The following is a 57,671-nucleotide window of genomic DNA, read 5'->3' as shown; positions in this document are numbered from 1 at the left end:
TATTTAAAAAATCAAATGGTTTTTTCTTATTCACGCCTCTGTTTGTCGCGATGATTCTTGGGATCGCGTTTTTAAAAATCGGCGGTTTTTCATATGAGGACTACAAGAGCGGCGGTGACATCATTAAGTTCTTTTTGGAGCCTGCCACGATTGCGTTCGCCATTCCTTTATATAAACAGGCGAAAAGCTTGAAAAAATATTGGCTGCAAATCCTTGGCGCCATTATTGCAGGCTCTGTCTGCTCGGTTGCCGTCGTCTATCTGATCGCAAACGCGCTCCATCTTGACGGAGCCGTCATGAAAAGCATGCTGCCCCAGGCTGCCACGACGGCGATTGCTCTTCCTTTATCAAAAGGAATCGGCGGCATCCAGGATATCACGGCCTTCGCCGTCATCTTTAACGCAGTGATTGTCTATGCGCTCGGCGCGCTTCTTTTGAAAATCTTCAAAGTGCAGCATCCGATCGCCAAAGGATTGGCGCTCGGAACATCAGGACATGCCCTTGGCGTCGCTGTCGGAATTGAAATGGGGGAAGTCGAAGCGGCAATGGCGAGTATTGCAGTTGTCGTCGTCGGCGTCGTGACCGTGTTCGTCGTTCCGTTATGTGTCCAAATGATCGGCGGATAGAGGGGCTGAAAGAAAAATAAAAAAATAGCATTGCTATTTCAAATGTGTCCTGATATAATAGCAAATGTTGTGATAAATTTTATATCTTGACTTGCAGGATTTGTTTATGTAAGATGGATAATGAATTGAATATATATCAACAAGCAGAAGCACCCGCTTCTCACCTGATTGACACATTCTTGTAGTTGGCAGGTTAAACGTACATTACTTATTTTTCTATGCAATGTTCGCAGTGTGGGTGTTTCGATGCCCACACTTTTTGTTTGCCTGTGAAATGCAAAGAAACGGTCAAAATGAGTTGTGAAATCAATTCAAAGATTCTATGGAGGTGGCTCATTATTAGCAAAGATCAATTGGTTAATGAGGGTATCCGTGCGCGTGAAGTTCGTTTGATCGGACAAAATGGCGATCAGCTTGGGATCAAATCCCGCCAGGAAGCACTGGAAATTGCGGGTCGCGCAAATCTTGACCTTGTGTTGGTTGCAGCGAATGCAAAACCGCCTGTCTGCCGGATCATGGACTACGGAAAGTACAGATTCGAGCAGCAGAAAAAGGAAAAAGAAGCACGCAAAAATCAAAAAATCATTAACTTAAAAGAAGTTCGGCTGAGCCCTGGTATTGAAGAACACGACTTCAATACAAAGCTTCGCAACGCTATCAAGTTCCTGGAAAAAGGGGACAAAGTGAAAGCGTCCATCCGCTTTAAAGGCCGTGCGATCACGCATAAAGAAATCGGGCAGCGCGTGCTGGACCGTTTTTCAGAAGCCTGCGCGGAAGTGGCGACTGTTGAAACGAAGCCGAAAATGGACGGCCGCAGCATGTTCCTGGTGCTCGCGCCTAAAACTGAAAAGTAATTAAGGAGGAAACATCCATGCCAAAAATGAAAACTCACCGCGGATCTGCGAAACGTTTTAAAAAGACAGGTTCCGGGAAACTGAAACGTTCTCATGCATATACAAGTCACTTGTTCGCAAATAAATCTCAAAAACAAAAGCGCAAGCTTCGCAAAAGCGCAGTCGTAAGCGCCGGCGATTTCAAACGCATCAAGCAGCAGCTTGCCAACATTAAGTAATTCGGAAAAGGTATAATTAGGAGGGAAATCTAATGCCAAGAGTAAAAGGCGGAACTGTTACACGCAAACGTCGTAAAAAGGTTCTCAAATTAGCAAAAGGTTATTTTGGTTCAAAACATACATTATATAAAGTAGCTAACCAGCAGGTTATGAAATCAGGAAACTACGCTTTCCGCGACCGTCGTCAGAAAAAGCGCGATTTCCGCAAACTTTGGATCACTCGTATCAATGCTGCAGCACGCATGAACGGTCTTTCTTACAGCCGTTTGATGCACGGTCTTAAGCTTTCCGGTATCGAAGTAAACCGCAAAATGCTTGCTGACCTTGCTGTAAACGATCTGAACGCATTCAATCAGCTTGCAGACGCTGCTAAAGCTCAATTGAATAAATAATTGAAAAAAGGCCGGGTTCCGGCCTTTTTCTTTTGTACTTAGAGCAGGATGTGAAACGGTTCGTGAGGCCGGCCGCCGCAAGCGCCCAAACCGCGAAACAAGGGGAAATGAACAATATGACTCTCGTATGGATATACACGATCCTCATAAACGGATACGGCTTTTTCTTAATGAAAGCCGACAAGCAAAAAGCGGTCAGAGGTAAATGGAGGTTGTCTGAGCGCCGCATCTGGCTCGTTGCGGCAGCTTTCGGCTCCGCAGGCGTCTGGTTCGGGATGCTGCGGTTCAGACATAAGACAAAACACCTTTCCTTCAGGCTCGGCATTCCTTTTTTGCTGGGCGTGCAAGCCGTTTTGACCGGCTTTTATATGATGAACTAAAAAAGCAGACGAGGCTTTATTCCTCTTCTGCTTTTTTATTTTTCCATTTCTGAATGTTCGAATCCCAGTCGATTTTGCAATCGGGATAGTGCGCTTTAATGTTTTCTTCCAATTCCGCGAAGTCTTCCTCGGTGAAAAAGCTGAGCTTTTCTTCAGGCGCTTCCGTCCATACAAAAATCGTATGGATGAACAGCGGATGGTCTTTTGAAGGAATGTGTTTTTCTCCTTCGAAAAGCACGCCTTTAAATGTCAGCTTGAGATTTTTGCGTGCGTTTTTTTGTTCGTCCAAAAAATAATAGTGCTTTTTTGCCTGTGCTGATTTCAGCCTTCTGTCAGGGTTCCCCAAAAATTGAACGGCCCTGTACACGACGTATACCAAAAGTGCCAGCAAAGCCAGTCTCAATATGATGACAATCATGTTAAAACAGAACCTCCCTTGAAAGTAATTTTAAGTATATCCCAATATATACGAACCAGTTCCCGTAAGGTTTCATTTTTTAACAAAAAAGCTGTAAACGATATTGGTCGTATTGAAAAGGGATGTTTCTGTATAATAGTAAGTGAGGGTTAATTAAGGAGGCTGTATAGAGATGGCAAAGCTTGATAAAACATTGACGATGCTAAAGGAATTAACAGATGCAAAAGGAATTCCGGCGAATGAAAAAGAGCCCAGACAAGTCATGAAATCGTACATAGAACCGTTTGCCGACGAGGTTACGACAGACAGACTGGGAAGCTTAATCGCAAAAAAGACCGGGCAGGCTGACGGACCGAAGATTATGATTGCCGGCCACCTTGATGAGGTCGGTTTTATGGTTACGCGGATCGATGACAGGGGCTATCTCCGCTTTCAGACGGTTGGAGGCTGGTGGAGCCAGGTCATGCTGGCGCAGCGCGTGACGGTCGTGACAAAGAAAGGCGACATTACCGGTATTATCGGTTCAAAACCTCCTCATGTCCTGTCTCAGGAAGCAAGAAAAAAATCGGTCGATATTAAAGACATGTTTATCGATATCGGGGCATCGAGCAGGGAGGAAGCGATGGAGTGGGGCGTTCTTCCGGGAGACCAGGTCGTCCCTTACTTTGAATTTACGGTGATGAATAATGAAAAAATGCTGCTTGCCAAAGCATGGGACAACCGTATCGGCTGTGCGATCGCGATCGACGTGCTGAAAAACCTGAAAGGAGCCGATCATCCGAATGTCGTCTACGGCGTCGGAACCGTACAGGAGGAAGTCGGGCTGAGAGGCGCGAAAACCGCTGCGCATACGATCAAGCCTGATATCGCTTTCGGTGTTGACGTGGGAATCGCGGGTGATACGCCGGGTATTACCGAAAAAGAGTCGACAAGCAAAATGGGAAAAGGCCCGCAGATCATCCTTTATGATGCATCAATGGTGTCCCACAAAGGGCTTCGCGACTTTGTAACGAATGTTGCAGATGAAGCCGGCATTCCGTATCAATTCGACGCTCTCTCAGGCGGAGGAACAGATTCGGGATCGATCCACCTTACCGCGAACGGAGTGCCTGCCCTGTCGATCACGATCGCGACGAGGTATATCCATACGCACGCGGCCATGCTTCACCGGGATGACTATGAACATGCGGTAAAATTAATTACCGAAGTCATTAAACGACTGGATAAAGAGACGGTTCAAAACATTACGTTTGATTGATGAAAGATCATGCTGACAGCTTGTAAGATAAGCTGTCAGCATTTTTTTGGAATGTTAAAGACAGCGCTTACATATATAAACATTGTTCGAAAAATTGACAAAGAAAGGGAGGCATTGTTTTTTCATTACAAGAACAGGAGTGTGAACAGAATGAAAAATGTGTTACGGAGAATGTCTTTGGCGGCATTGATATTCGGACTGCTGCTGTCTTTTTCGATGCCTGAATCAGGCAAGGCGGCGTTTTGGGACACAAAGGGGGACAATTTCATCCATGACCCCTCTATCATTAAAGAGGGGAATACATGGTATACATTTGGAACCGGGCTCGGCACAGGGCTGCGCGTCATTAAGTCAACAGACGGTAGAAACTGGAGTGCTGCCCCGAGTATTTTTCCAACTCCATTGTCATGGTGGAAGATGTACGTACCAAATCATGAACCGCATCAGTGGGCACCGGATATCAGCTACTATAACGGCCGGTATTGGCTGTATTACTCGGTTTCGTCTTTCGGTTCAAACACATCAGCGATAGGGCTTGCATCAATAGACCGGATTTCATCCGGCCAATGGCGGGATGACGGGCTGGTCATCAGATCGACATCCGGTGATCAGTTTAATGCCATTGACCCTGATCTGGTCATTGATAAAGACGGAAATCCATGGCTCTCATTCGGTTCCTTTTGGAGCGGCATCAAGCTGACAAGGCTTGATAAAAACACGATGAAACCGACGGGAAGCCTGTATTCGATTGCCTCAAGGCCGAATAACGGCGGAGCGGTTGAAGCGCCGAACATTACCTACAAAGACGGCTACTATTACTTATTTGTCTCGTTTGACAGCTGCTGCAAAGGGGTGAACAGCACATATAAAATAGCGTATGGCCGTTCAACGAGCATTACGGGACCCTATTATGATAAAAGCGGCAAAAATATGATGAACGGCGGAGGGACGATCCTGGATTCCGGCAATGACCGCTGGAAAGGGCCGGGACATCAGGATGTTCTGAACAACTCGATCCTTGTCAGGCACGCTTACGACGCGCTCGATAATGGCGTATCGAAGCTGCTCATCAACGACTTGTACTGGGATTCCCAAGGATGGCCGACTTATTAACAGCTGCAGATGCCGGGCGGAAACCGCCCGGTTTTTTTGTTCTGAAATCTGTCAAAAAAATAAAAAACATCCCGGAAATTAAATTGACAGTTTTTTTCATCATGATATAATGAAGTTGTTCGTACAAATATGTTTTTGAGTTCAATTGTACGTACATATAATCGTGATACAGTTTGAGATTAAGTTTTTGTAAGCGTTTTAATAGTTTGCTAATCTTTACACAGACACCATAAAGAAGAGGGGGAGGAAGCTATTTGATTCAGACTAAGACACATGTATTTTGGTTTGTGACAGGCAGCCAGCATTTATATGGTGAAGAGGCCGTACAAGAGGTAGAAGAGCATTCCAAAATGATCTGCAGCGGATTAAATGACGGACATTTAAGGTTTCAAGTCAGGTACAAAGCGGTGGCCACTTCGCTAGACGGCGTCAGAAAACTGTTTGAAGAGGCGAACCGGGATGAGGAGTGCGCAGGCATCATCACTTGGATGCATACGTTTTCACCGGCCAAAATGTGGATTCCGGGCCTTTCCGAGCTGAATAAGCCGCTGCTTCATTTTCATACCCAGTTTAACCGGGACATTCCGTGGGATAAGATCGACATGGATTTCATGAATATTAATCAGTCTGCCCACGGCGACCGCGAATACGGCTTTATCGGAGCGAGATTGGGCATTCCGCGAAAAGTGATCGCCGGATATTGGGAAGACAGAGAAGTAAAGCGCTCGATCGACAAATGGATGAGCGCAGCGGTCGCATATATTGAAAGCCGCCATATCAAAGTCGCCCGATTTGGGGACAACATGCGGAATGTGGCGGTAACAGAAGGAGATAAGATTGAAGCGCAGATTCAGCTTGGCTGGTCTGTCGACGGATATGGAATCGGCGATCTTGTCACGGAGATCAATGCAGTATCAGAACAGAGTCTAAGCGAGCTCATCTCCGAATATGAGGAACTTTATGAGTGGCCGGAAGGCGAAGGGGCAAGGGAATCCGTCAAAGAGCAGGCGCGGATTGAGCTTGGATTAAAGCGCTTTCTTTCGAACGGAGGTTATACGGCCTTTACGACAACCTTTGAAGACCTCCACGGTATGAAGCAGCTTCCAGGTTTGGCCGTTCAGCGGCTGATGGCTGAAGGTTATGGCTTCGGAGGAGAAGGAGATTGGAAAACGGCTGCGCTTGTCAGGATGATGAAAGTGATGGCCGACGGAAAAGAAACGTCATTTATGGAGGATTACACGTACCATTTTGAACCGGGCAATGAAATGATCCTCGGCTCCCACATGCTTGAAGTGTGCCCTTCGATTGCCGAACACAAACCGAGAATTGAAGTCCATCCGCTGTCAATGGGTGCAAAGGATGATCCGGCACGGCTCGTGTTCGACGGAATTGCAGGGCCTGCGGTCAATGTCTCCCTCATCGATTTGGGCGGCCGTTTCAGGCTTGTCATCAATGAAGTGGAAGCTGAGAAGGTTCCGCATGATATGCCGAATCTTCCGGTGGCGCGCGTACTTTGGAAGCCGCAGCCGTCTCTGAGAACATCGGCTGAAGCGTGGATCTTGGCTGGCGGTGCGCACCATACATGCCTTTCGTATCAGCTGACAGCCGAGCAGATGCTCGATTGGGCCGAAATGTCGGGCGTTGAAGCGGTGTTGATCAATCGCGATACGACGATTTTAAATCTTCGCAATGAACTCAAATGGAGTGAAGCTGCATATCGGCTTCGCAAGTTTTAAGGGGGTGAAGGCTTATCCCTTACACAATCGGAGTTGACTTTGGAACATTGTCAGGGCGTGCTGTTCTCGTCGATGTCCGGACAGGTGAGGAGATCGCGACAGCTGTCAAAGAGTACACACACGGTGTGATAGACCGGGAGCTTCCGGTCTCAAAGCGAAAGCTTCCGAGAGACTGGGCGCTCCAGCACCCGGCTGATTACATTGAAGTGCTGGAGGAAACGATTCCGAGCCTTTTGAAGCAGTCAAAAGCGGATCCGAAAGAAATCATCGGCATCGGAATCGATTTCACAGCTTGCACGATTTTGCCTGTTGACGAGAACGGGACTCCTCTTTGTATGAGGGAAGAGTATGTGTCAGAACCGCACAGCTATGTGAAGCTTTGGAAGCACCATGCTGCACAGGAGCAGGCGAATCGCTTAAATCAAAACGCGGAAGAAAGAAATGAACCTTTTCTTCAAACATACGGCGGAAAAATTTCTTCCGAGTGGCTCTTTCCAAAAGTGATGCAAATCGTGGAAGAAGCGCCTGACATTTATGATGCCGCAGCCGAGATCATGGAAGCGGCCGACTGGATCGTCTATATGCTGTGCGGAAACAGAAAGCGCAACAATTGTACAGCGGGTTATAAAGCGATTTGGAACAATAAGAGCGGCTATCCTGCCGACGATTTCTTCGCAAGCCTGCATCCGAAGCTGAAAAATATCGTTCGGGAAAAATTAACGGAGGATATTTATTCTGTAGGCGAAAAAGCGGGCGGACTGACTGAAGAAATGGCCGGGAAGACAGGGCTTCTGGCGGGTACAGCGGTTGCTGTCGCAAATGTTGATGCTCATGTGTCAGTTCCGGCGGTGGGCATCACAGAGCCGGGCAAGATGCTGATGATCATGGGAACGTCTACCTGTCATATGCTGCTCGGCGAGGATGTCAGGATGGTGCCGGGAATGTGCGGCGTCGTTGAAGACGGGATTCTGCCGGGCTATGTTGGCTATGAAGCGGGCCAATCGTGCGTCGGCGACCATTTTCATTGGCTGATTCAACACTTTGTACCAGAAGCGTATATGAAAGAAGCTGAAGCCGAAGGGATTTCTATATTCGAACTGCTGTCTCAAAAGGCTGACCGTCTCCAAATCGGCGAAAGCGGTTTGCTTGCATTGGATTGGTGGAACGGAAACCGTTCAACACTCGTTGATGCCGATCTGACGGGAATGATGCTCGGTATGACGCTTGCCACAAAGCCTGAAGATATATACCGTGCATTGGTTGAAGCGACTGCTTACGGGACGAGGATCATCATTGAAACGTTCAGACAAAGCGGCGTGCCGATCGAGGAGCTGTTTGCCGCAGGAGGAATCGCCGAAAAAAATCCGTTTATCATGCAGATTTACGCGGATGTCACCAACATGGAAATCAAAATTTCCGGATCTCCGCAGGCGCCGGCTTTAGGTTCCGCGATATTCGGAGCGCTCGCGGCCGGAAGCGTGAACGGCGGTTACGATCATGTCGAAGAAGCAGTCGCACATATGGGCAAGATCAAGGATAAAACGTACAAACCAATTCCTGAAAACGTTGCCTTATACGATCAGCTTTATGCGGAATATAAGGAGCTTTACACGTACTTCGGAAAGCAAAACAACGTCATGAAGCGCCTTAAAAAATTGAAAAACATCCAGTCCGTCAGTTTCGACACCGGTAAAGCGATGACTTAGAGGGAGGAGAAAACTGTGCTGGAATCTTTAAAAGAACAAGTATTAAAAGCGAATTTACAGCTTGAGGAGTACCGGCTTGTCACCTTTACATGGGGGAATGTCAGCGGCATTGACCGGGAGAATGAGCTGGTCGTCATCAAGCCGAGCGGTGTCAAATACAGCGAGTTAAAAGCCGAAGATTTAGTGGTTCTGAATATGGACGGCGAGATTGTGGAAGGGGATCTGAAGCCGTCTTCCGATACGCCGACACACCTTTACCTTTACCGGCAGTTTCAATCGATCGGCGGGATCGTCCATACGCATTCCCCATGGGCGACAAGCTGGGCGCAGTCAGGGAAGGACATCCCGTCGCTCGGAACGACTCACGCCGACTACTACCACGGTGACATTCCGTGTACAAGGGAAATGGATCCCGAGGAGATCAGGAGTCAATACGAGTTGAATACAGGAAAAGTGATTGCCGAGACGTTCCGGCATCTTGACCCCCTGGCGATGCCCGGCGTTCTCGTGAACAATCACGGACCGTTTTGCTGGGGAAAAGACGCTTTAACTGCCATACACAATGCTGTCGTCCTGGAAGAAGTCGCCAAGATGGCATACCGCTCCCTGGTGCTCAATCCGTCTCTTGAGCCGATTAAGAGCGCTTTGCAGGATAAGCACTATTTTCGCAAGCACGGGGCAGACGCGTATTACGGCCAATAGAGGAGGGAAGCTGTTAATGAATGACCTGATCTCTTATGTGAAAAACACTTTGGGCGCATGCGAATGCGGAACCGTTCACCACCCGCTTACAGTCGAAAAAATCGCGATCGGCGGCAATGTTGTTGAGCAAGAGCTGCCCGCTTTCGTGAAATCGGCTTCCTATAAAAAAGCCGCTGTCATTTATGATGAAACGACCGGACGGATAGCCGGCAAGCGGATTGCGGCTCTTCTTGAGGAAACAGCTGAAACGGTTCCGGTGCTGCTGGAAGCTAATGAAGCGGGCGATGTGACGGCAGATGAGCAAACGTTGGTGAGTGCATTGATCGGTGTCCCGGTTGATGCGGATGTACTAATTGCGGCCGGAGCGGGCACGATTCACGACATCGTCAGGTTTTGCGCCTATCAGCGCGGCATCTCGTTTATTTCCGTTCCTACGGCTCCGTCGGTTGACGGTTTTACTTCAGCCGGCGCACCGCTGATATTAAAAGGAAAGAAACAGACGGTTCAAACGACAGCGCCGATCGCACTTTTTGCCGATTTGGAGCTCTTGTGTCAAGCGCCGCAGAACATGGTAGCCGCAGGTTTTGGCGATATGCTCGGCAAGGTGACGTCGCTTGCGGATTGGGAAATTTCCCGCTTGCTTGCCGGCGAGCCGTACTGCCCGGCCGCCAGCCGGCTCACGAGAGAAGCGCTTGATCAATGTCTTGTCCGAATAGATGACATCGCCGCCAAGACGCGCGATGGGATTAAGAAATTGATGGAATCGCTGATTCTTTCAGGACTTGTCATGCTGGTTCTCGACCATTCAAGGCCGGCTTCCGGCGGCGAGCACCATCTTTCCCACTACCTTGAAATGAAAGCGTTGGAGAACAATAAGCGGCAGGTGCTCCACGGTGCTAAAGTCGGCTGCAGCGCCATCATGCTGACTGATATTTACCGATCCCTTATCGGTACAAGCTTGGGGGATCAACACGCTGAGCAAGCGACTCGCTCGATTTATGCAAAGCTCCCTGACGGTGAGAAAATGGCAGAGTGGATGAGGCGTATCGGCGGGCCTGTATCATTCAAAGAACTCGATGTTGAAGAAGAGCTGGTGAGAGAAGCGCTCACTTACGCCCATCAGCTCAGGGACCGGTATACGGGACTGAAAATCATCAATCAATACGGACTTTTGCCGGGGCTCTTAGGCAAAGGACCGGGCGTGAAAGGGGTTAAAATGTGAAAAGGTTCCTTTCATCTATCTTTATGGTCACGGTCGCTGTATGTCTGCTTTTATCGGGGTGCAAGGCGAGCCCTGCCTCTGATCAAGCGGACGGCACCGAACTGACATTTTGGACATTCAACGGCCTTCATGAACAGTTTTACGCTGAGATGGTGAAAGAATGGAACAAAAAGTATCCCGAGCGAAAAATCAAATTAAATACAGTGGTGTATCCGTATGGACAGATGCATGACAATTTATCAATCTCGCTTTTAGCCGGGAAAGGGGTTCCAGATATTGCCGATGTTGAGTTGGGGCGCTATTCGAACTTTTTGAAGGGCTCTGACATTCCTCTTACAGATTTAACGCCGCTTGTGGAAGACGAACGCGACAAGTTTGTTGAAGCGAGGCTGACGCTCTACAGCAAGAACGGCAAGCTTTACGGACTTGACACCCATGTCGGAACAACCGTGATGTATTACAACATGGAAATGATGAATAAAGCAGGCGTTGATCCGGACGACATCAAAACGTGGGAAGATTACAGGGAAGCGGGCAAAAAGGTCGTCAAAGCTCTTGGAAAGCCGATGACGACGATTGAAACGACCGACCCGAATTCATTTCTGCCGCTGGTTTCCCAGCAGGGATCCGGTTATTTTGATCAGCAGGGGCGTTTGACATTAAACAATGAGACAAATGTGAAAACGCTCGAATTTTTAAAGACTTTAATTGAGAAAGACAAAATTGCCGTCACAACACCCGGAGGCAATCATCACAGTGAAGAATATTACGGGTTTATGAACCAAGGCGGTGCGGCGTCTGTCTTAATGCCGATCTGGTATATGGGCCGTTTTTTGGATTATATGCCTGACTTGAAAGGGAAAATCGCGATCAGACCGCTGCCGGCATGGGAAGAAGGGGGAGACCGCTCAGCGGGAATGGGCGGCACGGCCACCGTGATTCCAAAACAGGCGAAAGAGGTCGATCTGGCCAAGGATTTCTTGAAATTTGCCAAAGCGTCAAAAGAAGGCAACATCAAGCTGTGGACCGTGCTCGGGTTCGATCCGCTCAGATGGGATGTGTGGGACTCGGACGAATTGAAAAAACCAAATCAATATACGGAATATTTCCAAAACGGAAAACACATCTTTTCCGTGCTTCTTGACATAAAAGATGAGATCAATCCGCTTTACCTCACTGAGGACTATGCGAAAACTTCCGATCTCGTCAACAGAAACGTACTGTACGAAGCGCTCAAAACGAAGAGCAAAACACCGAAAGAAGCATTGGACAAAGCAGCAGCTGAAGTGAAAGGGCAATAGTCTTTCATTACTGTAAAGCGAGGCGATAACTTGAAGACTGTTAAAACAGATACAGTGCATTCGTTTCCGCCGGTGAGCAGAAAAGGAAAGATCAGACGTTTATTATATTCAGCAAAAGCCGCACCTTACATTTTTACAGCACCTTTTGTACTCTCCTTTTGCATATTTTTTCTTTATCCGCTTATCAGCGTTGTCATCATGAGCTTTCAAAGCATTCTCCCCGGGGAAGTCCGCTTCATCGGGATGGAGAACTATAAAGCATTAAACAATCCTACATTCTATACCGCACTACTCAACACCGTAAAATACACCTTTTGGACATTGCTGATTTTAATACCTGTTCCTCTTATTCTGGCAGTCTTTTTAGATTCTAAACTCGTAAAGTTTAAAAACGTGTTCAAATCGGCTTTATTCATCCCGGCTCTGACTTCAACCATTGTGGCGGGAATTATTTTCAGGCTGATTTTTGGAGAAATGGATACATCGCTGGCGAATTCGATATTGGCTAAGCTCGGAGCTTCGCCGTACAACTGGCTGAACAATGAACATACCGGCATGTTTTTAATGGTGATGCTCGCATCCTGGAGATGGATGGGGATCAATGTCCTGTACTTTTTGGCGGGCTTGCAGAACGTTCCGAAAGAATTGTACGAAGCTGCCGAAATCGACGGCGCAGGCACGTTCAAGAAGTTTTACCATATTACGCTTCCGTTTTTAAAGCCCGTCAGCGTCTACGTGCTGACGATCAGCATCATCGGCGGCTTCCGGATGTTTGAAGAAAGCTATGTGCTGTGGCAGAACAACTCTCCGGGCAACATCGGCCTGACGATGGTCGGATACATTTATCAACAGGGCCTTGCCTACAACAACATGGGCTACGGGTCAGCGCTCGGCATCGTGCTCTTGATCATCATTTTCATCTGCAGCCTCATTTCGTTAAAGCTGTCTGGATCATTTAAAAAGGAGGGCTATTAATGCGTCCTGCCGGAGGCCTTAACATTGCGAAAATCGCTCTGTTTCTGCTGTTTGCGATATTAAGTTTTTTGTTTGTGTTTCCGCTCTTCTGCCTATTGCTCGGCTCGCTCAAGCCATCTTCGGAATTGCTGCGCTTCGGATTGAATTTAAAACTGAGCCCTGAAATCTTGAGCCTTGACAATTACACTTACTTGTTTAACGGAGGAAGCATTTATTTTCAATGGTTTTCGAACAGCTTGATTCTCGTGGTCATTTCCACCGTGTTGACGCTCTTGTTTTCTTCAATGGTCGGATACGGGCTTGCCGTCTACGACTTTAAAGGAAAAAATCTCTTGTTTGTAGCCGTGCTCCTCATCATGATGGTGCCGATCGAAATTCTTATGCTGCCTTTATTTAAAATGACGGTTTCTCTGCATATTGTCGACACTTACGCCGGCGTGATCCTGCCGTTTATCGTTTCACCTGTCGCCGTGTTTTTCTTCAGACAGTATGCGCTTGGCTTGCCGAGAGATTTGCTTGATTCCGCGAGAATGGACGGCTGTACAGAGTTCGGCATTTACTTCAGAATTATGGCGCCCTTGATGAAGCCGGCATTTGGAGCGATGATCATTCTTCAATCCTTAAATAGCTGGAACAACTTCTTATGGCCGCTGATCGTTTTACGATCGAAAGAAATGTTTACGCTACCAATCGGGCTGTCCGCTTTGCTCAGTCCGTACGGGAACAATTATGACATGTTGATTTCGGGTTCTGTGCTGGCGATTCTGCCTGTGATTCTCATCTTCCTGTTCTTCCAGAAGTATTTTATATCAGGTTTGACGGCGGGCGGAATTAAAGGCTGATCCACTATATATCATCTTGAAAGGAATGGTTTAACATGACTGCACACAAAGCGAAGATGACGATTGACAAGGAATATAAGGTGGCAGAGGTTGATAAACGAATTTACGGCTCCTTTGTCGAGCATCTCGGCAGAGCCGTTTACGAAGGCATTTATGAGGCTGATCATCCTGAAGCTGACGAATCGGGTTTTCGGAAAGACGTCATCAAACTGGTCAGAGAACTGAAGGTGCCGTTTATCAGGTATCCCGGCGGGAATTTTGTCTCGGGTTATAACTGGGAGGACGGGGTTGGACCTGTCGAACAGCGGCCGACAAGACTAGATTTGGCGTGGGCGACAACCGAACCGAACTTAATCGGTACGAACGAATTTATGGACTGGGCAAAGCTTGTCGGGGCAGAGGTGAATATGGCCGTCAACCTCGGAACGAGAGGAATTGATGCCGCACGCAACCTTGTTGAATATTGCAATCATCCGTCAGGATCGTACTACAGCGACTTGAGAAAATCCCACGGATATAAGGAACCGCATAAAATTAAGACATGGTGCCTCGGCAATGAAATGGACGGTCCATGGCAAATCGGCCATAAAACGGCAGCCGAATACGGAAGACTTGCTGCTGAGGCCGCAAAGGTGATGAAATGGACGGACCCGTCGATCGAACTCGTCGCCTGCGGAAGTTCGGGCAGCGGAATGCCGACATTCATCGACTGGGAAACGACCGTGCTTGACCATACGTACGAACACGTCGAGTACATCTCGCTTCACTCGTATTACGGCAACCGTGACAATGACCTTCCAAACTATTTGGCGAGATCGCTGGACATGGATCACTTTATCAAAACGGTCATCTCAGTCTGCGATTATATGAAAGCGAAAAAGAAAAGCAAGAAAACGATTCACCTTTCATATGATGAGTGGAATGTCTGGTATCACTCGAATGAAAAAGACAAAGAAGCCGAGCGCTGGGCGAAAGCACCGCACCTTCTTGAAGACATCTACAACTTTGAGGATGCGCTTCTCGTCGGCTGTATGCTGATTACGATGCTCAAGCATGCCGACCGCGTGAAAATCGCCTGTCTGGCTCAACTTGTCAATGTCATCGCGCCGATTATGACAGAAAAAGGAGGAGAAGCGTGGCGTCAGCCAATTTTCTATCCGTTTATGCACGCTTCCGTCTACGGCAGAGGCACGGTATTGCAGACGGCGGTATCGTCTCCGAAGTATGATGCGAAAGACTTTACGGATGTTCCGTACTTGGAGTCCGTGTCTGTTTTCAATGAAGAAGCCGAGGAATTAACCGTTTTTGCCGTCAACCGTGCAACAGACGGCGGCCTTGAAATGGAAGCCGATATGAGAAGCTTTGAAGGGTACAGTGTCTCTGAGCACATCGTTCTGGAACACGAAGATCATAAAGCGACGAATGAAAAAGACCGCAACAACGTCGTTCCGCACAGCGGCGGAGACGCCAAAGTATGTGACGGCAGGCTGACGGCTCACCTTCCGAAGCTTTCCTGGAATGTGATCAGAATGAAGAAACAATGATTGAAAAACCGGCCCGGAGAGGCCGGTTTTTTTAGATGAAAAAAGGCTTCCGCAAATATGCCGAAGAATAAGATAAAACGGGAGGAGGATCTATGAAGACGTTTTTTTCGACTGCATACTGTTTTTTTGATGTACGCATTTTTAGCATACCTTTGGCTTCTGTTTATCACAGCGGTCATCGATAGGGTCCGGTCTTTTGATCACCCGCTTTTAGCGGCGGGTTTTATTTTCATCGGCACCGTGTTGTTTTATTCGCTGTCACGCCATTTTTCAGCTTCGTTTGTCACGACAACCGCCGGTCGAATCGCGGGATCCGCGGCATTTATTCTCGTGGTGGCCGTTCATTTTTATGTTGTTCCGTTATGCTGAAAGAAAAAGGGCGGATATCCGATGATACCCGCCAATTACCTTAAAAAGGCAGCAGATGAAGCTTGTGTTTATTTTATTCTCATTATTCCTATTTGTCAACTCGGTTTTTAGTTGCAGGAAAAGCAGCTGATTGAAAACTTCGCATAAAAAGATGATTGCGCTTACAAAAAATATGAGATATGTTAAAAAAGAAACAAAGGGGGGAGGAATTGGATGAATGCAATAACAATTGTGATCGCTTCCATCTGTATTTTGGCGATCGCCTATCGTTTGTACGGAACATTTATGATGGTGAAAGTGTTGAAGGTTGATGATGACAAGCCGACTCCTGCCCATCTCCAGAAAGACGGCAAAGATTATGTGCCGACGAACAAATGGGTGTCTTTCGGCCACCACTTTGCGGCCATCGCAGCCGCAGGGCCGCTTGTCGGGCCGATTTTAGCGGCGCAGTTCGGCTACTTGCCGGGGCTGTTGTGGCTCTTGATCGGAGCGGTGATCGGGGGAGCCGTGCATGATATTGTCGTTTTGTTTGCGTCCATGCGGAGGAAGGGAAAGTCGCTTTCAGAAGTGGCGAAAGAAGAGCTCGGGCCTGTTGCGGGATTTTGCACGGGGCTTGCGATGCTGTTTATTATTACGATCACGATGGCAGGGCTGTCGATGGTTGTACTTCATGCGCTTGAACGCAATCCGTGGGGGACGTTCGCCGTTGCGATTACAATTCCGATCGCGATGGGGGTCGGCTTATTTTATAAAAAGACAGGCAACTTAAAATTAGCGTCAACCGGCGGATTTATTTTGCTGATGGCCGGTGTCTTCATCGGACCGTCCATCGCGGAGACGCCGCTTGGAGACGCTTTGACGCTCGATACGAAAACGCTTGCTGTCGCACTTCCTATTTATGCATTTTTTGCAGCGGCGCTCCCTGTCTGGCTGCTGCTCGCACCGCGCGATTATTTGAGCAGCTTTATGAAAATCGGAGTGTTTATCGCTTTGATTGCCGGGGTTTTCGTCGTCAATCCGGCGATTCCGTTTCCGGCGTTTACCGAGTTCACGGGGGGAGGGGGACCTGTTTCGCCTGGTCCGGTCTGGCCGTTCATTTCAATTACGATCGCCTGCGGGGCGATTTCCGGCTTCCATGCGTTTGTCGGTTCAGGCACGACGCCGAAGATGCTTGATAAGTGGAGCGACATGAAATTCGTCGGCTTCGGGGCGATGCTCGTTGAGTGTCTTGTCGGCATCATGGCTTTGATCGCGGCAACGGCCTTGCAGCCGGGCGATTATTTTGCCATCAACAGTTCACCGGAAGTCTTTCGGACGCTTGGTATGAATGTCGTCCACCTGCCTGAACTCAGCCGCGAAATCGGTCTCGATCTTGAAGGAAGAACAGGCGGAGCTGTTACCCTTGCCGTCGGCATGGCGTATATTTTTACGGATATTCCGTTTTTCAGCCATTTGGCCTCTTACTTTTTTCAATTTGTCATCATGTTTGAAGCCGTCTTTATTTTAACGGCGATCGATGCCGGTACAAGGGTGGCCCGTTATTTGATTCAAGACTTTTTCGGGGAAGTGTACAAACCGCTGAAAAAAACGGACTGGCTTCCGGGTTCGGTCGCAGCGAGCGCCCTTGCCTGTTTCATGTGGGGGTATTTGCTATATTCAGGCGATATCAGCTCGATTTGGGCGCTGTTTGGCGTATCCAACCAGCTGATGGCATCCGTCGGTTTAATTATCGGAGCGACGGTCATTTTAAAAATTGCGGACAAACGGCGTTATATGCTGACATGTCTCATTCCGCTCGCTTATTTGTATGTAACGGTCAACTATGCGGGATACTGGATGATCAAAAACGTTTATTTTAATGCGGAAGCTGCCGGTTTCAGCGTTTTAAACGGCATTTTATCAATCATTATGTTGCTGTTGGGACTGGTGATCATGGCGGCTGCCATTAAAAAATGGACGGAGATTTGGCGCGATCCGGCTTTGCGGATGGAGCCTTCAATTCCTGGATGATCAAATAAACCGGGGCCGTTTCAGGCCGCCGGTTTATTTTGTTTTTAATCCTTGTTCCAATGTCTCGAGCATTTCGGTTTTGTCTGATTCAGTTGCGTGCTGCCAGATGACCTCGAACAACACACCCAACCCCGGAAGCATTTTTTCTTCACCGCTTTGGATCGCATCGACAATCGTATGCTCAAGCTCTTCTTGCGAGTTTCCTGATACATTGGCAATAACGGCATGGCGCAAATTCAAATCCATCATTTTTCACTCCATTTCATCATCTGATTTTCTATATTCTGCCTCGCTTTCGGGTTTATTATGTATCATTGATGAGATATAATGTGACTATTGCGAGACAAAAGGAGTCAAAACGATTTGAAACGAATTGAATCTGCCAAAAATCAAAAAGTGAAGGATTGGAAAAAACTTCACGCAAAAAAAGAGCGGACAAAAACCAATACTTTCTTAATAGAAGGCGAGCATCTCGTTGAGGAAGCGCTGAAGACACCGGGTGTTGTGAAAGAAATCATGGTCGCAGACGAAGCGGACTTCCCGGCTATGATTGATGAGTCTGTTGCCCGCTATATTTTGAGCGCCGATGCTTTTTTAGCGATTGCCGAAACGGAGACGCCTCAGGCTGTCGCCGCTGTATGCCGAATGCCCGAAAGCAGACCTTTTCAATACGAAAAGCTGCTGCTAGCGGATGCTGTGCAAGATCCGGGCAATTTAGGGACGATCATCCGGACGGCAGACGCGGCGGGGATCGATGCCGTTGTTATCGGGCAAGGGACTGTCGACCCATACAATGCCAAAACGCTCAGGTCAGCTCAAGGCTCGCATTTTCACATTCCGATTTTAAAATGCGAGCTTTCAGAGCTGATTGAAGAGCTGAAGGGAAAAAGCGTCCCGGTTTACGGCACAGCCTTGCAGGATGCCGTGCCATTTAGAGAAGCGGAGCCGTCACAGTCATTTGCGCTATTGATCGGAAACGAAGGATCTGGGGTCGACCCGGCACTCCTCGCACAGACTGACCAAAATCTGTACGTTCCGATCTACGGAAAAGCGGAGTCGCTGAATGTGGCGGCCGCAGCCGCGGTCCTTCTTTATCATCTCCGCGGATAACCGGTTGCACAGGACCATGTATTTCACTATAATGAATGTAATATGTTTAAAAACAGTGATAGAGGCTCCGTTTTTTCACATGCCGTCATTAAGGGAGAAAATGCCTTAGACTGCAAGCATTTTTATGACAGGCCGGAAAAACGCTTCACCTCTTGAGTTGTCACCGGGACCGCGTCTCTCAAGGGATGTGTAAAGGTGAACCGGATTCATTCCGTTATGCCAATGAAGTAAGCAGCAAAGCTTTTTTGCTTTGTTTTAAAAAAGGGTGGTACCACGGCCACAATTCGTCCCTTTCAATATGAAAGGGGCTTTTTTTATTGCCTAAAAAAACAGGTTGCTACATAAAAGGAGGAGTTTTTAAGATGCAGGAAGAGCTGAAACGGCTTGAGAAAGAAGCGGTTGAAAAAGTGGAAGCCGCTGGTTCATTAAAAGAAGTCAACGATGTCCGCGTTGCGTACCTGGGAAAAAAGGGACCGATCACAGAAGTGCTTCGGGGAATGGGAAAGCTGTCCGCTGAAGAAAGGCCGAAAATGGGCGCCTTGGCGAACGAAGTAAGAGAGAAAATCGCCGCGGCGATTGCTGAAAAAAATGCCCGCCTTGAGGAAGAAGAAGTGAAAAGGAAGCTGAAAGAGCAGACGATTGACGTGACGCTTCCGGGAAGCCCTGTGAAAACAGGAGCACGGCATCCGCTGACGATCGTTATTGAAGAAATCGAAGACTTGTTTATCAGCATGGGATATTCGGTGGAAGAGGGTCCTGAAGTGGAAACCGACTATTATAACTTCGAAGCGCTCAACCTTCCGAAAGAGCATCCGGCCCGCGATATGCAAGACAGCTTTTATATTACGGAAGATACGCTGATGAGAACGCAGACGTCTCCTGTTCAGACGCGCACGATGGAAAAGCATAAAGGCAAAGGCCCTGTCAAAATCATCTGCCCCGGCAAAGTGTACCGCCGCGACAACGATGATGCGACACACTCCCATCAGTTTATGCAGATTGAAGGGCTCTGCGTTGACCGCAATATCAGCATGAGCGACTTAAAAGGAACCCTTGAAACGGTCGCGAAAAAGATGTTCGGTGAAGAGCGCGAAATCAGACTGCGTCCAAGCTTCTTCCCGTTTACAGAGCCGTCTGTCGAAGTCGATGTTTCCTGCTTTAAATGCGGAGGCAAAGGCTGTTCCGTTTGTAAACAAACGGGCTGGATCGAAATTCTCGGCGCCGGAATGGTGCATCCGAACGTGCTCGAAATGGCCGGATTCGATTCCAAACAATATCAGGGATTTGCTTTTGGGATGGGTGTTGAACGGATCGCAATGCTGAAGTACGGCATTGACGATATTCGTCATTTCTATACGAACGATGTCAGATTTTTATCTCAATTTAAACAGGCTTAAAGAGGAGGACGCGTGATGTTTGTTTCATATAAATGGCTGCAAGAATACGTGGATTTAGACGGGATGACTCCCGAGATTCTCGCTGAAAAGATTACGAGAAGCGGAATTGAAGTGGAAGGCATCGAATATAAGGGAGAAGGAATGAAAGGCGTTGTCATCGGACATGTGCTGGAGCGCGAACAGCATCCGAACGCTGACAAATTAAACAAATGCCTCGTCGATATCGGCGAAGAAGAGCCTGTCCAGATCATCTGCGGGGCTCCGAACGTGGACAGAGGGCAAAAAGTAGCCGTCGCCACGGTTGGTGCGGTATTACCCGGCAATTTTAAAATCAAAAAAGCGAAGCTCCGCGGGGAAGCGTCTAACGGCATGATCTGCTCTTTGCAGGAGCTTGGCATTCAAGGCAAGCTTGTGCCGAAAGAATATGCGGAAGGCATCTTCGTCTTCCCGGGCGATGCTGAAACCGGTGCGGACGCCCTTCAAAGCCTGGCGCTCGACGATGCGGTTCTCGAGCTTGGATTGACGCCAAACCGCGCCGACGCCATGAACATGCTCGGCGTTGCCTATGAAGTGGCTGCGATTCTCGGCCGCGAAGTCAAGCTCCCTGAGACGGCTTATCAGGCAGGCGCCGAAAAAGCGGCGGACTATATTTCTGTCAAAATTGAAGATACAGAAGCCAATCCTTTATACGCGGCAAAAATTATTAAAGACGTCAAAATCGGCCCGTCTCCACTTTGGATGCAGACGAAGCTGATCAATGCCGGAATCAGACCGCACAACAATGTCGTCGATATTACGAACTTTGTGCTGCTCGAATACGGTCAGCCGCTGCACGCGTTTGATTATGACCGCTTCGGCTCAAAAGAGGTCGTCATCCGCAAAGCGTACGAAAACGAAACGATAACGACGCTCGACGAACAAGAAAGAACGCTGACGCTTGAGCATCTTGTCATCACAAACGGTTCTCTTCCGCAGGCTGTCGCAGGCGTAATGGGCGGAGCGGAAGCCGAAGTCCGCGAAGATACGGCGACAGTGCTGCTTGAGGCGGCGTATTTTAACGGCCAGACCGTTCGCAAAGCATCAAAAGACCTCGGTCTTCGCAGCGAATCAAGCGTCCGCTTTGAAAAAGGCATCGATCCTGCACGGGTGCGCCTCGCTGCGGAACGCGCGGCAGATTTGATCAGCCGGTATGCCGGAGGAACCGTCTTGGAAGGTACGGTTGAAGAAAACCATCTTGACATCAAAGAGAATGTCATCCGCCTTTCCGTTGATAAAGTGACGAAGGTTCTCGGCATGTCCATCAGCAAAGAAGAAATGGTCAGCATTTTTGAAAGGCTCGGCTTTGCCGTTGAAGACGCTGAACGTGAGCTGGTCGTGACGGTTCCATCAAGAAGAGGCGATATTGCAATTGAAGAAGACTTGATCGAAGAGGTCGCTAGACTGTACGGATATGATAACATTCCGTCGACACTGCCTGAAGTGACAGGCTTTGCGGGCGGACTGACACCTTATCAGGACAAGCGCAGAAAAGTAAGACGCTTCCTGGAAGGGGCAGGGCTTTCCCAGGCGATCACATACTCATTAACAAACGATAAAAAAGCGACGGCTTACGCATTGGAAAAATCGTTTAAAACGATCCTTTCGCTGCCGATGAGCGAGGAAAGAAGCATGCTGAGGCACAGCCTGCTCCCTAATTTGCTCGATTCGGTCGCATACAACTTGGCAAGGCAGGCCGATTCAGCTGCTTTTTATGAGATCGGTTCTGTTTTCTTGAAAGCCGAAGAATATACGAAACCGGTCGAAAAAGAACACGTCGCCGGAGCCGTGACAGGCCTGTGGCACAAAAACCTCTGGCAGGGCGAGAAAAAGCCGGTTGATTTCTTCGTCGTAAAAGGCATCGTCGAAGGTCTGTTGGAAAAGCTCGGAATCACTGAAGGCATCGAGTTCGCTCAATCTGAAAGAAAAGAGCTTCATCCTGGGCGGACGGCCAATATTTTGCACAACGGCTCATTAGTCGGCTTCATCGGCCAGCTGCATCCGTCAGTTGAAAAAGAGCTGGATCTGAGCGATACGTATGTGTTTGAGCTGGACCTCCACGAGCTCCTTCGATTGGATGTACCGGAGATCACGTATACACCGATTCCGAAGTATCCTTCTGTTACTCGGGATATCGCGCTTGTTGTAGACAAAGAAATAGCGGCCGGCCAGCTTGAGGACGTCATCAAAACAGCAGGCGGCAAATGGCTCAAAGAAGTCCATGTCTTTGACGTCTACGAAGGCGAGCACATGGAAGAAGGCAAGAAGTCCGTCGCCTTCAGCCTGCAATATTTAAATCCTGAACAAACATTGACCGAAGAAGAAGTGACAAAAGTTCACGACCAAGTGCTGAAGGCACTTGAGGATACGTATCAGGCTGTATTGAGAGGATAAAGAAAAACCGGTCCCCGATCATTCGGGAACCGGTTTTTTTGCATTGGAAAAATTGTCGGCCTATTGTAAGTTTTAATTATTTTAGGATGGCAAGAATATTTATGTAAAATATTTTAAATTAAGTTGTATCGAATTCTCATATGTTATTTAATGAGTCTATACGAAGGTAATCTATGCAAGAATATCGGAGAAAATAGATATGGCAATAGAAAATAAAAACAATATGAAAAAAGAAAAAGAGTATTTAATTTTTAGTGAGTTTTCTTTCTTTTCTAGACATAAATAGCACCAAAAAAATAACGAAATTAAAGAAAAAATGTTTAAATTTCTTAAAAAAGGAATAGAAAAAAGACTTTCAGTATCTTTTAAGCCAAATAGATAAAAGACAATAACTAAGACACTGCCTACAAGATTGAAATAGTAGGAAAGAACACCTTTTGAAAAAATGTTTTTAAAGGAATCCTTTGCTCCAAAAATCATAATAGCGAGCCAAATGATTAAAGTGAAAAATAAAAGCTCAAGAAGGGGTTTTATCGCTTCGCCAATTACTGCTATTGTAATGCCAATCCATTTACTGATAGTAATAAGATTTCCATATTCATCTTCGTTTAATTCATGTAAGCTAGCATCGATCTCATTCATTTTTAAAATGGAAACACATAAGGCTGCAGCTCCAGATAATAGACAAATACATATTAAGTTGAATTTAGTCTTCTTCATATTGAACTCCTTATTTTAGTAATATTACGTAGTATTCGACAATAGATGCTAAGATTAGAAGGCCTACTGCACTTATCATTATTATTGTGTACTCTTTTACTTTCGGCTTAATCATTAGGTTTATTTCAGACTTTTTTAGAAATCTTAAAAAACGGGAAGAAATATCAAGAGATATTACATAAAAAGCAAGAAGGGCAAGGATTTCAAAGGGGCCGTGAAATAAGAGATATTGTAGTGATTTCCAAAAACCTAAAGACTTCTCATATGAAAAGAAAATTGCCCCTGAGAAATAACCGTTTAAAAACACTACTACACTAGATAGGAAACCAACACTGATTAATCCAAGAAAGAAAATAGTTAGTCCTACAATTAAGTTATTTGTAAAAATCTCTAAAGCGTTGGATATTTTAAAGCTATCATAGTAAGTCTCGTGTATTTCTTGAAATACAAAAAAGCTAAGAGAAAAACCGAAACCAAAAATAATAATGAACAAAATAGAGTATTTAGCATAGGTATTCAAGGAATTTTTTTTCAAGGCTGGCTTCATTAAATGTCTCCCCGGCTAATTTTTTTTCAGTGTGGATAATATTTCCGTTATTAATAAATAATATCTCATCACAAAGATCTGCTGCAAACTGTAAGATATGCGTGGATAAAATAATAATTCTATTTTGATTTCTAATATTAATTAAAATCTTTTTCATATCCGCCATGTTTTTTGGATCAAGTCCTGTAAAAGGCTCATCAAGCAAGATAACATCAGGTTGATGCAAAGTGGAAAGAATAAAAGACATTCTTTGACGCATTCCTCTTGATAGCGAAGATGCCATTTGGTCTTTTTGTTCTTTTAGACTGAACATGTCTAAGGTTTCAATGATTTGTTCTTGGGATAATGGTTTTTCAATTAATAAAGATTGGTACTTGATTAATTCATAACACGTTAAATTCTCAAATAATTTTGGATCGTCTTCTAGGTATCCGATTTTCTCTAAATAATTGGTAAGATGTCCATCAACGACTACCTCACCGCTATCCGGAGGAATGAGGCCTGCAATAATTTCTAATAGGGTCGTTTTTCCTGCTCCGTTTTTACCGAGCAATCCAATAATCTGATTTCGCCCGCAAGCGAATTCTAAATTCTTCATGCTAAAATTGGATTGAGGATATTCTTTTGATATATTTTGCAGTTTAAGCATATAATCACTCACTCGAATAAAGATTTTATTGATATGTAATTTTTGTTGATTGTTGATTTCCATATTTGCTTGTTTATGGAGTGCAGCAGCGTTATGATACATAACAAAGTGATAAAAATAACAACATACAAAACTTTGTTGTAAGTTGAAACAATGGCTAACCCTATTAGTAATCCAAATACTAAATTAAGAAAGATTTTGCTTAAAGTACTGGGAACTTGATAAATGTAATCCCATTTAAAATATGGAAACAATATAGTTGAAGTGAGACAGCTTAACCCCAAAGTAACAGCTATCATCAATAAGATAATGGATAATGCAATAAAATGATCCGGTTTTATATAAAAATTTGAAATCGCAGCATAGATTAAAACAAATAACACATGTGCTAAGACAGAGATTTTGGTTTTTGCTTTTATTTTGTTTTTAATAAAGTTTGGCTTGTGCTGATTCAAAGGTATAATAAGACCATCAATATCAAAAGAAACCAATGATTGAATCATGATAGAGATAAAGACTAACGGGAACAGCACGCTGAACATAAAGCTGAATTCGTTGGAAATTCCAGTGTCTGCAAATCGATCAGTGTTAAAACCATACAAAATGATTGTTAGTAAACCTGCTGATAAACTTAAAATAAATAATAAAACCGACCACCTTACAGGCGGGTTCCTATATAGAAGGATCAGCTCGTAATATAGAAGGCTTCTGCTCTCTCTAGACTTCTTCAAATTTGTATCAGTCTTGCTATTTAAATGATCATTAAAAATGGAAAGGTTTCTTAAACTTTTATACCACACTATAATTAACAGGATTGTTAAAGATACCATTATTGGTATAGATATTGAAAAAATTCGCATATTATTGATGTTTAGAAATAACAAATTATATTTGAGTATAAAAAAGATCCAAAGAATTAAAATTCCATTTGTGAAAAAGCCAATAATGCTTGAGACATTTATGAATTTAGGCAATACTAATAGCCTTATAAAATGAAGTCTAAGCAAATATCCTAGTATAGCGGACAATAAACCAATCACAGCAATCGCGAAGATTTCTTCCAAAGACTGATGAATGAGATAATATACAATCGATGAACCAACATAAAAAGATATTAAAGATAAAAATGAACTATAAAATTTACTAATATCTTTTCCTAATATAAATTGATCCAATTTGATTCCCAGAATGGCCATTTGTTTTTTGTCAGAGGAAAACATAACTCTGAAAATACTTTTATCAATATTTACAGTAAGGATAAACAGAAAAAAAGAAAGATGAATGATGACTAGATTTTTAATGATGTACCCAGCAAAGCTGCCAATTATTAAAGGGAAAACAACGAATGACAATATCAATACGAATAATGCAAGCCATTTGCTTTTAGTATTAAATTTTCGAATGTCGTTGGTTAAAAGAATTTTTGAATAAATTAAGTATTTATTATTCATTGAAAACCATCCTGACTTAAATGTGGAGGAAAGGGCATTTTAAATAATACCCTTTCCTAAATTAAAACTTATTAGTAAGCGATAGCATATCTAATTCCGTATTTTTTTGCATAGGAAAAAACTAGGGATGCAATCGCTCCGAGTCCAAAAGTCCCTAGAACCGCTGCAATTGCTCCAACAGTGCCAGCAGCATTTAAGATGGCACTAATTGAAGTAAGAGCCCATCCCGGAATCTGAGGATAGGTTGCTGCTAGGTCTGCAATCGGTAAAACTGGTGCTGTTGTTGCGTATAACATTGTGAAAAATGTAAGTGTAAAAAGTAGACCTAAGGCTAAAGAAGCGTTGATGCGTTGTTTTTTAGAAATTGTCATATTTTCACCCCCTTTGTCTCTTGTAGGGCTATTATTACACTTATGGTTATTTTAGTAAATAGAACGAATTATCTATTCTATTTTTATTGATATATAAATCAAAAGTTTCTTTTTAGAAAGGAATTACAATCTCATTTTCTTATTTTTATTGGTTGAATATATCGAATATACTGTGTTTAGATAGAATGTTAGTAGTTTAATATAGTCTTGTTAGGGGGGGCGATATCTCCTCTGTATAGAACGAAATTCATGACTCAATTCTCAAGAATTCTGGAAAAAGGCATTTATAGCCCGCATATTAAAATCCTAGCCAAGGAAGAAGTGACAAAAGTTCACGACCAAGTGCTGAAGGCACTTGAAGATACGTATCAGGCTGTATTGATTCCGCTTCCCTGCTGCAGTATAACGTAAAACAGGGGTGACCGTATAAAAATCATATTCGCCTGTCATATGAAAAGACGGGACGACGATGTGTTTGCTTTGTTTCGCTTGAATGGCGGTCCCCTTGTCAAATGTATACGCCATGACGCCGTTTAGATCGGTGATCTTTTCAAGGGAAATATCTTTTGCGAGATTGTTTTTCAGCCGAACGTCCAAGGACGGTTTTGGATATCCTGCAGTATATTGACCGGCAGGCGACAGATCGCCGCTTCGAACATTGTGATGGTTTTGAAGGGTGATCTTTCCGATTTGAAATGCTTCTCTACACGTCCGTTAAAAGATATCAGCAGCTGATCCGCTTTTTCCGGTTTATCGCTTGAGACCCGGACATCTACGATGATGTTGACGAGCGTATAGCCTTTATGGCGAATCCCTGTTTCAACCTTGTAATCGCTGATTTGTATATGATTGTTATCAAAAGCGAGCGACGTAACCGTCTCACCGCTTAGCGGAACGCCGGCGTTTGCTTTTTGCAGGCCGAAAATGTTAAACGACATCGTCTCGTCTTCCATCATATAGCTGATGTAGTTTCGGGCAAAGAAAAGCCCGGTTTCTTTATTTTCGCTGGCCTCTGTAAAGTTCGCCTTGTTGAAGAAAATAAAGAGAGAAAATGCCAGAGCTGCGCATATGGAGAGCGTGATGATCCATTTTATTTTTGACATGGTGACTCCTTTCTGAGTCTGTCGATTTGTATGAGAAGGAATGCGGAGATATTCGCAATAGTCATCCATAGAGGTCTATGATTTCGCCATATAAAGAAGAGAAGGTTCAAACATTTCACAGCCGGTCAAAATTCAGCAGGGTGTCTGAATTTCAGTTTGCTTGAAAAAAGGTGTAAAATATATTAAAGATTAGCTCGATTAAGCTAATCTTTTTTATTTAGAAGAAAATATCCCAATTTAGAAAGTAAGTACAAAGTGAACACAATCATTAAAGTTCTTGAAATCACGATTCCATGAATGGCTAAGTCATATCCTGAAGGTATCAAAGCCTTTGTATTTAACATAAAATACATTGATATTATGAGAGCTGAAATAATTAAAAGAATGCCAAATGAACTTGATTTCTTCATCCAAATCCCCGCCTTATATCTTAGAAGTATCCAGAAACAAAGGAGTACACATTCAAAAGACATCTGGTGTGCAGTAAGCTGAAAATTGAGATAATTGAATATGGGCCATATTAAAAGACAATATCATGAAGCAATTCAGCCTAGCGCTTGATATCGCTTTGCCTCTGTTGGAACAATTAAAGCCCCTGTATAAGGGGCTTCAATTCTAAGTTTGTTTAATATACTACAATTAATTTGAATTTTCAATCCTTATTTTCCGTTTATTGTTAATATTCTGGTGGAATATGCGGGTTCAGTTGCAACGGACCCGCTTATCCAGCCTAGTCCGCACCGCTTACCGTTTCGACGCAATCCGCTTCGCTTTCTGCGTATTGGCAAAATGCCGCTTTGTGAATACCCGCAATGCGCCTTCGCCGTGTTTCTTGATCAGCTTGGCGCCGGCTTCATCGACGAGCGGGCCCGCTCCTTTCGGGAGCGTAATGCCGGCTTGTTTTGACAGCTTATCCATTTCCGTTAAAAATGAATAGCGTGCGATGATCGAAGCCGCTGCAACTGAAAGATGGATGCCTTCCGCTTTTGTGCTGAAATATGTACGTTCTTTGACGGCGGTTTTGCCTGCCAGATGCTTGAAGTAAACGGCCGGTTCGGCGAACTGATCGATTAAAATCGCTTCGGGCCGGGTTCCGTCCAATTTTTTGAGAAGGTTGCCGATCGCCTGGTTGTGGAGAAGGGCCTTCATTTTTCCCTGGCTCATCCCTTTTTCCTGCATTTCATTATACTTTTCGTTTCTCAAGACGAGCAGGCTGTAAGGGACTGTCTTGATTAAGTCGCGCGCGATCTGAACGATTTGCGGATCTTTTAAGTTTTTCGAATCTTTAACACCGAGTTCCTTTAACAGCGGCAGCTTTGTTTTGTCAGCGTATACGCACGCGACGGTGATCGGGCCGAAATAATCGCCTGTCCCGACTTCATCAGAGCCGATCACAGACATGGAACCGATGCCTTCAGGCGGCTGATAGACGGACGGGATGCTTTTTTTGGATGCGGGCTTTTTGGCAGCCGGTGTTTCAGTATCCGCCGCCCAGCGCTCCGCTTCCTTTTCCGCGTTTTTTCCTTGGAACAGCACCTTTCCCGACCGGTATGCTGTAATGGTGCACCCTTGGGGTTTGGCCTGGAAAACTGCGCCCTGCACCGAGAGTGAAGTCATGTGAGGCCCGTAGTGGCTTTGCATCCGTTCAATAACAGACGGGGGAACTTTTAAAACAGAATGTGACACATTTTAATCTCCTTTATTAGCTGCTTAAACACGCTAAATCATTGTTTTTATAAGTGTATCATAACAGCGGAGGGCTCGTCTTTCCATTCAATCTGTAAACATGTTATGATATAGACTAGGATTCTCGCATAATTGGAATGGAGGAGAAACGTTGTCTGATGGTCAAAAAACGAAAACAATAGTTGACATCTACGGTCAGCAATTCACAATTATCGGCGATGAGAGCAAGAGCCATATGAGGCACGTTGCCTCGATTGTGGATGATAAAATGAGAGAAATCAACGAAAAAAATCCGTATCTTGATATAAATAAACTGGCCGTTTTGACGGCTGTAAATGTGGTTCACGATTATTTGAAGCTGAAGGAAGAGCTTGAGAGATTAAAAGGACAAATTAAAGAAAAGGATTGAACATCACGATGTTAGATATCATCATTATCATTTTGCTTTTGTCCGGTTTGTTTATTGGACTCAAAAGAGGGTTTATCCGCCAGTTTATCCGTTTGGTTACGTTTATCGCAGCGATCGCTGTGGCCGCAACCTATTACGGCGACCTTGCGCCTAAGCTCGGCTGGATTCCGTCTCCCGACTTTACGGGCGGCCAGGCTGCGCTGGCGTTTGTAAACGGAAGCCTTGAAGGCGCTTATTACAATATGATTGCGTTTTTGATTCTCTTTATCCTGACGATGATCCTTTTGAGAATTGCCGCATCGTTTCTGGATGCCATTGCAAGCATACCGGTTCTCAAACAGATCAACCAAATACTCGGAGCCGTGCTCGGTTTTGCGGAAATCTATCTGTTCGTGTTTGTCGTTCTGTTCATCGGAACGCTTCTGCCGATTGATGTCCTGCAAAACATGATGGCCGGTTCAGTCATGGCTGATTTGATCATTCATAAAACACCGTTTTTATCAAACATGTTAAACAATCTGCTGCATCAGTACGGATCTTTGTAAAAACTTCTCTGTTTGTAGGGAAGTTTTTTTTCGGGGCTCTTGTGAACCCCGGAAGCTGTCGGATATGCCTGTTTGTTGTAGGATCAGCCAAAAATTTGTATGATTGAAGCAGGATGAACGAGGGGGAAACAAGAGGTGAACAACATGCATAAAAAAGATATCATCAAATTGCTTGAAACGATTGCGATATATATGGAACTAAAAGGGGACAACCCGTTTAAAATCTCCGCTTTCAGAAAGGCTGCGGCAGCTCTTGAACAAGACGACCGGAGCCTCTCGGAAATCGATGATATGACGTCCCTGTCCGGGATCGGCAAAGGCACATACGCTGTCATTAAGGAATATATGGACACGGGAGCATCCGGAACGCTGGAACGATTAAAGGAAGAGGTTCCGAAAGGACTTGTCCCGCTTTTGAAGCTTCCGGGTCTCGGCGGCAAAAAAATCGCCAAGCTGTATCAGGAGCTCGGCGTCTGTGATGCGGCATCTTTAAAAGAGGCCTGCGAACAGCAAAAGGTTCAGGGGCTTGCCGGATTCGGAAAAAAAACCGAAGAAAAAATCCTGCAGGCTTTGGGTGAAGCGGGAAAACGCCCTGAACGGTACCCGATCGCGGTCGCTTTGGCCGTCGCTGACATCATCGAAGAGCAGCTTGAAGGGCTCGAGGGTCTCATCAAGTTTTCGCGGGCCGGAAGCCTGCGTCGCGCCAAAGAAACGGTGAAAGACCTCGATTACATTATGGCTGTCACTGATCCGGAACTTGTTCGTGAAGGGCTCTTAAAGCTTTCGAACATCAAGGAAGTCATTGCCGCAGGAGATACGAAAGTGTCTCTCACATTTGCGTTTGAATATGAAATTAGTGCGGATTTCCGGCTGGTGACAGAGGAACAGTTCCCAACGACGCTTCATCATTTTACCGGATCAAAAGACCACAATATCAAAATGCGCCAGCTTGCCAAAGAAAAAGGCGAAAGAATCAGTGAATACGGCGTCGAAACCGTTGAAACTGGAGAAATTAAAACTTTCTCAAGCGAAAAAGAGTTTTTTGCCCATTTCGGGCTTCCGTTTATTCCGCCCGAACTGCGGGAGACGGGAAGAGAAGTCGAGGACTACAGCGATGACATCGGACTCGTTTCCGCCGAGGATATTCAAGGAGATCTTCATATGCACTCGGCTTGGAGCGACGGTGCTTTTTCGATCAGGGAAATGGCGGAAGCATGTATGGCAAAAGGGTACCGCTATATGGCGATCACAGACCATTCCCAATATTTAAAGGTCGCAGGCGGTTTGACGCCTGAGCGCCTCCGTATGCAGGCGAAGGAAATTGATGAACTGAATAAGGAATTTACCGATTTTCATATTTTTAAAGGCGTAGAAATGGACATCCTGCCTGACGGAACACTTGATTATGACGATGAGCTGCTGGCGGAAATGGATCTTGTCATTGCTTCCATTCACTCAAGCTTTTCGCAGCCGCAGCACGTGATCATGAAGCGGCTTGAAACCGCGCTGATGAATCAGCACGTTGACATTATCGCTCATCCGACCGGCCGTCTGATCGGAAGAAGGGCGGGTTATGAAGTCGATATTGACCAGCTGATCGAGCTTGCGAAAAAAACGAATACAGCATTGGAGCTGAACGCAAATCCAGCGCGGCTCGACCTCAGGATGGAACACTTGATGAAAGCGAATGCTGCCGGAGTGACACTCGTTATTAATACGGATGCCCACAACACAGCGATGCTTGATGATATGAAAACGGGCGTTACGGCAGCGAGAAAAGGATGGACGCCAAAGGCCAATGTATTAAATACCCGCTCCTTTGAAGAAGTCCAGGCATTTTTGTCGCGCCATCGATCTTAAGGAGGTTTAATGGACGTTGCAGCAAAAAGCGCTATCAGCACTTGAATTTCATAAAGTAAAAGAACAGCTCACAGAGCATGCGGCATCTTCTTTGGGTAAGGAAATGCTTTTGGAACTCAAACCTTCCCGTTCGCTCGAAGAAGTCAAAAAGCTGCAGGAAGAAGTCGATGAAGCAGGAACCGTCCTGCGTTTAAAAGGAAGCGCCCCTTTCGGCGGCCTTACGGACATTAGAAAAGCTTTAAGAAGGGCAGAAATCGGCAGCATTTTAAGCCCGGCGGAATTGACCGAAATATCGGGTCTGCTATACGCAGCAAAACAGATGAAGCACTTTCTCGAAGGCCTGTTCGAAGACGGGGTTGAGATTCCTTGTCTTCACCAATATGCAGAAAAGCTCATTCCGCTTTCCGAATTGGAAAGAGACATCAATTCGTGCATCGATGATCATGGAGAAGTGCTTGACCACGCATCTGAGACGTTAAGGGGAATCAGGACGCAGCTGCGGACGCTTGAATCAAGAATCAGGGACCGGCTGGAATCGATGCTGCGTTCTTCATCTGCGCAAAAAATGCTCTCGGATACGATCATCACGATACGCAACGACCGTTTTGTCATCCCTGTCAAACAGGAGTACAGATCAAGCTACGGAGGAATCGTGCACGATCAGTCGTCTTCCGGTGCGACATTGTTTATCGAGCCTCAGGCGATTGTTGATATGAACAATGCGCTTCGCCAGGCAAAAGTAAACGAAAAACAGGAGATTGAACGGATTTTGCGCGTCCTGACAGAAAAGACGGCAGAGCACACAAATGAACTTTTTCACGATGTCAAAGTGCTCCAGACGCTGGACTTTATTTTTGCAAAAGCAAAATACGCAAAAGCGACAAAAGCGGTTAAACCGGCTGTCAACGCTGACGGCTATGTCCGCCTGATTCAAGCCCGCCACCCGCTTTTGCCCCTGGATGAGGTCGTTCCGAATGATATTGAACTCGGCGGAGAGTATACGACAATTGTCATCACGGGCCCGAACACGGGCGGTAAAACGGTGACGCTCAAAACGCTCGGGCTTTTGACCATGATGGCGCAGTCAGGGTTGCACGTACCGGCGGAAGAAGGATCAGAGACCGCCATATTTGATCAAGTATTTGCCGATATCGGCGATGAACAGTCAATCGAACAAAGCTTAAGTACGTTCTCGTCCCATATGGTCAACATCGTCGATATTTTGAAAGACATGACGGAAAACAGCCTTGTGCTTTTTGACGAGCTCGGCGCCGGAACAGACCCGCAGGAAGGTGCGGCCCTAGCGATCAGCATCCTTGATGAGGTGTGCCAGACAGGCGCACGCGTCATTGCCACGACCCATTACCCGGAGCTGAAGGCATACGGCTACAATCGTGAAAATGTCATTAATGCGAGCGTCGAATTTGATATCGATACACTATCACCAACTTACAAGCTTTTAATCGGAGTGCCCGGCCGAAGCAATGCGTTCGAAATTTCGAAGCGCCTCGGGCTGCCTGATTATCTGATCGGCCGCGCAAAAGCGGAGATGACGGCCGAACACAATGAAGTTGATACGATGATCGCATCACTGGAAGACAGCAAAAAGCGCGCTGAAGCGGAGCTGAACGAGACCGAAGTCATCCGCGCGGAGGCTGAAGCCCTTCACCGCGACCTGCAACAGCAGATCAGCGAATGGCAGGAGAAAAAAGACAAGCTCTACGAAGAAGCGGAGCAAAAAGCGGCTGAAAAAGTCAAAGCAGCGATGAAAGAAGCAGACGAAATCATCCAGTCGCTCCGCATGATCAAAGAAGACCATAAAGCATTTAAAGACCATGAGCTAATTGAGGCGAAAAAGCGCCTTGAAGAAGCTGTGCCTTCGTTTGAAAAAGCGAAAAAGCCGGCTCAGAAAAAAACGGACAAGCGCGAATTAAAACCGGGCGATGAAGTCAAGGTTTTAACCTTTGGCCAAAAAGGGACGCTGCTCGAAAAAACAGGTGCGGCCGAATGGAATGTTCAAATCGGCATCCTGAAAATGAAGGTCAAGGAAAAGGATCTGGAATTCCTGAAATCGGCACCCGAACCCGAAAAACAAAAAACGATCGCCGCCGTCAAAGGGAAAGATTATCACGTCTCGCTCGAACTCGACCTTAGGGGGGAGCGCTATGAAAATGCGCTTCACCGGGTTGAAAAATACTTGGATGATGCGGTACTTGCGGGCTATCCGAGAGTCTCGATCATCCACGGCAAAGGTACCGGCGCCCTCCGAAAAGGCGTCCAGGACCTATTGAAATCCCACCGCAGTGTGAAAAACTCCCGGTTCGGCGAAGCGGGAGAGGGAGGATCAGGCGTCACGATTGTCGAATTAAAATAAAAAAGGGAGTCTAAAAGGATGAAAGAGTTTTGGGAGAACAACCTTGTGGAAATTGCCGCGTACTACAGCGTTTCCGTTTTGTGTCTTGTGATATTTTTATCTGTGTTTGAACTCGTCACCACGTATAAAAATTGGGAGGAGATTCAAAAAGGAAACATGGCGGTTGCGATGGCAACAGGCGGAAAAATTTTAGGCATCGCCAACGTGCTGCAAAAATCGATCAGCCAGCATAATTCCCTGCTGCAAATGATGGGATGGGGGCTGTTCGGTTTTATCCTGCTTTTGATCGGCTACTTCATTTTTGAATTTCTGACGCCGCGCTTTAAAATTGACAAGGAGATTGAAAACGACAACCGCGCAGTCGGCTTCATTTCATTCGTCATTTCAGTCGGCCTGTCATTTGTCGTGGCTTCGGGTATCTAAAGGGGATCAACATGGAGAAATTAGCGAAAGTCCTGTTTTTTACAGCTGGGGTATTTGTGGTTATCGGTCTGATTTATATGATCTTTTATGCTTAAAAAAGGTGTCCTGAAAAGGGCGCCTTTTTAAAAATGAAAAAATATCATGACTTTCTGAATATTGTTTTGATATACTGAAATCAAGAATATATTGTTTAAAAGGGGGGAGCTTATGCCGACTGAAAAACCGTGGCTGCGTCATTATCCCGAACAAATTCCTCACGAGCTGCAATTTGAAGATCAAACACTCCATTCCATCCTGCAACAATCCGCCCAACAGTTTTCTGAAAAAACAGCGATTCATTTTCTCGGAAAAAAACGTTCGTACCGGCAAGTTTACGAGGACGCTTTAAAAATGGCAGATTACCTGCTGTCACTCGGCATTCAAAAAGGAGACAGAGTCTCGATCATGCTGCCCAACTGCCCGCAGGCGGTTATCGCGTATTACGGCGTACTTTTCTCCGGCGGCATCGTCGTCCAGACAAATCCGCTGTATACGGAAAGGGAGCTTGAACATCTGCTTCATGACAGCGGGGCAACCACCATCATTACGCTCGACATGCTGTACCCGGCGGCATACAAAATGAAAGCGCTAACAAAAATTAGGCACATCATTGCGACAAGCATAAAAGATTACTTGCCTTTCCCTAAAAATCTGCTGTACCCGATTGTTCAAAAAAAAGAGAACCAAATGTCGGTTGAGATCAATGAAAATGAGACGACCCACCTTTTCCGCACCATCATGAAACGCCCCGTTCCAAGCGGTCCGCCGGGTATTGAAATCGATCCGGCCCACGACATTGCCGTCCTGCAGTATACCGGAGGCACGACAGGCACGCCAAAAGGCGTCATGCTCAGCCACCGCAACATACTAGCCAACATGGAGATGTGCGCCGCCTGGTTTTATCAATTGAACAAAGGGGACGAGAAAGTGCTGGGGATCGTTCCGTTTTTTCACGTCTACGGAATGACGGCCGTCTTGAATTTCACGATCAAGCAGGGGTATGAAATGATCCTGCTGCCGAGATTTGACGCGCGCACAGCGCTGAAAACGATCGATAAAGAAAAGCCGACGATATTTCCGGGGGCACCGACGATTTATATCGCCCTGTTGAACCATCCTGACCTTCACCAATATGATCTGTCGTCAATTAAGAGCTGTTTGAGCGGCTCTGCGGCACTTCCTGTTGAAGTCAAACAGCAGTTTGAAAAGGTGACGGGCGGAAGGCTTGTCGAAGGTTATGGAATGTCTGAAACCTCGCCTGTCACTCACGCGAATTTTATTTGGGATTTGAATAAAGCGGGCAGTATCGGGTGTCCTTGGCCTGGTACAGACGCGGCGATCTATTCGGAAGAAACCGGCGGTTTTCTCGAGCCTTATGAGCATGGAGAAATCGCCGTCAAAGGACCGCAGGTGATGAAAGGCTACTGGAACAATGCTGAAGAAACTGCTCAGAGTCTAAGGGACGGCTGGTTTTTTACCGGAGATATCGGCTACATGGATAAAGACGGCTTCTTTTATATCGTCGACCGCAAAAAAGATGTGATCATTGCCGGGGGATACAACATCTACCCGCGCGAAATCGAAGAGGTGCTCTACGAGCATGAAGCCGTTCAGGAGGCGGTCGTTGCCGGCATCCCTGATGAATACAGGGGAGAAACGGTTAAGGCTTTTGTTGTGCTGAAAGATCATGTTACAATAACGGAGAAGGAATTGGACGAATATGCCAGATCGCGTCTGGCTCCTTATAAAGTGCCGAAAGTATATGAGTTCAGGGATGAACTTCCGAAAACGGCAGTCGGAAAGATTTTAAGAAGAGCGCTCGTTCAAGAAGAAAAAACCGGCGTCTGAAAAAGCGAAGTCTGCCGTCGATTTTGACGGCATGCTTTTGTGGTGCGATTTGAGTTTAGCTTCTTGACAAAGCGTCCATTTTTATTTACGATTAACTCATGAATGAGTATTCATTCATTAATTTGAAAGGAACGAAGCCAATTGAAACAAAAGAGACCGAAGTATATGCAGATTATCGACGCAGCTGTCATTGTGATTGCAGAAAACGGATACCATCAGGCGCAAGTTTCAAAAATCGCCAAGCAGGCCGGAGTGGCGGACGGCACCATTTATCTTTATTTTAAAAACAAAGAAGACATTCTCATCTCATTATTCAAAGAGAAAATGGGACAGTTTATCGAGCAGATGAACGAAGAAATGAAAGCGAAAAATTCGGCGACAGAAAAGCTTTCGCTGTTCATCAAAAAGCACTTTGAACTTCTCAGCAGCGATCGCCATCTCGCGATTGTCACCCAGCTTGAGCTGAGGCAGTCGAATCTTGAGCTGAGGCTGAAAATCAATGAGATTCTCAAAGGGTACTTAACGATCCTGGAAGACATCATCACCGAAGGAAAAGAAGCGGGAGAATTTAAGAGCACGCTTGACGTCCGCCTGGCGAAGCAGATGATTTTCGGTACGGTGGATGAGACGGTTACAACCTGGGTGATGAATGATCAAAAATACGATCTGCCAAACCTGGCAGACAGCATTCATGAATTGCTGATCCACGGGTTCAGCAGCCAGAAGACGAAGGAGGAGGAATAAAAATGGCAGCATTATCATACGTCGTAGACGGCCATGTCGCGACCATTACGATTCAGCACCCGCCGGCAAATGCGCTATCGACGCAAGTGCTCGAAGATCTTTCCGCATGCCTTGATGAACTTTCAGAACGCCAGGATGTCAGAAGCGTCGTGATTCACGGGGAAGGAAGATTTTTCTCGGCAGGCGCTGATATTAAAGAGTTTACATCATTGATGGACGGGTCTGATTATGCGAATTTGGCTGATAAAGGCCAGCAGATTTTCGAAAAAGTAGAATCTTTTCCAAAACCGGTGATTGCCGCGATTCACGGGGCTGCTCTTGGAGGCGGTCTGGAGCTTGCGATGGCATGCCACATCCGGATTGCCGAGGAAAGCGCTAAGCTCGGCCTTCCAGAACTGAATCTCGGAATCATTCCCGGCTTTGCGGGAACGCAGCGCCTTCCGAAGTATGTGGGCACCGCCAAAGCGCTTGAAATGATCGGGACATCAGAGCCGATATCCGGCAAGGAAGCTTTTGAATACGGCCTTGTCACGATTTTGGCGGCGAATGAAGAAGAAGTGCTGCAAAAGGCACAAGAGCTCGCGCAAAAATTCGCTGAAAAAAGTCCGCAGACGATGGCTTATGTCATTGAACTCCTGAATTCGAGCAAAGTGTATTCGTATGAAGGCGGCCTCAAGCTAGAAGGGAAATACTTCGGCGAAGTGTTCCAATCCGAGGATGCGAAGGAAGGGATTCAGGCATTTCTTGAAAAGCGGAAGCCGCATTTTAAAGGGAAATAACAAACGTGAAAACAAAGGGGATGAATAGAACATGAACATTTATGTCTTAATGAAGCGCACGTTTGATACAGAGGAGAAAATTCAGATTGAACAAGGGGAAATCAACACGGACGGAGCGGAATTCATCATTAATCCGTACGATGAGTACGCCATTGAAGAAGCGCTTCAGCTGAAGGAGAAGCACGGCGGTGAAATTACGGTCGTCACAGTCGGCGAGGAGGAAGCTGAAAAAGAACTCAGGACGGCTCTGGCGATGGGGTGCGACAAAGCCGTTCTGATCAACATTGAAGACGACCTGGAAGAAGCGGACCAATATACGGCTTCAGCCATCCTTTACAACTATTTGAAAGACCGCGAGTACGACATTATACTCGGCGGGAATGTGGCGATCGACGGGGGATCAGGACAGGTGGCGCCTCGTTTGGCTGAGCTGCTCGGCATCCCTTGTATTACGACGATTACAAAGCTGACGGTAAACGGCGGAGATGTTGAAGCGGAACGCGACGCCGAGGGCGACCTTGAAGTGATCCAAACGTCGCTTCCAATCGTAGCGACTGCACAGCAGGGGTTAAACGAGCCGCGTTATCCATCTCTTCCGGGAATCATGAAGGCGAAGAAAAAGCCTCTCGAGGAGCTTGAGCTTGATGATCTGGATATCGACGAGGAAGACGTGGCCGCCAAAACAAAAACGATCGAACGATTCCTGCCTCCGAAAAAAGAAGCCGGGAAAATCCTTGAAGGGGAACCGGAGCAGCAGGCGGCAGACCTTGTATCACTGCTGAGAAGCGAAGCAAAGGTCGTTTGAAGCCGAAGGGAGAAAAAACACGGTCATTAAAATACAGGGGGAAATGGACATGAGCAAAAAAGTTATCGTATTGGGAGAGTTCAGGGACGGTTCGTTGAGAAATGTGACATTCGAAGCGATAGCCGCAGGAAAAACGGTTGCCCAAGGGGGAGAGGTGATCGGCGTTCTCTGCGGTGAAAGCGTTTCAAGTCATGCGGCAGAACTGATCCATTACGGCGCTGACAGAGTGCTTACAGCCGAAAACCCGCTCTTGAAAAACTATACGTCTGACGGCTATGTTCAAGCCTTTTTGCCAATCATTGAACGAGAGAATCCGGACGTGATGATTTTTGGCCATACGTCAATGGGAAAAGACTTGTCGCCGAAGCTTGCAGCTCGTATGGGAACAGGGCTGATATCGGATGCCGTCGACGTCGAAGTGGCCGGCGGAAACATCGTGTTTACAAGGCCGATTTATTCAGGCAAAGCGTTTGAGCGGATCATTTCCGAAGATGAAACGATTTTTGCAACGATCAGACCGAATAATATCGCTCCGCTTGACAAAGATGAGGCGCGGATAGGAGCGGTCGAAAGCATCGAAGCAGATATTCGGGACATCAGAACGGTCATCAAGGACATTGTCAAAAAAACGTCCGAAGGCGTCGATTTGTCTGAAGCGAAAATGATTGTAGCAGGCGGTCGCGGCGTCAAAAGCGAGGAAGGCTTTAAACCGCTGCAGGAGCTTGCCGACGTACTGGGCGGCGCGGTCGGCGCTTCAAGGGGAGCCTGTGACGCAGACTACTGCGACTATTCGCTTCAAATCGGCCAGACCGGCAAAGTCGTGACACCTGACTTATATATCGCCTGCGGCATTTCAGGAGCGATTCAGCACCTCGCAGGGATGTCAAACAGCAAAATCATCGTTGCCATTAATAAAGATCCGGAAGCTGATATCTTTAAAATTGCCGACTACGGGATCGTCGGCGACTTATTTGAAATCGTTCCGCTGCTCACGGAGGAATTTAAAAAGCTGAGCGTCAGCACTTGATCAAAAGCCGGCCTGAAGTGGCCGGCTTTTTACATAGGCACATTTCCGCCTTCTGCAAAATAACATGGGATATGGACATTTTCAGAAAGGCTAAAATCCCGATGTGTAAAACTGTGCAGATAGGGAAACGTATAATCAAGCATTATGTTAGCGTGAACCAAAGGGAGATGCTATACTAAAAAGCATAATTTCACAATTGGAGGAATGAAAGAATGGCTATCGTAAAAGCAACTGATCAAACATTCTCATCTGAAACAAGTGAAGGCGTAGTTCTTGCCGACTTCTGGGCTCCTTGGTGCGGACCTTGTAAAATGATCGCGCCGGTACTTGAAGAGCTTGATCAAGAAATGGGAGACAAACTGAAAATCGTAAAAATCGATGTTGACGAAAACCAAGAAACTGCCGGCAAATACGGCGTGATGAGCATTCCGACTCTCCTCGTACTAAAAGACGGCGAAGTGGTCGAAACATCTGTCGGCTTTAAACCGAAAGAAGCGCTTGAAGAACTGGTCAACAAACATTTGTAAAATAGAAACCTGTGAAAAAGGCGATTCCAAAGGGATCGCTTTTTTCTTACAAACCGCCATCTTCCTTCTCCAATTGTGGCGAACGTACGGTCGGTCATGGTAAACTGAAATAAAGGAAAAACGCCGAAACAAGGAAGGATTTTTGATGAACAAAAAAATCAAAGAAAAGCTGGCCCTTCTCCCGGATCAGCCTGGCTGCTACTTAATGAAAGACAGGCAGGATACCGTCATCTACGTCGGGAAAGCGAAAATCTTAAAAAACAGGGTCCGCTCTTATTTCAGCGGGTCCCATGATGCCAAAACACAGCGTCTTGTCAGTGAAATTGAAGACTTCGAATACATTGTCACATCCTCGAACATCGAAGCGCTCATTCTTGAAATGAATTTAATCAAAAAGTACGACCCGAAATATAACGTGATGCTGAAAGATGATAAAAGCTACCCGTTCATTAAAATCACGAACGAGCGGCATCCGAAGCTGATTGTCACGAGGAAGGTCAAAAAAGACAAAGGCCGCTATTTCGGACCGTACCCCAATGTCCAGGCTGCGAGGGAAACAAAAAAGCTGCTGGACCGCCTCTATCCGCTCAGAAAGTGCGCCAAACTGCCGGACCGCGTCTGTTTGTACTATCATCTCGGGCAATGTCTGGCGCCGTGCGTATATGATGTGTCTGAGGAGACAAACAGACAGCTCACAGAAGAAATTACCCGCTTTTTAAAGGGCGGCTACAATGAAGTCAAGAAAGAACTTGAAGCAAAAATGCTTGAAGCCTCGGAAAACCTGCAGTTTGAACGGGCGAAAGAATTCCGCGATCAAATTGCCCATATCGAGTCAACGATGGAAAAACAGAAAATGATGCTGAATGACATGGTTGACCGCGATGTATTTGCCTATTCGTATAACAAGGGCTGGATGTGCGTCCAGGTCTTCTTCATCAGACAGGGGAAATTGATTGAAAGGGATGTCAGCATGTTTCCTTTATACAGGGAAGCAGACGAGGAATTTTTGACGTTTATCGGGCAATTTTACTCAAAAAACAACCATTTTCTTCCGAGGGAAATTTTGGTTCCTGACAGCGTCGATAAGGACATGATTGAGGAGCTTTTGGACGTGAACGTGCGCCAGCCGAAAAGAGGAGCGAAAAAAGACCTGCTGCTCCTTGCCCATAAAAATGCAAAGCTCGCTTTGAAAGAGAAGTTTTCGCTCATTGAACGGGATGAAGAGCGGACGATCGGCGCGATTGAAAAGCTCGGCAAAGCGCTGGGCATCTACACGCCGTACAGAATTGAAGCGTTTGATAATTCAAATATTCAAGGAACGGACCCTGTTTCAGCCATGGTCGTCTTTCTCGACGGAAAACCGCATAAAAAAGAGTACCGAAAATATAAGATCAAGACGGTTGAAGGTCCTGACGACTACGGATCAATGCGCGAAGTCATCAGAAGAAGATATACAAGGGTGCTGAAAGAGAATCTGCCGCTGCCTGATTTAATTTTGATCGACGGCGGAAAAGGCCAGGTGTCTGCTGCCCTTGACGTTCTGGAAAATGAATTGGGTCTCGATGTCCCTGTTGCAGGTCTGGTGAAAGACGATAAACACAGAACATCCAACCTTTTGATCGGTGATCCCCTTGAGATCGTGCAGCTTGAGCGGAACAGCCAGGAATTTTACCTGCTTCAGCGCATTCAGGATGAAGTGCACAGGTTTGCGATCAGCTTCCACAGGCAGCTCAGAGGAAAAAGCGCATTTCAATCGGTGCTCGATGGCATACCGGGCGTCGGTGAACAGCGGAAAAAACTGCTGTTAAAACATTTCGGTTCCGTTAAGAAAATGAAGGAAGCGAGCGCCGAAGATATCCGCAAGCTCGGCATTCCCCTGAAGACGGCGCAGCTGATTGAAGAGGCTTTAAAAAAATAATGTTGAACTTTTAAAAAGAATCTGATAGAATTTGTACTAATTTCATAATAAGATCGTGTGATATGGTGAAGATAGAGGTGCGAACTTCAAGAGTAGGCTTGATGAGGAAGATGGATTCCGATGAAGAAAGCCGAAAGGGGAGCGTCGCCGAAGCGGGGAAAAATCCATTCGTTTTTCCTGCTGGCTTTACATTGAATAAATGTAAGGCTGTCAAGAAATCATTTCTTGGAGGGCTATCTCGTTGTTTAAGATCATCGGCATTTTTGTTGGTTAAAGCAATGAGGGAATTCTCTCATTGCTTTTTTTGTGCGAAAAAACCGTACAGCCCGCTGGTCAAGCTTTTCTCTTCATACATAAACAAGCACGAACGAAAACAAAAAGGGTGGTATTTGATGGGTCTCATCGTCCAAAAATTTGGCGGAACTTCCGTAGGGTCAGTGGAAAAAATATTGAATGTCGCAAACCGCGTCATCGAAGAAAAACAGCGCGGTCATGATGTTGTCGTCGTCGTTTCGGCGATGGGCAAATCGACGGACTCCCTCGTCGCACTTGCTAAGGAAATCACCGAACAGCCGAGCAGCAGGGAAATGGATATGCTGCTGACAACAGGAGAACAGGTGACAATTTCGCTGTTGACAATGGCTTTGCAGAACAAGGGGTATGATGCGGTTTCTTATACAGGCTGGCAGGCCGGCATCGAAACCGAAGATATTCACGGTAACGCAAGAGTTACGAACATTGATACAGGCAAGCTGAAAGAGCGCCTGAATGAAGGGAAAATCGCCGTTGTCGCCGGATTCCAGGGCGTCACAGCGGAAGGTGAAATCACAACGCTCGGCAGAGGCGGATCAGATACGACAGCCGTTGCCCTTGCAGCTGCCCTGAAAGCCGATAAATGCGACATTTACACCGATGTACCGGGGGTTTTCACGACCGATCCCCGCTATGTGAAAACAGCGCGGAAGCTGGCCGGAATCTCCTACGATGAAATGCTTGAGCTTGCCAATCTTGGAGCAGGCGTCCTGCATCCGAGAGCTGTTGAATTTGCGAAAAACTATCAGGTGCCTTTGGAAGTCCGTTCAAGCACCGAAAAAGAAGCCGGCACATTAATCGAGGAGGAATCATCAGTGGAACAGAATTTAATCGTAAGAGGCATTGCATTTGAAGATCAGATCACACGCGTGACCGTATGCGGCCTGGCGAGCGGCCTGACGACGCTGTCAACGATTTTTACAACGCTCGCCAAACAGAACATCAACGTTGACATCATCATTCAATCGGTGACAAGCACAAGCAAAACGTCGATTTCTTTCTCCGTGAAAACGGAAGACTTAAAACGGACGGTCGAAGTTCTCGAAGAATACAAAGACGCGCTCGACTATGAACAGATTGAAACGGAAAACAGGCTTGCCAAAGTGTCGATCGTCGGTTCAGGCATGATCTCCAACCCGGGGGTTGCAGCGGAAATGTTCGCCGTGCTTGCCGAAAAAAACATCCAGGTCAAAATGGTCAGCACGTCCGAAATCAAAGTTTCGACTGTCGTCAACGAAGGCGATATGGTGAAAGCCGTTGAAGCGCTGCATGATGCTTTTGAACTGTCGAAGCAGACAGCAGTCATTTAAAAAGAAAAAGGCGGGACTTTTCAGTCTCCGCCTTTTTTTGCATGGTTATGCCGGGTCTTTCAAATCCCATTTCACCGTTAAAACAACTTTTCCGGCTCTTTTTTTCACTTGTTCATACGATTCGGCAATTTGTTCGTTCATCAGCTGGATTTGCTCAGCGATAAATCCGGCTTCAAGCTGAAAGCAGGGTTCCTTTTGATACTTGAGGCGGTTTGAGACCAGCGGGCCTTCGAGCTCAAACTCAAGCTCCTGTTTTTTTGAATGGACGATCGTAAGCGTTCCCCAGCCTGCATCCAGAAAGAAAGCGGGAAGATCCTCCCTGGATTCAAGCGGGAACTTGCGGGCGAGCTTTTTTCCCGCCCAGTACATCATATCTGCGTAGTCTTGTCCCAGCATATCGGGAAGCAGCACTTCCCTGATCAACTCATAGCCATATGCGGAGACTTCCAGCTCTTTTAATTGCGCTAAGTTTGCTTCATATTTGTTCATATCCAATGTCTCCCCTCTTTTCTCCGTTTATTATAGCTTAAATGGGGTGAAAGATTACAGCGGGGACATGCATTTAGAAAGAAAAAAATCTGATATATTTATATTTTGATAAAATAAAATTTTCAAAAATATGATTAAATTTTAGAAAATTTCAATTTATGTACGCGTTTTCTTGACGCCTATTTCTCATAGGAGTAAAATGAAATTGTCATAAAAACTTAACAAAGTGCGATATTTGAAACAGGACGGGGGATAGGAGACCTTTCATTTTTACTGCACTTTTCAACTAGGGGGTAAAGCAATGGCCGGGAACAGAGAGTTTGTTTATCGAAGACTGCATTCTTTGCTTGGCGTCATACCGGTAGGCATATTTTTAATCCAGCATTTGGTTGTCAACCATTTTGCGGCAAGCGGAGAGGAGGCGTTTAATAGCGCCGCTCACTTTATGGAAAACCTGCCGTTCAGGTACGCTTTGGAAATCTTCGTGATTTTCCTTCCGCTGATTTATCATGCTGTTTATGGAGTATACATAGCTTTTACAGCAAAAAATAATGCGAACAGATTCGGCTTTTTTAGAAACTGGATGTTCGTTCTGCAGCGGATTACAGGAATCATTACCTTGATTTTTGTCAGCTGGCACGTGTGGCAAACACGGATTGCCGCCCAAATGGGGGCAGAAGTGAACTTTGACATGATGGCTGATATTTTGAGCTCCCCGATCATGCTCGGCTTTTACATTGTAGGTGTCCTCTCAACAATCTTCCACTTTTCAAACGGTTTATGGTCGTTTGCTGTCACTTGGGGAATCACTGTTTCTCCTCGCTCACAGCGAATCGCCACGTTTGTGACAATGGGAGTCTTTGTTGTGCTGTCCTATGTAGGGCTGAGAGCGATTTTGGCATTTGTGTAAAAGAACTAGATTACTAGAGGGAGTGGGGCAGGCATGAGCAATTCAAGCATCATCGTTGTCGGCGGAGGACTTGCAGGTCTGATGGCGACCATTAAAGCTGCGGAAGCAGGAACAAATGTAAAACTATTTTCGATCGTTCCCGTTAAGCGCTCACATTCCGTATGTGCGCAAGGCGGAATTAACGGAGCGGTCAATACAAAAGGTGAAGGCGACTCCCCTTGGGAGCATTTTGACGATACGGTTTACGGAGGCGACTTTCTGGCCAACCAGCCGCCGGTCAAAGCGATGTGTGAAGCAGCGCCGTCGATCATTCATTTGCTTGACCGCATGGGCGTCATGTTTAACAGAACACCTGAAGGGCTGCTTGACTTCCGGCGCTTCGGGGGAACTCAGCATCACAGAACGGCATATGCGGGAGCGACGACCGGACAGCAGCTCTTGTACGCGCTGGATGAGCAGGTTCGCCGCTTCGAAGTTGAAGGGCTTGTTTCGAAATATGAAGGCTGGGAGTTTCTCGGAGCCGTTCTTGATGATGACAATGCGTGCCGGGGCATCGTCGCCCAAAATTTAACGACGATGGAAATCGAGTCGTTCCGTTCAGACGCAGTCATCATGGCGACCGGGGGACCGGGCATCATCTTCGGAAAATCGACGAACTCGATGATCAATACCGGGTCAGCCGCTTCGATCGTTTACCAGCAGGGCGCTTACTACGCGAACGGAGAATTCATCCAGATCCACCCGACCGCCATTCCGGGAGACGACAAGCTGCGGCTGATGAGCGAATCGGCGCGCGGTGAAGGCGGACGAGTCTGGACGTATAAAGACGGCAAGCCTTGGTATTTCCTTGAAGAGAAATATCCGGCATACGGAAACCTTGTGCCGCGTGATATTGCGACGCGTGAAATATTTGATGTATGCGTCAGACAAAAGCTTGGCATCAACGGCGAAAACATGGTTTATCTCGATCTTTCCCATAAAGATCCGAAGGAATTGGACATCAAGCTGGGCGGAATCATTGAAATCTATGAAAAATTCATGGGTGACGATCCGCGCAAGCTGCCGATGAAGATCTTCCCTGCGGTCCACTACTCAATGGGCGGACTCTGGGTCGACTACAATCAGATGACCAACATTCCTGGACTGTTTGCTGCAGGGGAATGTGATTATTCAATGCACGGCGGAAACCGCCTGGGCGCGAATTCGCTCTTGTCAGCCATTTACGGCGGCATGGTCGCAGGTCCGAAAGCTGTTGAATACATTCAAGGTCTTGAAACATCCGCAGAAGATCTGTCTTCTTCCGTTTTCGATGCATACGTCAAAAAGGAAGAAGACAAGTGGGCTGACATTATGAAAATGGACGGCAATGAAAATGCTTATGTCCTTCATAAAGAGCTCGGCGAATGGATGACAGATAACGTGACGGTTGTGCGCCACAATGACAAGCTGCTGAAAACGGATGAAAAAATCCAAGAGCTTGCCGAGCGCTACCAAAACATCAATATCAACGATACGGCAAAATGGAGCAACCAGGGAGCCGTATTCACGCGCCAGCTGCACAACATGCTGCAATTAGCACGGGTGATCACACTCGGTGCATACAACCGGAATGAGAGCCGCGGCGCCCATTATAAACCGGATTTCCCTGAACGTAATGACGAGGAATGGCTGAAAACAACAATGGCGAAACATGCAGGCGATTTTGAAGCCCCGAAATTCCATTATGAGGATGTCGATGTTTCATTAATCGCACCGCGTAAACGGGATTACTCGAAGAAAAAGGTGGCGAAATCATGAGTGAAAATAAGACAATCAAGTTTATCATCACTCGTCAGGATACATCGGATTCTAATTCTTACCAGGAAGAGTTTGAAATTCCATACCGTCCGAATATGAACGTGATTTCCGCTTTGATGGAACTCAGAAGGAACCCGGTTAATGCAAAAGGAGAAAAAACGTCGCCGATTGCTTGGGATATGAACTGTCTCGAGGAAGTGTGCGGCGCTTGCTCGATGGTCATCAACGGCAAGCCGAGACAGTCCTGTACAGCGCTGATTGACCAGCTTGAGCAGCCGATCCGCCTTGAACCGATGAAAACATTCCCGGTTGTCCGCGACCTTCAAGTGGACCGGAGCCGCATGTTTGATTCATTAAAGAAAGTCAAAGCATGGGTGCCGATCGACGGCACATATGACCTCGGACCGGGACCGAGAATGCCGGAAAGAAGAAGGCAGTGGGCTTATGAGCTGTCAAAATGCATGACTTGCGGCGTATGTCTTGAAGCTTGTCCAAACGTGAACGATAAAACAAACTTTATGGGACCTGCACCGCTCTCGCAAGTCCGCTTATTCAACACCCATCCGACAGGCGCGATGAACAAATCGGAACGGCTTGAAGCGATTATGGGGGACGGCGGACTGGCCGAATGCGGAAATTCGCAAAACTGTGTGCAGTCATGTCCGAAAGGCATCCCGCTCACAACCTCAATCGCTGCGTTAAACAGGGATACGACCGTTCAGGCGTTTAAAAACTTCTTCGGAAGCGACAACACGGAATAACACGAAAAAACGCACCTCTTCAAGCCGAAGAGGTGTTTTTATGACCAAAGGGGATGAAAAACAATGAAGCTGCCGGGATATATTGAAGAACCGTTTGATACATGGTGTCAGTCATTTTCTTTTTTTGATGAAGTATCCGTCCGTTTTTCAGAAACGGACATGTTCGGTCATATGAACAATGTCACACCGTTTGTCTACTTCGAGGAAGCGAGAATTTCCTATTTTAAGCACCTGGGCGTCATGGACCGCCTTTCAGACGGGAATAGCGCGGCAATTCCCGTCGTGGCGAGCCAGCAATGTGATTATTTTCAGCAGGTCATGCTTCATGAGCATTTGAAAATCGGCGTCAAAACAGCATCTGTCGGCAATGCCTCGCTCACACTCCATTATGCGGCGAAAAATGGGGAAGGTGCCCTTTGCTTTACAGGAATGGCGGTTATGGTGCAAATTGCGAAAGATACGGGAAAACCCGTGCAATGGACAGACGAACAAAAAGCAAAACTGCTTGGCAATGTCTCATTTCCTGAGAAATAATTGACAGGGAGAGGAAAATGAAAAAAGCGATGATCATCGGCGCGAGTTTCGGAATCGGCAAAGCGCTTGCCAAGCAGCTGTCAGCCGCAGGAGTGGAGGTCGGTCTTGCTGCAAGACGGTATGAACTGCTCGCCAAATTGCGTGACGATCTCCCTGGACCTTCATACATTAAAAAGGTCGATACAGCCGACAGCGAACGCTCGTCTATACTGTTGAAAGAACTGCTTGATGAGATGAATTGGGCAGACGCAGTCTTCATCTGTTCAGGTGTTGGATATTTGGAAGGCGAAATGGATTGGAGCCAAGAAAAGGAAACGATCGATGTTAATGTGACGGGATTTGTGTCCTGCTCGAACATGTTGATGGAGCATTTTATCGAAAACGGGAGAGGGCATTTAGTCGGCATTTCATCCATCGCCGCGCTGAGGGGAAGCGGAGGGGCCGTCACCTATGCCGCCTCAAAAGCATTTGTTTCTAATTACTTAAAGGGACTCCGTCAAAAAGTGAAAAAACTCGGTTGCGATGAAATTGCAGTCACTGAAATTTAGCCCGGCTTCGTGGACACAGCGCTTGCAAAAGGTGATCACCTTTGGTCGGCTTCGCCCGAAAAAGCGGCTGCACAAATCATCAGTGCTGTGCAGAAAAAGAAGACGCACGCATATATTACGAAGAGATGGCGGCTGATCTCCTGGATTTTAAAATGTCTTCCTTAGAAGTTCAGCCCTGACACGATGCTTGTGTTATGATTTGAAAAATAGGTGTTTGAGGGAACCCTTTTCTCCGTCAGAAACGTCACCGACCTTGCGTATGTTTCATATGATATCACGACTATATCGAAACCCATTCGTTTCAGATCAGCTCTCACCTTAGCAAGGAGGGTTACAATACTTGAAGGAGAAAGAGTTTCAATCAAAGCCGCTGCTAACAAAAAGAGAAAGAGAAGTGTTCGAATTGCTCGTTCAAGACAAGACAACAAAGGAAATCGCAAGCGAGCTCTTTATAAGTGAAAAAACTGTACGTAATCACATTTCCAATGCGATGCAAAAATTGGGAGTGAAAGGCCGTTCGCAAGCTGTTGTTGAACTTCTTCGAATGGGTGAGCTAGAGCTCTAAATTGAGCCGGTGTTCCTTCTTGTATCAAGAAGGGAACCGGTTATTTGTTTTTAAGGAGGAAGTTGTATATTCATGTTGAAGTCTTGCAATTTGTGTAGAAAAGAAGGAAAATAGACTCAAGTGTTTTGAAAACAAAACAACGAGTCGAGCGAGGTAGAGAAAATGAATTCGAATGCTTCTTTGAATCACATAGCGGATATTGAAAAATCACTCCGCCATATTGCGGGCATCATTAAACAAAAAGGAAGAGAAATTCTCACCCAATATACGATTACCCCTCCCCAGTTTGTCGGTCTTCAATGGCTGTATGAATACGGGGATATGACGATCGGCGAGTTATCGCAAAAGATGTACTTGGCGTGCAGCACCACAACGGATTTAATTGACCGAATGGAGAAAAACAACCTCGTTGAACGGGTGAAAGATCCGTCCGACAGGCGCGTCGTCCGCATCCATCTTCTATCTGAAGGAGAGCGGATCATCCAGGAGGTCATTCAAAAAAGGCAGGATTATTTGGAAGACATGTTAGAGGCGTTTTCCGAGGAAGAAACAGCCGCATTTGAAAAATTATTAATTAAACTTCAGCAGGAAATGAACAGAAAATGAGGCGATTTTGTTGGATCAACCGATAGGAGTCATCGATTCGGGAGTCGGCGGTTTAACCGTTGCAAAAGAAATCATGAGGCAGCTGCCGAAAGAAAAAATTATATATCTTGGAGATACGAAAAGGTGTCCATACGGACCTCGGGACAGAAAAGAAGTCCTGTCATATACATGGGAAATGACAAATTATTTGTTATCCCGCCACCATATTAAAATGCTCGTGATCGCCTGCAATACAGCGACGGCCATCGCGCTAGAAGAAATCAGCAGGGAAGTCGCGATCCCCGTCATCGGCGTTGTTCAGCCTGGTGCCAGAACCGCGATTAAAGTGACGGAAAACCAGCGAATCGGCGTGATCGGAACGGAAAACACGATCAAAAGCGGCGCATACGAAGAAGCGCTTCTTTCGCTGAATGGAGATTTAACGGTAGAAAATCTGGCTTGCCCAATGTTTGTGCCGTTTGTGGAAAGCGGCAAATTTTTGGATGAGACGGCTGATGAAATCGTCAGGACGTCACTGCACCCGCTCAGAGATTCATCAATCGATACGCTGATTCTCGGATGTACGCATTACCCGATTTTAAAAGAGCCTATTCAGCGCTATATGGGAGAGCGTGTCAACATCATTTCCTCCGGAGATGAGACGGCCAGGGAAGTCAGCACGATCTTGTCATACAACGGTTTATTAAGCAAAACGGCGGAACCGCCGGAACACTTGTTTTTAACAACCGGAGAGCGCGCCCGCTTCACCAAAATTGCAAACGATTGGTTTGGATACGAAGTGAAAAATGTGGAAAGCATTTCTCTTCAGGAAACCGCTATAAAATAAAGCTGCCGCACAAGCAAACGGCAGCTTTTTTCATGACCTTTTCTTTTAAAGAAAAGGTTTTTTGTATTCAGAGGGATTTTTTTAAAAACCGGTCTAATTCAAAAACGGGCTCGTATACATAATAGTACAAACTGCCTTAGGAGGGAAAAGTATGCTGAAAAAAGGAATGAAAGGAATCGCGGTTTCGGTTACGGCCTCCGCGCTGCTTCTTTCCGGGTGCGGAATATTTCAGTCAGATCAAGCCTCAGAGGAGATAGATCCGCCGCAGGACATCACATATGTAAAAGAGGAGAAGGAGCAAGACAAAACAGACAAAACCAAAGATAAAACAGAAGACAAAGGCAGCAAAACGACAAGCGACGATAAAGCGGCTCAAACGAGTGATACGGTCATGAGAGAGCTTTATCTCATTGATAAGAACGGCTATGTGACAGCGCAGACGCTGCCGCTGCCAAAGCAGGAAGGTACCGCTAAACAAGCGCTTGAATACCTCGTTGAAGGCGGTCCTGTTTCAAACATCCTGCCAAACGGATTCAGAGCCGTGCTGCCGGCGGATACAACGGTCAATGTTGATATTAAAGAAGACGGAACAGCGATCGCTGATTTCTCAAATGAATTTAAAAACTATAAAGCCGAAGACGAGCAAAAAATCGTACAGGCGATTACATGGACATTAACACAGTTTAACTCGATTGATAAAGTGAAGATCCGCATGAACGGCCATGATTTAAAAGAAATGCCTGTTAACGGCACGCCGATTTCTGAAGAACTCAGCCGCGAGGACGGCATCAACCTCGAAGCGGCGGGTGTGACTGATATAACGGCGACACAGCCGGTCACCGTCTATTATTTAGCTGAATCAGACAAAGGCACATACTATGTTCCGGTAACAAAGCGGACGTCTGCAAAAGAAAAAGACCAGGTGACGGCGGCGATTAAAGAGCTGGCGGAAGGACCGGACAATAAAAGCGGCCTGCTCTCCGATTTCCAGGGCGACGTCAAGCTTGAAAACGAGCCGAAGATTGAAGACGGCCATGTGACCCTCGACTTTAACGAAGCGATCTACGGAAGTGCCGACGGCGAGAAGAAAATGATATCGGATGAAGTGTTAAACAGTATTGTGCTGACATTAACCGAGCTGCCTGATGTGAAAAGTGTGTCGGTTACTGTGAACGGAAAAGCTGAGCTCGTGAATGAAAAAGGGGAAAAGCTCTCCAAGCCGGTTTCAAGACCGAGTAAGGTGAACACAGGTAGTTTTTAAGCAGAGATTTTTGATATACTATAGAAAAAGAGGTGAGCGATTAAAGCTGCCTCTTTCTTTATTCAGCTTTTTGGAAGAGCGGAATGATTGTGAAAGGTTTATGTACATACAATCGGAGGTAAAAAATGAGATACGATGGAAGAGAAAACAATGAACTGCGCCCTGTCACAATGGACCTCGACTTTATTACGCATCCCGAAGGATCGGTCCTGATTACAGTCGGCGGGACAAAGGTGATCTGTAACGCGTCTGTGGAAGACCGCGTACCGCCCTTTTTGAGAGGAGAAGGGAAGGGCTGGATCACCGCGGAATACAGCATGCTGCCGCGGGCCACGAACCAAAGGACGATCAGGGAATCATCAAAAGGGAAAATCTCCGGGCGGACGATGGAAATTCAACGGCTGATCGGACGAGCTCTGCGGGCGGTCGTTGATTTGGAAAAGCTCGGTGAGCGGACGATCTGGATCGACTGCGACGTCATTCAGGCGGACGGAGGTACGAGAACCGCATCGATCACCGGAGCATTTACAGCCATGGCGCTTGCCGTCGGAAGACTTGTCGAAAAAGGCACGCTGAAGGCGATGCCGATCACCGACTTTTTGGCTGCCACTTCAGTGGGAATCGATAAGGAAAAAGGATTGATCCTTGATTTGAACTATCAGGAAGATTCTGCAGCAGAGGTTGATATGAACGTCGTCATGACAGGCGAAGGACGCTTTGTCGAACTTCAGGGAACAGGAGAGGAAGCGACATTCTCAAGAAGTGAACTGGACGGGCTTTTAGAACTGGCTGAAAAAGGGGTCGCCAAACTCATCGAAAAGCAGAAAGAAGTGCTCGGCGACGTTGCATCAGCCATTCAACAATAACATGAGAAAGGCTTGATACACGATGAAAGAAGTCATCATTGCCACGAAAAACGAAGGGAAAGTCAGGGAATTCAAAGCGATGCTGGAACCGAGGGGCTACGATGCCAAATCTTTACTGGACATCGGCTATACGCCCGAAATCGAAGAAACCGGGCAGACGTTTGAAGAAAACGCTGTGATTAAAGCGGAAACGATTTCGAAAGAAACCGGAAAAATCGTGATTGCCGATGACTCCGGCCTGTCTGTCGACTACCTCGGCGGCAGCCCCGGCGTATACTCGGCCCGCTATGCAGGAGAAGAGAAAAACGATCTCGCCAACCTGAAAAAGCTATTGAAAGAGCTCGAAGGGGTGGAAAAAGAAGACCGTTCGGCGAGGTTCAGATGCGCGCTCGCATTATGCATTCCCGGACAGGAAACGAAAACGGTCGAAGGTTCTGTGGAAGGGTACATTACCGATGAGCCGCGCGGTACAAACGGCTTCGGCTACGACCCGGTTTTTCTCGTCAAAGACAAAGATCAAACGATGGCCGAGCTCTCAAGCGGCGAAAAAAACAAAATCAGCCACAGAGCGGAAGCGCTGAAAAAACTGTCCGCTTTATTGGATCAAGCGTAAAGGAGGAGGGCCGATCATGAAGGTTCTGATTGTCAGCGACAGCCACGGTCTTGAAGACGAACTGGAAATGATCGCTGAGCGGCACGGGAAGGAAACAGATCTCATCATCCATTGCGGGGACTCTGAATTGGATCCTTCCCATCCCGCGCTTTCCTCTTACTTAACGGTAAAAGGAAACTGCGATTTTTACGGAGAGTTTAAAGACGAAATTGTTGTTCCCGTCGGATCGAGAAAGCTTTTTTTCACACACGGGCATTTATACGGCATTAAACAGTCACTTTTAAATGTGTACTACCGGGCTGAAGAACTCGGCGCCGATATCATCTGTTTCGGTCATTCCCACATCGCGGGAAGCGAACTGATGGACGGAAAACTGCTCATCAACCCCGGCAGCATCCGCCTTCCGCGGGTGCGGAAAGAAAAAACTTATGCTATACTAAACATTGACAAAGACAATGCAACGGTCTGCTTTTATGACTTGGACGGCCGGGAAGTCGAAAGCCTGACGAACCATGTCCAATTGCCAGCACATTCATGAGGAAGAATTTTTTTCTTCCTCGTGAAGAAAAAAATTCTAAAAAGTTGTTGACTTTATGACCCGATCCGCATATAATAAATCTTGTCGCTGATAGTTAAAGCGAAATAAAACAACATCATGTCCCAGTAGCTCAGCAGGATAGAGCAACGGCCTTCTAAGCCGTCGGTCGGGAGTTCGAATCTCTCCTGGGACGTATCTGAAAAAAGCCTCAAACTTCTTGGTATACAAGGGTTTGAGGCTTTTTTGTTCACTTGGAACATGCGTTCTGTTTTGGGGTTGAAAATGTGTTTTGGGAGCGGATTTAAATTTTCGAATTTCCGCCCGCTGTTTTATCCTCAAAAAAACTGTTAAAATGTGCGGCTTATTTTTGGTCAGCTTCCTCTAGAGCCAGATCAAGAGCTAGCCTTTTCACTTTGTTCTGGTTGCTTTTAATTCGGAAGCAGGCCGACATGCGCTGTTAGCATCATTGCTGTCCATTTGATTGACAAACGACCTTTCAGCTTGTCATCGTTCATATTGTTCATCTCTCTGAGATGATTATGTAAGAACATTCGTTCTTTTTTTCGTCAAGAAAACGACCCCAACAGACGAAGTTTGGTTCTTTTTCATTTAAGTCTATCTAAAATAATTGATCGATTAACTGACCATAAAGTGTTCGAACCCCTCCTAATACACCCTAAGTTCGGACATAAAACTTTAATAGAAAGGAATCTAGCCGAAATCAGCCTAAACCCCCTTATCGAAAGCACTTCCATGGTAAAGAAGAGGTCAGCGGTTCGAGCCCGCTACGTTGATATGACAAGGTTTCTTCGATGTGGGAAAACCTTTTATTGTTTATATGTTTATCCAACTGACCAAATAAGCCCTCATCTAATTTCTTATTTTCAAAAATGCATTTCCCTCGCCTTGATCAAGTTCTTTAGTGATGTGAGTATATAAATTCATTGTTGTTAAAATATCTTTATGTCCCAATCTTTCCTGGATAACCTTCATACTAAATTCCTGACTTAACAAATAAGAGGCTGCAGAGTGGCGTAAATCATGAAATGCTATCTTCTTTAGATTGTACCTTTAATCCTATTCCAGAATTGTGTGACTTAGAGTGCCGTCTATATGTCCAAATAGCAAATCAACAGGTTGGCCATTCTCATATCGGTGTACCAAAAATCACTTTAAAGAGGTCCTTATCTTGAATCATATTCAAAAAAAGAAGGATGTTTTTATTCTAAAGCCTTTTTTGATGGAAAGGAATGTCTAATAAAATGTGTAGGGTGCTAAGGATTTCTAAATATTTTATTCTTTAGAATCACTAGGTGATTTTAACTTTGATTTAATAAAGCATCGATTAGAATTAACCAATACCTCACCCTTGCAAGGAGATGTGAATGGAGTGTTTTTATTTTATGGTAAAAGGTTTTAATTATACTGACACATTAAATTATTGGGTCTCCACATTGAGTATACCGATCCGTTCCTAGAATTGCCGTTCATATTTTTTTTGAACATGAAGATTATAATTTTCTGAAAGGAGGATTTTGTTTATGACAAAAAATAATCAGCAAAAAAAAGAAAAGCAAAAACATTCCCAATTACTTGGTTCCAATATTACAGATACTGAACTTGCCCAAGAACTTGGAAGTCTTCAGCAGCAGCTTGCTCAATTAAGCCAAAATGTATCCCAACTGGGAGCAGGAGCATTTCAACAACAAAGCGGCCAAGGCCAAGCTCAACAAGGTTCTCAAATGAATCAAATAAAGCAGCAAGTTCAGCAATTTGGTTCTCAATCTCAACAGCAAATCCAGCAGACTGATGAGCAAATTCTGCAAAATATTCAACAAGCTGATCAACTGCTTCATCAAGCTTTTCAAGGGGTTCAAACCAATCAGGCCATGAACCAGGTGAATCAAGCGATCCAGCAGGCGCAACAATCATTAAATCACCAAGGACAACAGGGACAGCAAGGGCAACAAAATCAGCAAAACCAGCAAAACCAGCAAAACCAGCAAAACCAGCAAAACCAACAGTTTCAACCACCATTACAATAAACTAGACCTCTATACAGAAAGAAAAGAGCCATTTATAACGGCTCTTTTTTGATCGTTCGCTTATTACTAACTGATTGAAGGAGCGAAAAAGCTTACACTTAAAATTAGTACATAAAGGAAAGGATATTTTAAAAAGTAGTTACATCTCCTAAGTCGCTTCCCTATACAAAGCTCGGAGATGAAGAATAAATGGTCTTTTTTTGGGCATTTGTTGTCGGAGGGCTGATATGTGTTGTAGGGCAAATTATGTTTGATGTATTTAAGCTGACACCGGCACATACGCTGTCGAGTCTTGTTGTCATAGGTGCATTGCTTGATGCGCTTGACCTTTACGAGCCATTTATTGATTTTGCGGGAGCGGGAGCGACTGTACCAATAGTCAGCTTTGGAAATCAGTTATTTCACGGAGCTACGGAAGAAGCAAATCAATATGGTCTAATCGGTGTCATGACCGGCATGTTTAGGGTAACAAGTTCAGGTATTTCAGCTGCCATTATCTTTGGAATGATCGGGGCGCTTCTTTTTAAACCAAAAGGATAAGGAGGTTTATTTATGACAGTTGGAGCACAGGTGAAACAATGCTTAGCCAGTCTAAAGAGTATCGAGGCGGGTCAATCCACTTTAGCGCTGGAGTCCACAGATGAAGGGGCGAAACGTCTTTATCATGAAACCATGTCGATGAGCGCAGAAGTGATTTCTGACATTAAAAAAAGGGTCGGAGAACTTGAACGAGAGGAATATCAATACAAAGGATTCTGAGATAGATTTATTTTTTGGGGAGGGATTATTGTGCCTGATTGGCTGGATGTTGTTGTACGTTCTATTATTTTTGTTGTCGTTCTGTTTCTCATGACGAAAATGCTGGGAAAGCGACAGCTGGCAGAGCTTTCGTTTTTTGAATACATCGCCGGGATTACCATCGGGGGGATTACATCCTAGGTAGTGATGGGACTTGAGAGAAGTATTCTTAACGCGTTCATCGGAATTCTTCTTTTTTCTGCAGTTCCTTTCTTTATGGAACTAATTTCATTGAAAAGCAAAAAGGTTCGCGATTTTGTTGAAGGTACCGGAACATTTTTTATTAAAGAAGGAAAATTATGGAAGAAAACTCAAAAAAGAAAAATATTCAACAGATAAGCTGTTGGAACTTTTAAGAAAAAAGAATGTATTTAATATTGCCGAAGTTCAATTCGCCATCCTGGAGCAAAGCGGGGATTTAAACGTGCTGCTCGAAAAAGAACATAGGCCAGTTACTATCAAAG

The 57,671-nt window shown here is 45.9% G+C and carries 61 protein-coding genes, 1 tRNA gene, 1 pseudogene, 1 riboswitch and 1 other annotated feature (1 of these 65 running past the window's edge); of the genes and pseudogenes, 51 read left to right on the top strand and 12 right to left on the bottom strand.

The features are described from left to right. The 5 genes from lrgB to BTA31_RS16380 all read left to right on the top strand — a co-directional run. A protein-coding gene (gene lrgB, locus BTA31_RS16400; RefSeq protein WP_043926602.1) for an antiholin-like protein LrgB crosses the window boundary here: on the top strand, positions 1 to 626 show its 3' portion. 58 nt of this gene lie to the left of the window's left edge; the window shows 626 of its 684 coding nt (coding positions 59-684); its start codon lies beyond the left edge, outside the window; its stop codon occupies positions 624 to 626. A 135-nt stretch (positions 627 to 761) separates the two neighbouring features. Continuing rightward, positions 762 to 894: a sequence feature (ribosomal protein L20 leader region), on the top strand. Positions 895 to 961: 67 nt separating this feature from the next. Further along, positions 962 to 1,480: a translation initiation factor IF-3 gene (gene infC / locus BTA31_RS16395; RefSeq protein ID WP_116523372.1), complete on the top strand. Its 519-nt coding sequence runs from the start codon at positions 962 to 964 to the stop codon at positions 1,478 to 1,480. A gap of 17 nt (positions 1,481 to 1,497) precedes the next feature. Next, the gene (gene rpmI, locus BTA31_RS16390; RefSeq protein WP_003184267.1) at positions 1,498 to 1,698 is read left to right on the top strand and encodes a 50S ribosomal protein L35; all 201 of its coding nucleotides are present in this window, start codon (positions 1,498 to 1,500) and stop codon (positions 1,696 to 1,698) included. 32 nt (positions 1,699 to 1,730) lie between these two features. After that, on the top strand, positions 1,731 to 2,090 hold the full coding sequence (gene rplT, locus BTA31_RS16385) for a 50S ribosomal protein L20 (RefSeq protein WP_003184266.1): 360 nt from the start codon (positions 1,731 to 1,733) through the stop codon (positions 2,088 to 2,090). Positions 2,091 to 2,206: 116 nt separating this feature from the next. Further along, entirely contained in the window at positions 2,207 to 2,470 is a 264-nt protein-coding gene (locus tag BTA31_RS16380; protein ID WP_076793230.1) for a DUF1294 domain-containing protein, read from the top strand. A gap of 16 nt (positions 2,471 to 2,486) precedes the next feature. Here BTA31_RS16380 and BTA31_RS16375 read toward each other — a convergent pair whose 3' ends face one another. Next, on the bottom strand, positions 2,487 to 2,888 hold the full coding sequence (locus tag BTA31_RS16375; RefSeq protein ID WP_043926603.1) for a hypothetical protein: 402 nt from the start codon (positions 2,886 to 2,888) through the stop codon (positions 2,487 to 2,489). 172 nt (positions 2,889 to 3,060) lie between these two features. On the opposite strand from BTA31_RS16375, the gene BTA31_RS16370 reads away from it, so the two are divergent. The 11 genes from BTA31_RS16370 (at position 3,061) to cstA (ending at position 17,666) form a co-directional block, all read left to right on the top strand. Next, positions 3,061 to 4,146, top strand: a complete 1,086-nt coding sequence (locus BTA31_RS16370; RefSeq protein ID WP_043926604.1) for a M42 family metallopeptidase — start codon at positions 3,061 to 3,063, stop codon at positions 4,144 to 4,146. 150 nt (positions 4,147 to 4,296) lie between these two features. Then, positions 4,297 to 5,259 carry an arabinan endo-1,5-alpha-L-arabinosidase AbnA gene (locus BTA31_RS16365; protein WP_076793198.1) on the top strand — a complete coding sequence of 321 codons (963 nt, stop codon included), beginning with the start codon at positions 4,297 to 4,299 and terminating at the stop codon, positions 5,257 to 5,259. Between the two features lie 254 nt (positions 5,260 to 5,513). Further along, positions 5,514 to 6,995 carry an L-arabinose isomerase gene (gene araA, locus BTA31_RS16360; protein WP_076793197.1) on the top strand — a complete coding sequence of 494 codons (1,482 nt, stop codon included), beginning with the start codon at positions 5,514 to 5,516 and terminating at the stop codon, positions 6,993 to 6,995. Between the two features lie 14 nt (positions 6,996 to 7,009). Next, on the top strand, positions 7,010 to 8,701 hold the full coding sequence (araB, locus tag BTA31_RS16355; RefSeq protein ID WP_076793196.1) for a ribulokinase: 1,692 nt from the start codon (positions 7,010 to 7,012) through the stop codon (positions 8,699 to 8,701). Positions 8,702 to 8,716: 15 nt separating this feature from the next. Beyond that, positions 8,717 to 9,403, top strand: a complete 687-nt coding sequence (araD, locus tag BTA31_RS16350) for an L-ribulose-5-phosphate 4-epimerase (protein ID WP_076793195.1) — start codon at positions 8,717 to 8,719, stop codon at positions 9,401 to 9,403. Positions 9,404 to 9,419: 16 nt separating this feature from the next. Continuing rightward, entirely contained in the window at positions 9,420 to 10,625 is a 1,206-nt protein-coding gene (locus tag BTA31_RS16345) for a sn-glycerol-1-phosphate dehydrogenase (RefSeq protein ID WP_076793194.1), read from the top strand. Between the two features lie 23 nt (positions 10,626 to 10,648). After that, a complete protein-coding gene (locus BTA31_RS16340; protein WP_094777447.1) occupies positions 10,649 to 11,926 on the top strand; it encodes an arabinooligosaccharides ABC transporter substrate-binding protein AraN in 1,278 nt (425 codons plus the stop codon). 30 nt (positions 11,927 to 11,956) lie between these two features. Continuing rightward, entirely contained in the window at positions 11,957 to 12,901 is a 945-nt protein-coding gene (locus tag BTA31_RS16335) for an arabinooligosaccharides ABC transporter permease AraP (RefSeq protein ID WP_076793192.1), read from the top strand. Beyond that, a complete protein-coding gene (locus tag BTA31_RS16330) occupies positions 12,901 to 13,743 on the top strand; it encodes a carbohydrate ABC transporter permease (RefSeq protein ID WP_043926612.1) in 843 nt (280 codons plus the stop codon). Before BTA31_RS16335 ends, BTA31_RS16330 begins: the two co-directional genes overlap by 1 nt. A 35-nt stretch (positions 13,744 to 13,778) precedes the next feature. Beyond that, positions 13,779 to 15,287 (top strand): arabinosylfuranosidase ArfA, encoded by a 1,509-nt coding sequence (gene arfA, locus BTA31_RS16325; RefSeq protein WP_076793191.1) that lies wholly within the window; start codon positions 13,779 to 13,781, stop codon positions 15,285 to 15,287. A gap of 582 nt (positions 15,288 to 15,869) precedes the next feature. Further along, positions 15,870 to 17,666 carry a carbon starvation protein CstA gene (gene cstA, locus BTA31_RS16315; RefSeq protein ID WP_076793190.1) on the top strand — a complete coding sequence of 599 codons (1,797 nt, stop codon included), beginning with the start codon at positions 15,870 to 15,872 and terminating at the stop codon, positions 17,664 to 17,666. Between the two features lie 33 nt (positions 17,667 to 17,699). Here cstA and sspI read toward each other — a convergent pair whose 3' ends face one another. Next, positions 17,700 to 17,912, bottom strand: a complete 213-nt coding sequence (gene sspI, locus BTA31_RS16310) for a small acid-soluble spore protein SspI (RefSeq protein ID WP_023855460.1) — start codon at positions 17,910 to 17,912, stop codon at positions 17,700 to 17,702. A 117-nt stretch (positions 17,913 to 18,029) separates the two neighbouring features. On the opposite strand from sspI, the gene BTA31_RS16305 reads away from it, so the two are divergent. The 3 genes from BTA31_RS16305 (at position 18,030) to pheT (ending at position 22,603) form a co-directional block, all read left to right on the top strand. Beyond that, complete coding sequence (locus tag BTA31_RS16305; RefSeq protein ID WP_076793189.1) at positions 18,030 to 18,776, top strand: TrmH family RNA methyltransferase; 747 nt, start codon at positions 18,030 to 18,032, stop codon at positions 18,774 to 18,776. A gap of 362 nt (positions 18,777 to 19,138) precedes the next feature. Then, on the top strand, positions 19,139 to 20,173 hold the full coding sequence (gene pheS / locus BTA31_RS16300) for a phenylalanine--tRNA ligase subunit alpha (RefSeq protein ID WP_076793188.1): 1,035 nt from the start codon (positions 19,139 to 19,141) through the stop codon (positions 20,171 to 20,173). 15 nt (positions 20,174 to 20,188) lie between these two features. Beyond that, positions 20,189 to 22,603, top strand: coding sequence for a phenylalanine--tRNA ligase subunit beta (gene pheT / locus BTA31_RS16295; protein WP_076793187.1), 2,415 nt, complete (start codon positions 20,189 to 20,191; stop codon positions 22,601 to 22,603). Positions 22,604 to 22,774: 171 nt separating this feature from the next. On the opposite strand, the gene BTA31_RS16290 is transcribed toward pheT, so the two are convergent. The 5 genes from BTA31_RS16290 to BTA31_RS16270 form a co-directional block, all read right to left on the bottom strand. Next, on the bottom strand, positions 22,775 to 23,323 hold the full coding sequence (locus BTA31_RS16290) for a hypothetical protein (RefSeq protein WP_076793186.1): 549 nt from the start codon (positions 23,321 to 23,323) through the stop codon (positions 22,775 to 22,777). Positions 23,324 to 23,333: 10 nt separating this feature from the next. Then, positions 23,334 to 23,870, bottom strand: coding sequence for a stage II sporulation protein M (locus tag BTA31_RS16285; protein ID WP_003184221.1), 537 nt, complete (start codon positions 23,868 to 23,870; stop codon positions 23,334 to 23,336). Further along, on the bottom strand, positions 23,827 to 24,519 hold the full coding sequence (locus BTA31_RS16280) for an ABC transporter ATP-binding protein (RefSeq protein WP_009329341.1): 693 nt from the start codon (positions 24,517 to 24,519) through the stop codon (positions 23,827 to 23,829). The genes BTA31_RS16285 and BTA31_RS16280 overlap by 44 nt, the downstream gene beginning before the upstream one ends. A gap of 8 nt (positions 24,520 to 24,527) precedes the next feature. Beyond that, positions 24,528 to 25,970, bottom strand: a complete 1,443-nt coding sequence (locus tag BTA31_RS16275) for a hypothetical protein (protein ID WP_076793185.1) — start codon at positions 25,968 to 25,970, stop codon at positions 24,528 to 24,530. A 71-nt stretch (positions 25,971 to 26,041) separates the two neighbouring features. Next, positions 26,042 to 26,341, bottom strand: coding sequence for a hypothetical protein (locus BTA31_RS16270; protein ID WP_003184214.1), 300 nt, complete (start codon positions 26,339 to 26,341; stop codon positions 26,042 to 26,044). Positions 26,342 to 26,647: 306 nt separating this feature from the next. Here BTA31_RS16270 and BTA31_RS23730 point away from each other — a divergent pair. After that, positions 26,648 to 26,752 (top strand): annotated as a pseudogene (locus tag BTA31_RS23730) (hypothetical protein); the annotation flags it as partial. A 170-nt stretch (positions 26,753 to 26,922) separates the two neighbouring features. Here the strand turns inward: BTA31_RS23730 and BTA31_RS16265 are convergent. From BTA31_RS16265 to rnhC, 3 genes are all read right to left on the bottom strand, one after another. After that, complete coding sequence (locus BTA31_RS16265; RefSeq protein ID WP_239693224.1) at positions 26,923 to 27,444, bottom strand: hypothetical protein; 522 nt, start codon at positions 27,442 to 27,444, stop codon at positions 26,923 to 26,925. 203 nt (positions 27,445 to 27,647) lie between these two features. After that, the gene (locus tag BTA31_RS23665) at positions 27,648 to 27,854 is read right to left on the bottom strand and encodes a hypothetical protein (RefSeq protein ID WP_076793184.1); all 207 of its coding nucleotides are present in this window, start codon (positions 27,852 to 27,854) and stop codon (positions 27,648 to 27,650) included. Positions 27,855 to 28,188: 334 nt separating this feature from the next. Further along, positions 28,189 to 29,130, bottom strand: coding sequence for a ribonuclease HIII (rnhC, locus tag BTA31_RS16255; protein WP_076793183.1), 942 nt, complete (start codon positions 29,128 to 29,130; stop codon positions 28,189 to 28,191). A gap of 151 nt (positions 29,131 to 29,281) precedes the next feature. On the opposite strand from rnhC, the gene zapA reads away from it, so the two are divergent. From zapA to BTA31_RS16185, 13 genes are all read left to right on the top strand, one after another. Beyond that, positions 29,282 to 29,539, top strand: a complete 258-nt coding sequence (zapA, locus tag BTA31_RS16250; protein ID WP_043926621.1) for a cell division protein ZapA — start codon at positions 29,282 to 29,284, stop codon at positions 29,537 to 29,539. An 8-nt stretch (positions 29,540 to 29,547) separates the two neighbouring features. Next, positions 29,548 to 30,084 (top strand): CvpA family protein, encoded by a 537-nt coding sequence (locus BTA31_RS16245; RefSeq protein WP_076793182.1) that lies wholly within the window; start codon positions 29,548 to 29,550, stop codon positions 30,082 to 30,084. 144 nt (positions 30,085 to 30,228) lie between these two features. Beyond that, complete coding sequence (polX, locus tag BTA31_RS16240) at positions 30,229 to 31,944, top strand: DNA polymerase/3'-5' exonuclease PolX (protein ID WP_076793181.1); 1,716 nt, start codon at positions 30,229 to 30,231, stop codon at positions 31,942 to 31,944. Between the two features lie 16 nt (positions 31,945 to 31,960). Beyond that, positions 31,961 to 34,318 (top strand): endonuclease MutS2, encoded by a 2,358-nt coding sequence (locus BTA31_RS16235; protein ID WP_076793180.1) that lies wholly within the window; start codon positions 31,961 to 31,963, stop codon positions 34,316 to 34,318. Positions 34,319 to 34,336: 18 nt separating this feature from the next. Then, complete coding sequence (locus tag BTA31_RS16230) at positions 34,337 to 34,741, top strand: DUF350 domain-containing protein (RefSeq protein WP_003184198.1); 405 nt, start codon at positions 34,337 to 34,339, stop codon at positions 34,739 to 34,741. A 207-nt stretch (positions 34,742 to 34,948) separates the two neighbouring features. Beyond that, on the top strand, positions 34,949 to 36,628 hold the full coding sequence (locus tag BTA31_RS16225) for an AMP-binding protein (RefSeq protein ID WP_076793179.1): 1,680 nt from the start codon (positions 34,949 to 34,951) through the stop codon (positions 36,626 to 36,628). A 141-nt stretch (positions 36,629 to 36,769) separates the two neighbouring features. After that, complete coding sequence (locus BTA31_RS16220) at positions 36,770 to 37,372, top strand: TetR/AcrR family transcriptional regulator (protein ID WP_076793178.1); 603 nt, start codon at positions 36,770 to 36,772, stop codon at positions 37,370 to 37,372. A 2-nt stretch (positions 37,373 to 37,374) separates the two neighbouring features. After that, positions 37,375 to 38,151 carry an enoyl-CoA hydratase gene (locus BTA31_RS16215; RefSeq protein ID WP_076793177.1) on the top strand — a complete coding sequence of 259 codons (777 nt, stop codon included), beginning with the start codon at positions 37,375 to 37,377 and terminating at the stop codon, positions 38,149 to 38,151. A gap of 31 nt (positions 38,152 to 38,182) precedes the next feature. Beyond that, positions 38,183 to 38,956, top strand: a complete 774-nt coding sequence (locus BTA31_RS16210; RefSeq protein WP_076793176.1) for an electron transfer flavoprotein subunit beta/FixA family protein — start codon at positions 38,183 to 38,185, stop codon at positions 38,954 to 38,956. 49 nt (positions 38,957 to 39,005) lie between these two features. Next, entirely contained in the window at positions 39,006 to 39,983 is a 978-nt protein-coding gene (locus BTA31_RS16205) for an electron transfer flavoprotein subunit alpha/FixB family protein (RefSeq protein WP_076793175.1), read from the top strand. A 212-nt stretch (positions 39,984 to 40,195) separates the two neighbouring features. After that, entirely contained in the window at positions 40,196 to 40,510 is a 315-nt protein-coding gene (gene trxA, locus BTA31_RS16195) for a thioredoxin (protein ID WP_003184189.1), read from the top strand. Positions 40,511 to 40,655: 145 nt separating this feature from the next. Then, a complete protein-coding gene (gene uvrC, locus BTA31_RS16190; protein WP_076793174.1) occupies positions 40,656 to 42,428 on the top strand; it encodes an excinuclease ABC subunit UvrC in 1,773 nt (590 codons plus the stop codon). Between the two features lie 64 nt (positions 42,429 to 42,492). After that, positions 42,493 to 42,672, top strand: a riboswitch (Lysine riboswitch). 148 nt (positions 42,673 to 42,820) lie between these two features. Then, positions 42,821 to 44,050 carry an aspartate kinase gene (locus tag BTA31_RS16185; protein ID WP_076793229.1) on the top strand — a complete coding sequence of 410 codons (1,230 nt, stop codon included), beginning with the start codon at positions 42,821 to 42,823 and terminating at the stop codon, positions 44,048 to 44,050. Positions 44,051 to 44,095: 45 nt separating this feature from the next. On the opposite strand, the gene BTA31_RS16180 is transcribed toward BTA31_RS16185, so the two are convergent. After that, positions 44,096 to 44,539 (bottom strand): YslB family protein, encoded by a 444-nt coding sequence (locus tag BTA31_RS16180; protein ID WP_043926364.1) that lies wholly within the window; start codon positions 44,537 to 44,539, stop codon positions 44,096 to 44,098. A gap of 301 nt (positions 44,540 to 44,840) precedes the next feature. Between BTA31_RS16180 and BTA31_RS16175 the strand changes: the two genes are divergently transcribed. The 13 genes from BTA31_RS16175 (at position 44,841) to BTA31_RS16115 (ending at position 54,557) form a co-directional block, all read left to right on the top strand. Then, positions 44,841 to 45,449 (top strand): succinate dehydrogenase cytochrome b558 subunit, encoded by a 609-nt coding sequence (locus tag BTA31_RS16175; protein ID WP_043926328.1) that lies wholly within the window; start codon positions 44,841 to 44,843, stop codon positions 45,447 to 45,449. Positions 45,450 to 45,482: 33 nt separating this feature from the next. Further along, complete coding sequence (gene sdhA, locus BTA31_RS16170) at positions 45,483 to 47,246, top strand: succinate dehydrogenase flavoprotein subunit (protein ID WP_043926327.1); 1,764 nt, start codon at positions 45,483 to 45,485, stop codon at positions 47,244 to 47,246. After that, a complete protein-coding gene (gene sdhB / locus BTA31_RS16165) occupies positions 47,243 to 48,007 on the top strand; it encodes a succinate dehydrogenase iron-sulfur subunit (RefSeq protein WP_076793173.1) in 765 nt (254 codons plus the stop codon). Before sdhA ends, sdhB begins: the two co-directional genes overlap by 4 nt. A 63-nt stretch (positions 48,008 to 48,070) precedes the next feature. After that, complete coding sequence (locus BTA31_RS16160; RefSeq protein WP_076793172.1) at positions 48,071 to 48,541, top strand: acyl-CoA thioesterase; 471 nt, start codon at positions 48,071 to 48,073, stop codon at positions 48,539 to 48,541. Positions 48,542 to 48,558: 17 nt separating this feature from the next. Next, on the top strand, positions 48,559 to 49,089 hold the full coding sequence (locus tag BTA31_RS16155; RefSeq protein ID WP_239693223.1) for an SDR family NAD(P)-dependent oxidoreductase: 531 nt from the start codon (positions 48,559 to 48,561) through the stop codon (positions 49,087 to 49,089). A gap of 340 nt (positions 49,090 to 49,429) precedes the next feature. Continuing rightward, positions 49,430 to 49,654 (top strand): spore germination transcription factor GerE, encoded by a 225-nt coding sequence (gene gerE / locus BTA31_RS16150; RefSeq protein ID WP_003184172.1) that lies wholly within the window; start codon positions 49,430 to 49,432, stop codon positions 49,652 to 49,654. 162 nt (positions 49,655 to 49,816) lie between these two features. Continuing rightward, on the top strand, positions 49,817 to 50,260 hold the full coding sequence (locus tag BTA31_RS16145) for a MarR family winged helix-turn-helix transcriptional regulator (RefSeq protein WP_003184148.1): 444 nt from the start codon (positions 49,817 to 49,819) through the stop codon (positions 50,258 to 50,260). Positions 50,261 to 50,267: 7 nt separating this feature from the next. Further along, positions 50,268 to 51,086, top strand: coding sequence for a glutamate racemase (gene racE, locus BTA31_RS16140; RefSeq protein WP_094777444.1), 819 nt, complete (start codon positions 50,268 to 50,270; stop codon positions 51,084 to 51,086). Between the two features lie 151 nt (positions 51,087 to 51,237). Beyond that, a complete protein-coding gene (locus tag BTA31_RS16135; protein ID WP_076793170.1) occupies positions 51,238 to 52,347 on the top strand; it encodes a GerMN domain-containing protein in 1,110 nt (369 codons plus the stop codon). A gap of 125 nt (positions 52,348 to 52,472) precedes the next feature. Beyond that, positions 52,473 to 53,213 carry a ribonuclease PH gene (rph, locus tag BTA31_RS16130; RefSeq protein WP_076793169.1) on the top strand — a complete coding sequence of 247 codons (741 nt, stop codon included), beginning with the start codon at positions 52,473 to 52,475 and terminating at the stop codon, positions 53,211 to 53,213. A gap of 22 nt (positions 53,214 to 53,235) precedes the next feature. Then, positions 53,236 to 53,826, top strand: a complete 591-nt coding sequence (locus BTA31_RS16125) for an XTP/dITP diphosphatase (RefSeq protein ID WP_076793168.1) — start codon at positions 53,236 to 53,238, stop codon at positions 53,824 to 53,826. Positions 53,827 to 53,842: 16 nt separating this feature from the next. After that, complete coding sequence (locus BTA31_RS16120; protein WP_076793167.1) at positions 53,843 to 54,364, top strand: YfcE family phosphodiesterase; 522 nt, start codon at positions 53,843 to 53,845, stop codon at positions 54,362 to 54,364. 119 nt (positions 54,365 to 54,483) lie between these two features. Next, positions 54,484 to 54,557 (top strand) — tRNA-Arg (locus tag BTA31_RS16115). Between the two features lie 677 nt (positions 54,558 to 55,234). Here BTA31_RS16115 and BTA31_RS23725 read toward each other — a convergent pair. Further along, the gene (locus BTA31_RS23725) at positions 55,235 to 55,417 is read right to left on the bottom strand and encodes a tyrosine-type recombinase/integrase (RefSeq protein ID WP_083698332.1); all 183 of its coding nucleotides are present in this window, start codon (positions 55,415 to 55,417) and stop codon (positions 55,235 to 55,237) included. 488 nt (positions 55,418 to 55,905) lie between these two features. On the opposite strand from BTA31_RS23725, the gene BTA31_RS16105 reads away from it, so the two are divergent. The 5 genes from BTA31_RS16105 to BTA31_RS23660 form a co-directional block, all read left to right on the top strand. Then, positions 55,906 to 56,409, top strand: coding sequence for a hypothetical protein (locus BTA31_RS16105; protein ID WP_076793166.1), 504 nt, complete (start codon positions 55,906 to 55,908; stop codon positions 56,407 to 56,409). Between the two features lie 189 nt (positions 56,410 to 56,598). Continuing rightward, on the top strand, positions 56,599 to 56,949 hold the full coding sequence (gene spoVAE / locus BTA31_RS16100) for a stage V sporulation protein AE (RefSeq protein ID WP_076793165.1): 351 nt from the start codon (positions 56,599 to 56,601) through the stop codon (positions 56,947 to 56,949). 12 nt (positions 56,950 to 56,961) lie between these two features. Continuing rightward, positions 56,962 to 57,168 carry a DUF1657 domain-containing protein gene (locus tag BTA31_RS16095; protein WP_076793164.1) on the top strand — a complete coding sequence of 69 codons (207 nt, stop codon included), beginning with the start codon at positions 56,962 to 56,964 and terminating at the stop codon, positions 57,166 to 57,168. 30 nt (positions 57,169 to 57,198) lie between these two features. After that, positions 57,199 to 57,348 carry a DUF421 domain-containing protein gene (locus BTA31_RS23395; RefSeq protein WP_239693222.1) on the top strand — a complete coding sequence of 50 codons (150 nt, stop codon included), beginning with the start codon at positions 57,199 to 57,201 and terminating at the stop codon, positions 57,346 to 57,348. A gap of 115 nt (positions 57,349 to 57,463) precedes the next feature. Then, a partial coding sequence (locus BTA31_RS23660) for a YetF domain-containing protein (protein ID WP_338152970.1) occupies positions 57,464 to 57,671 on the top strand: 208 nt, incomplete at its 3' end.

The sequence above is a fragment of the Bacillus haynesii genome (assembly GCF_001969855.1).
In the GTDB taxonomy this organism is placed as follows: domain Bacteria; phylum Bacillota; class Bacilli; order Bacillales; family Bacillaceae; genus Bacillus; species Bacillus haynesii.
This window is presented reverse-complemented; position numbering and strand designations above follow the sequence as displayed.

Coding starts and splice junctions, on each gene's coding strand:
- rpmI (WP_003184267.1), top strand. CDS start 1,498: ATGCCAAAAATGAAAACTCACCGCGGATCTGCGAAACGTTTTAAAAAG.
- rplT (WP_003184266.1), top strand. CDS start 1,731: ATGCCAAGAGTAAAAGGCGGAACTGTTACACGCAAACGTCGTAAAAAG.
- BTA31_RS16380 (WP_076793230.1), top strand. CDS start 2,207: ATGACTCTCGTATGGATATACACGATCCTCATAAACGGATACGGCTTT.
- BTA31_RS16375 (WP_043926603.1), bottom strand. CDS start 2,888: ATGATTGTCATCATATTGAGACTGGCTTTGCTGGCACTTTTGGTATAC.
- BTA31_RS16370 (WP_043926604.1), top strand. CDS start 3,061: ATGGCAAAGCTTGATAAAACATTGACGATGCTAAAGGAATTAACAGAT.
- BTA31_RS16365 (WP_076793198.1), top strand. CDS start 4,297: ATGAAAAATGTGTTACGGAGAATGTCTTTGGCGGCATTGATATTCGGA.
- BTA31_RS16345 (WP_076793194.1), top strand. CDS start 9,420: ATGAATGACCTGATCTCTTATGTGAAAAACACTTTGGGCGCATGCGAA.
- BTA31_RS16340 (WP_094777447.1), top strand. CDS start 10,649: ATGGTCACGGTCGCTGTATGTCTGCTTTTATCGGGGTGCAAGGCGAGC.
- BTA31_RS16330 (WP_043926612.1), top strand. CDS start 12,901: ATGCGTCCTGCCGGAGGCCTTAACATTGCGAAAATCGCTCTGTTTCTG.
- arfA (WP_076793191.1), top strand. CDS start 13,779: ATGACTGCACACAAAGCGAAGATGACGATTGACAAGGAATATAAGGTG.
- cstA (WP_076793190.1), top strand. CDS start 15,870: ATGAATGCAATAACAATTGTGATCGCTTCCATCTGTATTTTGGCGATC.
- sspI (WP_023855460.1), bottom strand. CDS start 17,912: ATGGATTTGAATTTGCGCCATGCCGTTATTGCCAATGTATCAGGAAAC.
- pheS (WP_076793188.1), top strand. CDS start 19,139: ATGCAGGAAGAGCTGAAACGGCTTGAGAAAGAAGCGGTTGAAAAAGTG.
- pheT (WP_076793187.1), top strand. CDS start 20,189: ATGTTTGTTTCATATAAATGGCTGCAAGAATACGTGGATTTAGACGGG.
- BTA31_RS16290 (WP_076793186.1), bottom strand. CDS start 23,323: ATGAAGAAGACTAAATTCAACTTAATATGTATTTGTCTATTATCTGGA.
- BTA31_RS16285 (WP_003184221.1), bottom strand. CDS start 23,870: ATGAAGCCAGCCTTGAAAAAAAATTCCTTGAATACCTATGCTAAATAC.
- BTA31_RS16280 (WP_009329341.1), bottom strand. CDS start 24,519: ATGCTTAAACTGCAAAATATATCAAAAGAATATCCTCAATCCAATTTT.
- BTA31_RS16275 (WP_076793185.1), bottom strand. CDS start 25,970: ATGAATAATAAATACTTAATTTATTCAAAAATTCTTTTAACCAACGAC.
- BTA31_RS16270 (WP_003184214.1), bottom strand. CDS start 26,341: ATGACAATTTCTAAAAAACAACGCATCAACGCTTCTTTAGCCTTAGGT.
- BTA31_RS16265 (WP_239693224.1), bottom strand. CDS start 27,444: ATGTCAAAAATAAAATGGATCATCACGCTCTCCATATGCGCAGCTCTG.
- BTA31_RS23665 (WP_076793184.1), bottom strand. CDS start 27,854: ATGAAGAAATCAAGTTCATTTGGCATTCTTTTAATTATTTCAGCTCTC.
- BTA31_RS16245 (WP_076793182.1), top strand. CDS start 29,548: ATGTTAGATATCATCATTATCATTTTGCTTTTGTCCGGTTTGTTTATT.
- polX (WP_076793181.1), top strand. CDS start 30,229: ATGCATAAAAAAGATATCATCAAATTGCTTGAAACGATTGCGATATAT.
- BTA31_RS16230 (WP_003184198.1), top strand. CDS start 34,337: ATGAAAGAGTTTTGGGAGAACAACCTTGTGGAAATTGCCGCGTACTAC.
- BTA31_RS16225 (WP_076793179.1), top strand. CDS start 34,949: ATGCCGACTGAAAAACCGTGGCTGCGTCATTATCCCGAACAAATTCCT.
- BTA31_RS16215 (WP_076793177.1), top strand. CDS start 37,375: ATGGCAGCATTATCATACGTCGTAGACGGCCATGTCGCGACCATTACG.
- BTA31_RS16210 (WP_076793176.1), top strand. CDS start 38,183: ATGAACATTTATGTCTTAATGAAGCGCACGTTTGATACAGAGGAGAAA.
- BTA31_RS16205 (WP_076793175.1), top strand. CDS start 39,006: ATGAGCAAAAAAGTTATCGTATTGGGAGAGTTCAGGGACGGTTCGTTG.
- trxA (WP_003184189.1), top strand. CDS start 40,196: ATGGCTATCGTAAAAGCAACTGATCAAACATTCTCATCTGAAACAAGT.
- uvrC (WP_076793174.1), top strand. CDS start 40,656: ATGAACAAAAAAATCAAAGAAAAGCTGGCCCTTCTCCCGGATCAGCCT.
- BTA31_RS16185 (WP_076793229.1), top strand. CDS start 42,821: ATGGGTCTCATCGTCCAAAAATTTGGCGGAACTTCCGTAGGGTCAGTG.
- BTA31_RS16180 (WP_043926364.1), bottom strand. CDS start 44,539: ATGAACAAATATGAAGCAAACTTAGCGCAATTAAAAGAGCTGGAAGTC.
- BTA31_RS16175 (WP_043926328.1), top strand. CDS start 44,841: ATGGCCGGGAACAGAGAGTTTGTTTATCGAAGACTGCATTCTTTGCTT.
- sdhA (WP_043926327.1), top strand. CDS start 45,483: ATGAGCAATTCAAGCATCATCGTTGTCGGCGGAGGACTTGCAGGTCTG.
- sdhB (WP_076793173.1), top strand. CDS start 47,243: ATGAGTGAAAATAAGACAATCAAGTTTATCATCACTCGTCAGGATACA.
- BTA31_RS16160 (WP_076793172.1), top strand. CDS start 48,071: ATGAAGCTGCCGGGATATATTGAAGAACCGTTTGATACATGGTGTCAG.
- BTA31_RS16155 (WP_239693223.1), top strand. CDS start 48,559: ATGAAAAAAGCGATGATCATCGGCGCGAGTTTCGGAATCGGCAAAGCG.
- BTA31_RS16145 (WP_003184148.1), top strand. CDS start 49,817: ATGAATTCGAATGCTTCTTTGAATCACATAGCGGATATTGAAAAATCA.
- BTA31_RS16135 (WP_076793170.1), top strand. CDS start 51,238: ATGCTGAAAAAAGGAATGAAAGGAATCGCGGTTTCGGTTACGGCCTCC.
- rph (WP_076793169.1), top strand. CDS start 52,473: ATGAGATACGATGGAAGAGAAAACAATGAACTGCGCCCTGTCACAATG.
- BTA31_RS16125 (WP_076793168.1), top strand. CDS start 53,236: ATGAAAGAAGTCATCATTGCCACGAAAAACGAAGGGAAAGTCAGGGAA.
- BTA31_RS16120 (WP_076793167.1), top strand. CDS start 53,843: ATGAAGGTTCTGATTGTCAGCGACAGCCACGGTCTTGAAGACGAACTG.
- BTA31_RS16105 (WP_076793166.1), top strand. CDS start 55,906: ATGACAAAAAATAATCAGCAAAAAAAAGAAAAGCAAAAACATTCCCAA.
- spoVAE (WP_076793165.1), top strand. CDS start 56,599: ATGGTCTTTTTTTGGGCATTTGTTGTCGGAGGGCTGATATGTGTTGTA.
- BTA31_RS16095 (WP_076793164.1), top strand. CDS start 56,962: ATGACAGTTGGAGCACAGGTGAAACAATGCTTAGCCAGTCTAAAGAGT.